The sequence below is a fragment of the Nitrosopumilus sp. genome, from assembly GCF_025699255.1.
Lineage (GTDB): Archaea > Thermoproteota > Nitrososphaeria > Nitrososphaerales > Nitrosopumilaceae > Nitrosopumilus.
Genome location: NZ_JAILWA010000008.1, coordinates 1 through 54,008 on the forward strand (window position 1 = coordinate 1; position 54,008 = coordinate 54,008).

Below are 54,008 nucleotides of genomic sequence, written 5' to 3' on the forward strand. Positions count from 1 at the left end.
GAGCTGCTTTTTTAGTTGCAGTTTTTCTCTTTGGAGCGGCTTTGCGTTTTGCTGCCTTTCTCTTTGGAGCTGCTTTTTTAGTTGCAGTTTTTCTCTTTGGAGCGGCTTTGCGTTTTGCTGCTTTCTTAACAGTACGTTTTGCTTTAGTTGCAGCTTTTCGTTTTGTAGCCATTACAGAATTTCGCATTTTCATTCTTTTTCAGTGGTTAAACTAAAGAAATTTACACAATTTGATTACAATTTCTCAAGTAATTTTTTTGTATTTTTTATTTTGATATGATCGTTTTTTCTTTTCAAACTCTATGTTTTCTTTGTATTGTTTTAAAATTTAGATCCTTTCTAAATTAATTGAGATCTTGGAATGTTTTTAGGCATAAATTTATCGTTTCTCGCCATTTTTTTGGCTAATTATTTTTTTCAATTTTTTGATATGGTGAATTTTTTAAATTTTTTTGATCTATGTTAGGTTATGTCCCACGTTTTTTAATGATTGTTAGAACGTCTTCATCAATTAAAACATGATTCAATCCTACTCTTTGCCCTCCAAATTTTACACTCTTACCCCAAACTAATCCATACCGAAATTCTCTTTTCAGTCTTCTATGTAATTTATTACAAATATCTTCAACTGTGTCTCCTTCTCGAGCAATTAGCGGTTCTTTGAAATCTGTTTCTCCACCTTTTGGTCTCATGTAAATTCTAATGAATTTTAATTTTTCATATATTTTTTCTTTTAGTAAATCTATGTTAAGATCAGAGTTTGCTGATACTTCGATAACATCTGATTTGATTTTTGTTTTCAAATTTTTTAGAAATGTTTCATCTACCAAATCAATTTTGTTTAGTATTGTTAATGCTTTTGAATAACTAATGTTCCCTGCAATATGATCTGCTAGTTGTTCAGATGTTATATCTTCTCTAACTACCACCCTTGCACTTACTAAACCATAAAGATGCAAAATATCTTTAAGGTGCTTTTCAGTAATTTTTGTCAATTTTACCTGTTGTGCAATTGCAATTCCTCCCATGGATGCTTTTTCAATTGTAATGTTAGGTGGCAATTGGTTTAATCGAATCCCTATGTTTCCTAATTCATTAACTAGGACATCTTCGTGATATGGCTGGAACACATCTAATACTAGTAATACTAGATCTGCAGTTCTGGCAACTGATAAAATTCTCTTGCCTAGCCCCTTTCCAGTTGATGCTCCTTTAATTATTCCTGGAAGATCCAAAACTTGAATTTTAGCTCCTCTATATTCCATCATCCCTGGAACTACTGTTAATGTTGTAAATTGAAATGCTCCTACAGTTGATTTTGCTCCTGTCATTTTGTTTAGCAGTGTTGATTTTCCCACACTGGGCAATCCGATAAAAACCACTGTTGCATCACCACTACGCCTGACATCGAAACCATCTTGTTTCATTCCTGATTTTTTTGCAACATCAGCTTCTTGCTCTCTTTTTAACTTTGCAATCTTAGCTTTGAGTAATCCTATGTGATGTTCTGTTGCTTTGTTAATCTGAGTTCTTGCCATTTCATCTTGAATGGCTTTGATTTTTTCAGGAATTCCCAAATCTATTCAGCTTTTTTAACATTCTTTTCAAATAAAACCGTATTACTTCGCTTAGTAGCAAATATTATTCGGTTGAAAAAACAATTTTTATGAAAAAAAGAACATTTGCAGTAGATATCGATGGAACAATCACTGAAAATGGTGGGGGTCGAATTCATCTTGATGCACTTGAAGCATTACGAAGATTATCTAATATGGGACATAATGTAATTTATGTAACTGGTCGTTCTTCTGTTGAAGGATTTTTGCTTTCTGTTTTTGGCGGTACCACAAAAATTGCAGTTGGTGAAAATGGTGGATGTATAACCACTGATTCTAATGATCATATGTTGCTAGGTGATCTCGAGGAATGTAAAAAAGCATTTGAAGTAATCAAAAACAATATTGAGAATGTTAAAGAAAAACGTGTTTTTCCTAGGATGACTGAGGTTGTTTTAGAAAGAACTTTTGATTTGGAACTTGCCAAAAAACTACTCTCTGAAAAAAATATTGATGTTGAATTATCTGATAGCCAATATGCCTATCATATCAATTCCTCTGGAATCGATAAAGGATTTGGATTTAGAAAAATTATGGAAAAACTATCTATTTTGCCTGAGGATGTTATTGCAATTGGGGACAGTGCAACGGATGTACCTTTGTTTAAAGTAGCAAAAACCAGCATTGCATTAGGAAATGCATCCGATCAAGTAAAATCTGAGGCTACTATGGTAGTATCTGCAAAAGCTGGTGATGGTGTTATTGAAGCATTAGATAAATTAGCACCCAAACTATCTGAGATATAACATGACATTCAAATCCGTTCTTGATGAAGTTGAAAATAACCTAAACAAAATATTATCTGATCTTTCCCTTTCTGGCATTAATTTTTCTGTAGAGCCTGCAAAACCTGGATTTGGTGATGTGAGTTCAAACATTGCATTTTTGCTTGCAAAATCCCTCAAACAAAGTCCTAAAGAAATATCTGAGATGTTGTCCAAAAAATATAATGGGTGTACCAGTACCTTAGTTTTAAAATCTGAATCTCATCCTTCAGGCTATCTTAATTTCTTTGCAAACTGGGATAATCTTAGCCAATTAATTTTATCTGAATCTTATCTTGAGACCTGTGGTGATGTTGATATTGGAAATAATTCTACCATTGTTGTTGAACATACTAGTGTTAATCCAAACAAAGCACTTCACATAGGTCATATCAGAAATATTATCATTGGGGATACTATTTCTAGAATTCTAAAAAAAGCCAAATACAAAGTCAATGTGTTAAATTACATTGATGATTCTGGACTTCAAGTTGCTGATATTATAGTTGGATTCAAACATTTTGGATATGATGAAACTCCTCCACCTGGTAAGAAATTTGATCACTATTGCGGCGATGATGTATATGTCAAAACTACTGAAAAATATGAATCTGATTCAAACCTTGAAGAAATTCGAAAAACTGTTCTTAAAGATTTAGAAGATGGTGATTCTGAAACTGCAAAATTTGCAGATAAAATTACTCGAAAAGTGTTAGAAGGACAGCTTAAAACGTGTTGGAATTTAGATGTGACCTATGATTGTTTAAACTTTGAATCCCAAATAATTCGCTCAGGTTTATGGAATAAAATTTTTGAGAAATTAAAAGAAATGAACCTGATTGAATTTGAAAATGAAGGTAAAAATGCAAATTGTTGGGTGATTCGTGGAGATGGCAAAGAGGAAGATAAGGTAATTGTTAGAAGTAATGGTACTGCTACATATATTGCAAAAGACATTCCATATGCTGCTTGGAAATTAGGGCTACTTGAAGATCCTTTTAATTATGAAAAATATAGTTTAGAACAACCCCATTCACGTATTTTATGGCAAACAACTCTGGATAAAACTAATCTTGTTTCTAAAGACTTTACTGGGGAAAAAGTTGTTACTGTGATTGATTCTAGGCAATCTAGATTACAAAAAATTATTACTTCTTTAATGGATAAATTCAAATCCATTCCAAATGCATACAATCATCTTGGTTATGAATCTGTTACACTGAGCTCTGAAACTGCTAAAACTCTTGGTCTTGAAACTGATGGCAAACAAGCGCAAATGTCTGGACGAAAAGGATTGTACGTTAGTGCTGATTCAGTTTATGAACTTTTAAAAGAAAAAACCATGACTGAAACCAAAAATCGACATCCTGAAATGAGCACTTCTGAAATTGAAAAAATTGCACATTACGTTTCAGTTGGCACTTTAAGATATGAGATGATTAAACAGGATTTGGACAAAATTATTACATTTGATTTAACAAAATCCCTTAGTTTAGAAGGTGACACTGCCCCTTACATTCAATATACTCATGCAAGAGCGTCCAGAATAATTGAAAAATCTAATCGCGTTCCATCCATTGATGTTAATTTTTCTCTATTGAAGGAAAAATCTGAATTAGATTTGATTAAAACTATTGGTCTGTTTAATTTGCAAGTACGAGATGCTACCAATAATCTATCTCCAAAAGTAATTGCAAGATATTGTTATGATTTGGCAGTTTCGTTCAACTCTTTTTATGAAAAATCAAAAGTACTGGATTTGGAAAATGCTGCTCTGGAAAATTCCCGATTATGCTTGGTAAATTCTTTCAAAATTGTTCTGGAAAAAGCACTATATCTTTTGGGAATTAAAGCTCCTGATAGAATGTAATGTCCTAGAGAGAAACATGTTTCTCCCTAGGGATATCATACTGAGTTGAACTCTGATGATATCATGGCGTGCAAACCAATTACTGTAATTCAATTTGGTGAAAATAAAGAGTTTTTGTTTTATCATTTCATATGCAGGCATATGTGGATCTACTTTTTTTGTTATTTATTTTCAAAACAGACAGTATTTAATTTTGTAATCGATCAAAATTGAAACAGGTGTGGTGACTATATGACAAAAGCAATTGTTGTTGATGATAATGAGGATATTGTTTTTTCTTTATCTGAACTTTTGGAAATGCATGGGATTGATGTTGTGGGAAAAGGATACAATGGATTAGAAGCTGTAAATTTATTTGAACAATTGCATCCTGATGTTGTTCTATTAGATCTTATGATGCCTGAATACGATGGGTTATTTGCATTAAAAAAAATTAGAGAAATTGATCCAAAAAGTACTGTTATTGTAATTACTGGTGGAGGTCCAATCTCTGTTAGTGATGAAATGGATGCTTTAAAACCTACAAAAACTATGTTTAAGCCAATTGACATAAATGTTCTAATTGAAACAATCTGTGAAGAATCTGACAATAAAATGCCCTTTAAAGTTCAATATTCTTTCAAAGAAGATTCAAATCAATATGTTTGTATTTTAACATATGATCAATACAAGAATTTTAAAATTTTACCTGCAATACAAGAATGTAAAATAATTAAAAATGATGAAGAAAATATTCAAGCATACAAAAATGAAATGCAAGAAGCATTAAACTTGGCAGCAAAAAATGACGTTAGTCATATTCAAAAACTATCTCAAGTTGTTAACGGTTAATTATTTTCTAGGTCTTCGTCGTGGGTTATTTTCATAAAACCTTTCAACATTGTCATTCCATTCTTTAGTTTCAGGTAAACGGGAACGTGCATGAGGCCTTTTTCCATTATTTGACAATATTGTACTGTTGTTCTCATAAAATTTGTCTGTCTCTGTAATTAGAACATCTAAAAATTCTGAAGCACCTTTTACTTCTTCACCTTTAGGATTATGATGAGTCATAATAGATTTTGCAAGTGTTTCAATCTTTGCAATTTTGATTCTATATTCACTGAGAATTCTGTGTTCGAAAGATATCATTTTCTTTTTCTCTATTTCACCAGCGTATGTTCATTTCGGTCCTTTTTCCCTATTTGAGGCTACCCATACATTGACTTATCTATGGTTGCATCTGTTGTGTTATTTTGTGCTGAAAATCCACTAAAATTTGAACGAAGAATTTTTTGTACATGTCCTGAAACTCTGGCTACATTATCCCATGTATTATGAAATGTAACTCTGTTTAGAATGGCTTCATCTACATGAGAGAATATTGCTAACCCTGCAATATTTTCACCATCTTTTATCCATTGATGACCAACATTGCAAGTTGTACATATTTCACTAATTTCCATAATTGCCTTTGAAAATGATGGATTCTTCATAACTAGTAATTTTGAATCCTGAGGCGGAAATCGCATGTTGACATTGATATGAATTCTATCTGATCTGTTTGCATTTTTACTGACAATGACATTTGCTCCCACATGGAATTGCCAATCTATTGCCTTACTTTTTTCTCGAATTTTCTCTGTCTGATCTTCATATTTGATGTTGGTTACTTTGACAAAATCTTCAACTAGATTTTTCATTTCTTCAGATGTCTTTGTCATGACTATGATGTATCCCTGTGCAATATATGCATGTTAGAAAAAAGGAATTAGTGGCTGTGTCCACAACCACAAGAATCATGACCCCCATGTCCTTGTGATTCTTTACCATCACATCTGGAACATTTGTCTGAACCCATTGGGGAAAAGAAGCTTATTCCACAAGAGACGCATTTTTGATTTGCCATGATTTCTGTAAAAAAATGCTGTATTTAATGAATACGTATCTTCTATATTGAGAAAAATAATAAAGAATAGAAATTATTTGTCTGAATTACCTATTCATCTTTTTTTTGAAACACTCTGTATTCTCCAATGATGGTGTTGCATTTGTGACAGGTATATTGACCTCTCTCAATCAAAATTAATCCATCTGCAACTGCTTCATTTGGCCGTTCCTCTATTTGTATCTGAGTTGGACCTTCAAATTCTGAATTACATTGTTTGCAAAAATGTTTTAACATTTTTGATGTGTCTAATTTTTCAAGTGATGCTAAAAAATGCTTATCTATATTTGGAACAAGTTTTGATTTGGTAATTTGTTCATCAGTAAGATCTGCATTAATCCATCCTCCTGAGCCTTCTAATCTAATTTCTGTCAATTTAATTTGATGGTGTGTTTGGTCTTAAAATACTGTTTGTATATGCTGTGATTTTTGTTGTTAGTTTGAATTTCCTTTCTCGGAAAAAAAGTCAGTCTCCTTTGCTATGGAGACTCTGTAATGCATTAACTAGTTTATGTGAGCATTGGGCTCTTCCAGCTAACACCGCGAGATGTCTCTGACTCAATAACCTTGATACGTGGATGTTTTTGTTAAAAAATCAGAATCAAAAATAATTACTTTTAGGTAAAATTTCTAAACGTCCGATCAAAATTCTATAAAGGAAAATAGCTTCATAATTCGGCAATATTCATCAAATTTGAGGAAATCAGAGAGAACCCGTTGAAATAATCATTAGCAAATAGAATCGTTTCTTTTAGTTATTAACACTTTGAATGAGCAAATTTATGATTTTTAGTATTATATCATTACCCCATTGCTGTCTTTAGTTTCTGATTCAACAATTGCTTTGATTTGTGAGGTGTCCTCACAATTTTTTCTAAATCCTATGGTATGTTGTAAAATTCTAACAATTCCTAATCGCTTATAGCTGCCTGTAGTCTTATCGTATTCTTTTTCATGTTTTGTTAAAATCATTGCCTTTACTTTTTTTTGACATGTTTTACAATACACAAATATTTCTTCCATGAATTCTCTACACTGTTTCTAAATTTAAGCAAAGTGATATCTGAGAGTTTAAAATGACCAGTAGATTCTTATCTAAAATTCTATGGCAAAATATATGACAAAAATTAAGAATAATTCTCCTGTGTTATTCTTTTACAATAATTCAAAAAAATGGTTAGTTAAAATTTCAAAAAATGAGTCATTTCATACTCATATTGGTATCCTTAAACATGCTGATGCAATTGGAAAAGAGTATGGTTCTAAATTAATTACTAACAAGGACAAGTATGTCTATCTTCTTGAACCTACCATGTATGATTATGTAATGAAAATACAGCATGGGACCCAAATTGTTTATCCAAAAGATATTGGATATATTGTTACAAGAGCAGGTATTGGAGATGGCCAAAAAATTTTAGAGATTGGAACTGGTAGTGGTTCTTTAACTTCTTTTGTTGCAAGTATTGTAAAACCTAGAGGGCATGTCTATACCTTTGATGTTGATGAAAAATTTATGAAAATAGCTGAAAAAAATATCAAAAAAGCAGGTGTTTCAAAATATGTTACCCAGCACAATTTAGATTTAAAGACTGCTAAAAAAATGCCTCTTGAGGATATGGATGTAGCATTAATTGATTTAGGAGATCCTTGGGTTGTAATTCCACAAGTAAGACAAATGCTGAAAGGAAGTGGTAGCGTATTTGCAATTTGTCCAACTATGAATCAATTAGAAAAACTAACTATGGCATTGGTGGAGAATGAATTTACAGATATCGAATCTACAGAACATATTATAAGAAATATTGAAGCACGAGAAGGAAAAACAAGACATTCTTTCCAAGGAATTGGCCATACGACATATCTTTGCTTTGCAAGAAAGGCCTTTTTTGGTAGGGACTCCAAAGAAAAACCAAAAAAAACTCACAAAACAACAACGGATGATAAAACGACTAAATCAACAAAGAAAACTAGAGGTAAAACTGTTAAAAAGACTAAAAAATCCTCAAAGTAAAATAAGATTTATTCAGTCATTCTTTGTGGAATATACATGGTAAGAAAAAACCTTACTCCTTCAGTTGTAAAAAAATTCATCCCTGCTAGAAAAGCAAAATCACGAAAGGGAGACAATGGGGTTGTATTAGTTGTAGGTGGAAGTTACATTTACCATGGTGCACCTATTTTATCTTCTATTGCTGCATTAAAGTGTGGTACAGATCTTGTTTATACTTCTGTCCCAAAAATTAATGTGTCTCCAACACGTTCCGTATCTCCTAACTTGATTGTCATTCCTTTAGTTGATCAAAAATTTACTCGTGGAGCAGCAAACAAGCTAATTGGTGCATTGCCTCGAAATTTAGATTCTGCAACTATTGGGATGGGGCTTGCAATCCAAGAAAAAAACTCTCTACTTCATTTTGTAAAATCTTTACTTGATAGAGATGTTAGATTATCTTTGGATGCTAGTGCTTTAATTCCTGAGGTGCTGCCCCTTTTGGCAAACAAAAATGTCGTAGTAACTCCTCATGCTGGTGAGTTTAAACGATTATTTGGAGAATCTCCATCTAATTCCAAAAATGAAAGAATCAAACTAGTAGAAAAAAAGGCAAAAGAATTTGCTATAACTGTATTATTGAAAGGTGCAACTGATATTATTTCAGATGGTTCTATCACTTATCTTAATGAGAAAAAAACTCCTGCGATGACTGTAGGTGGAACAGGAGATGTTTTATCTGGATTAGTTGCTGGATTGTTGTCAAATAATAGAAATTCATTAGAATCTGCATCTGCTGCCACATTCATTAATGGTTTGGCTGGTAAATCTGCTCAAAAGAAATTGGGATTGCACATGACCTCGATGGATCTTTTAGTTGAAATTCCTGCAGTGATGAAGCCTTTTGATAGAATTGTGTGAATAGAATGGCTCCTACAAAATATGTAGATTCTCATATGGCTGAGATTATTTCTGATTTACAGACATTAATTCGTCAACCTAGTGTTTCGGCAAAAAATGAAGGTATTGAGGAATGTGCAAAATTAGTTCAAAAATTATTGAAAAAATCTGGAATTCATTCTGAAATTTTGAGATTAAAAAAAGATATTGCTCCAATTGTCTACGGCGAAATAAAATCTAAAAAAAATCCTTCAAAAACTTTGATGTTTTACAACCATTATGATGTACAACCTGCTGAACCATTTGATTTATGGGACGATCCTCCATTTAGTGGTGTTAGAAAAGGAAACAAAATTTTTGGAAGAGGTGCAACTGATGATAAAGGAGAATTAATCACTAGAATCAAAGCAGTTGAAGCTTGTCTAAAAACAACTGGTGATGTTCCATGTAACATAAAATTTGTAATTGAAGGCGAAGAAGAAACTGGCAGTGCTCATATTGAAGATTATCTAAAAAAATACAAAAAGAAATTTTCTTGTGATGGTGTAATCTGGGAATTTGGATATGTTGATGCAAAAAATCGACCAATAATTGGACTCGGAATGAAAGGATTACTTTTTGTTGAATTATCTGTAAAAGAATCTATTAGAGATGCCCATTCCAGTCTTGCTGTTTTAATTAAAAATCCTGCATGGCGTCTAATTGATGCCATAAGTACCATTAGAAATTCAGATGGGAAGATTCTCATCAAAGATTGGTACAAAGAGGTATCGCCTTTATCAAAAAATGATCTAAAAATTATCGAGAAAGAACCCTTTGATGAAAATGTTTTCAAAAAAGAATTTGGAATCAAATCTTTTGTAGGAAGCATGAAAGGAATGGATGCAAAAAAGGCAATGGTGGCAGGGGCTACCTGTAACATTGCAGGATTTGTGTCTGGATATGCAGGTGATGGTGCAAAAACTGTTTTGCCTGGAAGTGCGTTAGTGAAAATAGATTTTAGATTAGTTCCTAAAATGAATCCAAAAAAACAAGCAATGCGATTAAAAAAACATCTGATATCAAAAGGATTTTCCGATGTTGGCATCAAGGTATATCATGGTGAAGCAGCTGCTAGAACTAATTCCTCAGATCCTTTTGTTTCACAAGTAAAAGATGCAGCTGACAAATCTTTTGGCAAATCCATTTTGAATATTTCAAATGCAGGAACTGGTCCGATGCATCCTTTTGTTGATATATTAAAAGCACCTTGTATTTCTATAGGGAGCACCTATATGTTTTCCAGAATTCACTCTCCAAATGAATTTGCGCGAGTGGATTTACTTAAAAAAACTACAAAATGTATGTGTCTAATAATGGAAAATTTTGGAAAAACTAGTGTAAACATCTAGGCAGTTTTTTGATTGCATGGGCAAGTGATATTCTTCCTGGTCCTACAATCATGATGACTATCGAGGATGCAAGCAAAATCAAGTCTAGTTCTACTCCTCCTTTTCCTGTAATGCTTGATGCTCCTTTGACCATGAATATTGCACCTAACATGATTATTGAAATTAGTGATGCTGATAATCTACTTAGTACACCTATAATTAGTAAAATCCCTGGAACTAGTTCTGCTAATGCAATTGGGATTTGCATTTCTGCTGGTAATCCCATGTTGGGCAAATTCTCTGCAAATCCTGGATTGAATTTTGACATTCCATGTAAAATGAAGATTACTCCTATGGCAGATCTTAAACCCATAAAGACAACATCGTTAAGAATTTTTTCTCTTATCTCTGCTGAAGTCAATGAGTAAATCAGTCTATTTTCAGTATAATTATTTTGCTCATAAATTACGCGTTAAATGTAGAAAGCCCTTTATTATGCGGCAAAATTATTTGAAATATGTCAATGTATATGCCAGGAGCAACTGCTGTTGGAATTACTTTTGATGGTGGCGTAGTTTTTGCTAGCGAAAAAAGGATCGCCTTTGGTAATTTTCTTGTAAGTAAATCTACAAAGAAAACATTCCCAATTACTCCTAAAGTTGGTGCAACTTGTGCTGGTCTTGTGGCTGATATGCAAATTTTGTCTTTACAAATAGCGGCTCTTGCAAAAATTAGAAAAATGGAACTAAAAAGAGATGTTCCTCCAAACACTGTTGCCAAAATGATGTCTAATATGATGTATGAAAGAAGATATTTTCCATTATTGACTCAGGTGATTGTTGGTGGAGTTGTTGATAAACCAATTATGTATACTTTAGATCCATTGGGTTCTGTATTGCCTGATGAATATGCTGCAGTAGGTACTGGAGCTGAGATGGCATTAGGTGTTTTGGATCCTCAATTCAAACCAAATATGAGTAAAGATGAGGCTGTTGATTTGGCAAAGCGTGCAGTTCGTTCAGCCGCACTTAGAGATTCTGCAAGTGGTGATGGATTGGATGTTCTAGTTATCACAAATGATGGAACTGAAGAATTTACAGAAGAAATCAAATAACTAAATTCAAAGTTTTAAAAATCGGTTTTAGTCGTAAATTGTTTTCCCTGTTTCCCAGAATTTGTCTGAAATATAATGGATGTTTTTGATGACTTCTCCTTTGCTCATGTTGTCTAATTCTGAACTTGCAACAATTGCTTTTCCAACAGCTAAAAATTTGTGTTGAGATTCTTCTACAATACAAACTAGTTTATCTTTTTCAAATTCTGTGAATTCTTTGATTCCTGGTCTCATCAAATTTGCCCCTTTGCACATAAATTTGACTGCTCCCATGTCTACTGTAACTGATGGAAATTTTTCCAACATTTCTGTTTCTGATAAAAATGGAAGATAATCGTCTTCAACTTTTAATATTTTAATTCCTTTACCTGTGATTATTTGTGCATCCTCCAAAATTTGATGAACTTTGACATTTTTCATTTTTGGTAATTCAATTCCCCATCTTTCTGAAACTGTTTTTAACAGCACATTGGTCTCGCTTTTGGATATTAGGTTTGATTTCAATCTCTTGCAATCTCTTGTCTGATGTCTAGCAGATCTCTTAGGATTGAACTAGCTGTTTCCATGCCTCCTGCACCCTTTCCGATAATTGTTTGGGTTCCAGAATGCTCTGAAGTAAACGCTATCGCATTTAATGTCCCATTTACGCAAAGAGGATCATCGTTTGATACTTCAACTGGTCCTACTTTGAGTTCTTTGTTACATGATGCAATTAGTTTTATTGATGAATTGTTTTTGGCTGCTTTTTTGATGTCCTCTACTGTGACATTTCTAATTCCTGTACAATTGATATCTGGTAATGTGACCTTCATTCCCATTATCCAATTTGCCAAAATGACAAGTTTTGCTGCTGCATCAAGTCCATCCAAATCTAATGATTCATCAGCTTCGACGTATCCTTTGTCTTGTGCATCTTTTAGGGCTTCTTCATATGAAACCCCTGTTCCCATATTTGTTAAAATGTAATTTGTGGTTCCGTTGAGAATTCCTGCAAATGATGTGATTCTTTCACCGCTTAGGCTATTTTTGGCATAATCTAGAATTGGTGTTCCTCCTCCAACGGTTCCACTAAATTTGAACATAACTTGATTATATGTAGCCAGTTCTAATAATGATGGAAATGCTAATGCCAGTGGCCCTTTGTTTACTGAGATTACGTGCATTCCTTTTTTCATGGCCGTAGTGATATGTGTCATTCCAGGTTCTGCGTCTTTGTAATTGCTGGCTGTAGTTTCTATTAACACATCTGCCTCAATATTTTTTAACATGTCAATTCCCGACATTGTGTTTTGAGTATCTGAATAATTTTTTATTGTTCCAAATTTTTTCTTTACTTCAATTAGTTTATTGAAATCTAATCCTGATTTATCAACTGCACTTCCTTTGCTGTCAAACACTCCGACTACTCTTGGTTTTAATCCGTATTTTGCATAAAGATCTTCTGAACGTGAATCAAATAGTTTGACTAAGCTTTGACCTACAACTCCAAAACCACATAGTATTATTCTCAAATTGATTCTTCCCTTTTAGTTGAATTATTGTAGTTCATTATGTTTCTCTTGATTTTCTTATCATTAATTGCGTTTTATTAAATATTTTTGAACAAAATGGTGTCCTCATCGACTATTCGTCATCATCGTTTTCATGTTGTAATGAAATTGAGTTGATACAATATCTCTCGTTTGTAGGCTTTGGTCCATCATCAAACACATGTCCTAGATGTGCTCCACATTTGTTACAATTTACTTCCGTTCTAACCATTCCATATGTGGTGTCTGAAACATATTCTATTTTATCTTCAGAGATTGGTTTCCAAAAACTTGGCCAGCCTGACCCTGAATCAAATTTGGCATCTGTTGAAAAAAGCACTTCTCCACAACACGTGCATTTGAAATTTCCTTCAAGTTTTGTATTGTTATATTTCCCAGAAAATGGCGGTTCTGTTCCATGATTGATGCAAATTTCATATTGATCAGGAGTTAACTGTTTTTTCCACTCTTCTGGACTTTTTTCAATTCTTTTTACCATGATGGTTTTTCTTTAATCAAATATTAGAATATTTTTCTATTTTAGTTTCTTTCTCTTCTCTTCAGTTCTTTTTTCAGATTCAAATCTTTCTAAATCATATTCTTTCAAATCTACATACTTCATAATTTTGCTCAGATTTGGATGAACTTTGTTTATTTGTTTGTACATTTGCTGTGCAACTCTTCTGTAATCTACATGACCTTGAGGGACTGTTCTTAATTCTATAAGATGACATGCTTCTCTTAAATTAAATTTCATAAAATATGGATAATTATATCCAAAGTTTACAACATACTGTCCTTGTTCGGGAAATTTTATTCGAATTTTATCAAATGTCTCTTTGGTTTTATCCATACAATCTTTGAAATCTTTTTCAATTCCCAAAATTTTAATCTCATCTGGTATATTATACCCGTGATCAGTTGTAAGGAGTTGTCTTTCAAGTGTGAGTGCCCTATGTCTATGAAAATCTCTGAACATTCCAAAATTATTACAAAGATCAAATGTGTAATATGTCATTTCAAATGCTCTTGATGGTCTATGACGTCTATTTGTTCGAATCTTTGTAAATTCTTGTATTATTTTGTTTTTTCTTTCTTTTGATAATTTTTTGACGTGTTGTGAAATATTATGATAAGACGTACTTGGTGATTGTTCATACATTATACTGGTAATAATTTTATCAATGCTATTTTTTTCTGATTCATAATCAACAAGTTTTGTAATTGTTCCTTTTTTTGGATTTGATTTAATTTCTTTTGCAGTGATTGATTTTGATTTATTTTTAATATCTTTGAGGTATTTTTGAAATGATTTACCATACTTGTCATCTGCTCTTCGAACAAATGATTTGATTGTGGTATCTAGCTCTTTTTTGATTTTTGAGGCTAAATTTTGCTCTTCTTCTAGTTCTGAAGCACCTAATACTGTTAGAAGATATTCAAATGCCCGTCCATTTCCAGTAATTCCAACATTTGTCAATGTTGATGCAGGTAATAATCCTCGTAGAATGTCCAAAGCTTTAGCTTTGGTTGAACCTTTGTAAATCATATTTGCAGATTTAATGTCTGATTCATTTTTTAATTTAGAAAATAATTTTTCTTTTTGGTCTGATGAATCTTTAAAACTATACTTTTCAATAGGATATTTTTCTCTAACATAGTTTACCATTGGTTCTATGTTTTTTGAATAAACATCAAATGAAAAATTACAACTTTCTTCATACATGTCTGCAAATTTTGATTTCATGATTTTAGGATCTCTGTAAAATCTGTATTTTCCATTTTCTTTTTTGTTCCATGCAACATATCTTGAAGATTTTTCTAAATATGATAATCCTATTCTTCTGTCTTCAATTTTTTTTACTGCAATGTTTGATAATCCTTCAATTGCAATTTGTGCTTCTCCTAGTTCTGCAACTGAATCATCTCCATATTCTAAAAGTACTCTGTTGTAGAATTCTTCTCCTCTGTTTTTGTTTTGTAAAAATTCGTCTAAAAATATTCGTCTCATGCTTTTGTCTGTTCTGCTGTATCTTGACATTAATGCCCCCCGATCAACTTGTTGTGGAGTAATTATCGCAAAGACATTTCCATCTGTATTTGAAAAGTGATCTGACAAAATTTTCTTTTCTTTAATTGAGAATTCAGACAATAACGTTCTGTTGATTCACAATTATTAATAGTCTATTTCTTTTTTCCAATTTGAATTAGATCGGGACCCTTGTCTCTGTCTTTGTCTTGGCCTTTTGCTTGCCATCTAAGTAGTACTTGTTTGAATGCTTCCGCATCTTCTTCGTTTTCTGTATACATCAATGTGGTTACCCAATATCCTTTTTTGGCAGTTTTTCCACCAATAGAATTCATCCAAAAATCACTTGGCAAAGTCTCCATAGCTTTGTTGTTTGGATCTTTAGGAGCTTCAATCCACCTACTTGCGACGAAATTCAAAATTTGTTCAAGTTCTTCTTTTTGAATCATGAGCCTACTAATTTGTCTCTAGATTTTAAAATTACTAAAAACTCTCGAATTTTGAGTTTGTGAATTTAATCTTACTAAAACTAAAAACATTCCTTACACTTTGTCGGTTATACAAATCTCTAAACTATCACACATGACAAACGACGATATCGAAATTATCGGTAAAAATGTCAAAGACATGTACGGAACATTCATGGGTAAAGTCGTAGGAACAATAACTGATATTGACGGAAGTATTCAATCCGTTGGCATTGACTGCGGTTCTCAAGGATTACAGCAAATCCAATATGAGCAACTAGTGGTTCAAGGTGATGTGGTTATTTTTATTCCAAAATGGAGACTCGACTCACAAAGACTCATTCGAGAAAAACAATTAACGCTACGTCGATTAAAAGCATTGATTGACATTGTTTCAGAAAATGATGACATGAAAACAGATGCAGAAATCATTCATGAAAAATACAAGTCAAAACTTGTATCATTAGATGAAACAGAACATGAAATCAAAGCAATTCTTGAGGCAAGATTGACAGAGCTAAATGATCAAATGAAGTCTGCAAAAATGTTATCGTTTGATGCAAAAGTACAATACAAGAGCAATGAAATCTCTGATGCAACATTTGAGACAGTGAAATCATGTACAACTGAGGTAATTGAACATGTGACTCACGAAATAGCCGAAATCGCAAATGTAAAGAGTAGAATTGCAGATCTTGAATTGGAAGTGCAAGAGATAACAGCTCCTCCAACACCCGACATCCAAGAATCAGCCGTTTCATATCTGGAGACTTCTGAACAAGAACAACAAGTTCAGACAATACTTCCAGAAGTACCAGTCGAATCAACAGTAATACCTTCAGAACCTATTGAGGCTCCTAGTAACCCTATACCAGAACCTCCTACTGATTCTGAGGTAACATTTGCATTTCCAGAACCACCTCAACAGGTGACCGCAGATACTTCAAAAGACGACAATGATAACGATTGGCTTGCTAGAATGGAAGCACAATAATTTTTTTAAATTATTTTTTTAACACTTAGAAAGATCTAATTTCATACACTTTTTGTTGTCTGAGACATTTGAAATTGGACTGGGAAATTGTGATGATTCTATAAGAAAAAAAGCTGATTCTGACTTTGTCTCTTTTTGGGACGAACAGGCAAAAAATCTGTCTTGGTTTACTCCTTGGAAAAAAACATTAGATTGGGATCCTCCTTTTGCAAAATGGTTCATTGGAGGCACGATAAATGCCTCATACAATACTCTTGACATACATCAGGCGACAAAATCTGGAAAATCTGCCATTCTTTGGGAGGGTGAAAATGGTGATTCTCGAAATATAACCTATGGTGAAATGTATCATGAAGTTCAAAAATTTGCTAATGTCCTCAAATCACTTGGAGTTCAAAAAGGGGATCGTGTAACAATCTATCTTCCTATGGTTCCAGAATTACCTATTGCAATGTTATCTTGTGCTAGAATTGGTGCAACACATACTGTTATTTTCTCTGGATTTAGTGCTACATCAATCAAAGATCGAGTTTCTGATTCTCATTCAAAAGTGATCATTACTGCAGATGGTGGTTATAGAAGAGGAAAAATTGTACCACTAAAAGATGTAATTGATGAAGCAATAGAAGAACTTGATTTTGTAAAACATGTTGTTGTTTTAGAGCGAACAAAAAATAAAATCTCAATGTCTTCAAAGGACAAACTTTGGAGTGATTTGATGAATGGTGTTTCTGACTACTGCGCTGCTGAAAAGTTATCTAGTGATCATCCTCTTTACATTTTGTATACTTCTGGAACCACAGGAAAACCAAAAGGTGTTTTACATGGAACTGGCGGATATCTTACTCATTTACATTCCACATTCAAATGGGCTTTTGACATAAAAGATTCTGATGTCTTTTTTTGCACTGCCGATATTGGTTGGGTTACTGGACATAGTTATGTTGCATATGCTCCCCTTCTTCACGGCGCTACTCAAGTAATGTATGAGGGTGCTCCTGATTTTCCTGATGCATCTAGAATGTGGAATATATTGCAAAAATACAAAGTGACTATTTTCTATACAACTCCTACTGCACTGAGAATGTTTATGAAATTTGGAGATGATATTCCAAACTCTTTTGATCTTTCAAATCTTAGATTACTTGGAACTGTAGGCGAACCGATAAATCCCGAGGTATGGAAATGGTATTTCAAAACTATTGGAAAAGAAAAATGTCCTATCATTGACACTTGGTGGCAAACTGAAACTGGAGGTATGCTGATTTCTTCTCTTCCTGGAATCGAAACAATCCCTCTAAAACCTGGTTCTGGAACAAGACCTATTCCAGGCGTAAATATCTCGGTAGTTGATGAAAATGGCGATGATGTCCTTGCTAATACCAAGGGCTATCTTGTAATCAAAAATCCTTGGCCTGGAATGCTTTTGACTTTATGGAATGATGATGAAAAATACAAAACTGTTTACTGGTCAAAATATGAAAATTGTTACTATCCTGGAGATTATGCTCTAAAAGACAATGATGGATACTTGTGGTTATTGGGACGTGCTGATGATGTTTTAAAAATTGCTGGTCATAGAATTGGAACTGCTGAACTCGAAAGTTGTATTGTGTCTCATCCTGATGTTGCCGAATCAGCAGTTTGTGGAATTCCTGATGAGATCAAAGGTGAAGTGATTATTGCATTTGTTGTTTTAAAACAAGATGCTGAAAATGATTTTGATGTTTTAAGAAAACATCTTGTGAAAAAAATCCGAGATGATATTGGTGCAATTGCAACACCAAAACAAATTTACTTTGTTTCAAAATTACCAAAAACTCGAAGTGGCAAAATAATGAGAAGACTGCTTAAGTCCATTGCTAATCATGAAAAAATTGGTGATGTAAGTACACTGGAAGACGGTGCAGCAGTTATTGAAGTAAAGCAAGCGTTTGACGAACTTCAAAAGTCGATTAATAAAAATTCAAAATGACTAATATTTTAATTCATCAAAATTAATGGAAACTAACATTTTAAACATTTTTTTCAATCCATCATATTCTGATTTTGAATTTTCATCTAATTGATCATATTCTTTTTCTTTAATTTCTTCTAATTTTTGAATAGATTTTTTAAAAAAATCTTGATACTCTTTTATTTTTATATCTGTCATTTGTTCTAAATCAAAAATTACTGTATTGCTTCCAATGAGATTCTTGTTTTCATCATACAAACTAGTCGCTTGCAAAAGCCCTGAAAATGTCTCTCCGTTTTGTTTTTTGAATGTGATTTTTCTATCTGTTACTTTGCCTGTATCAAACCAAATTTTTAAAGAATTATTCATGTCTTCCCATGATTCTTTTGGTACGTGTTCAAAAATTGGCCTTCCTAAGATTTCTGACTTGGCATATCCTAATTTTGCAGCATACGTTGAATTACAGTCTAAAATCACGCCTATGGAATTAATTCTTCTCCACATTATTGGTGCATCTTTGAGTGTTTTCCTAGCTTCTGTTTGAGACATTTTTTAAAATTGGATTGACTAGTTATTAAATTGAAATCTCAAAACCATTGATCGAGATTTTGACTCTTTTTTTCCAAGGCTTTTTTTAATCTGTTTAAAGTTGATTGAACTCTGTCTTCAGAAAAACTTCTTTCTTTAAGATAGTTCATTACTCCTTCATTATTCACATCTGTAAATATGATTTCGTCTACATCTGCAACTTCTGGATTTAGGAATATGTTTCTAATTTGCTGGAAATCTATTTCTTCTAACTGTTCTTGAATTTGTGGAATGTCTTCTAATCTGGAATGCTGCTTAATTAATTTCATTGCAGTTTTTGGTCCTATTCTTTCAAAACCATTTGGATTAAAATCAGTTCCAATTAAAATTCCCACATCGATTAATTCTTCTCTTGTCAATCCTATAGATTCTAGTGTTTTTTGAGTTTCAATGATCTCTGGAAGAACATCGATGTATGTATTCCTGTTTGGAATTTTTCTTCTTCCACTACTAGTAAAGTTCCTGACTAGCCTTTTTGCTCCACATAAAATAGAGTCATAATCTTGACTTGCAGCTGCATATGCTTGTCCTGTATTTGTTAAATGTGCTGCAGTTGCTTCTCCTTCTGACGGTGCTTCGATGTAGGGAATTCCAAATAATCTTAGAAACTCTTTGGATTCTTTAACCATCCCGTCTTTCATACTAGTTGTTTGTTGCGCATATTTTCTAGCATCTTCCATGTTTCCTTCAGCAACTGCCTTTTCATATTTTACAGTGGCATCTTTTTTGATTTGTTTTCTACGTTCTATTTCTGCTGTTTTGAGCGATGGTGGTTTCCCATCAAAAACATACACTGGTTTAATGCCTAATGAGAGAAAATTTACGTTTCTGTATAACAATCCGCTTAGATGACTGGTAATTCGTCCTTCCGAATCAGTTAACTGTAATCCGTCAGGGCCTCTGATGCTTGCTAAGAATTGATAAATTGCATTGTATGCATCTATGGCTATCACTTTATTAGAAAATGCTTCAAGAGTAGTTTTCTCCCTGATGACTAATTCTTTTAGATTTAATCCCATGAAATTTCTTGATGTTTTCAGGTATTTTGTGTTTGTCCTTTAATGTTGATCGCTGACATGTTCTTTTTTTAAAAACCGATTTTAATATCTGAACTGCTCTCAAATTAGGATGCCTCATCAAAAAATTCCCGAATATTTACAAGATAAAATATTTGAAATTAGATACAATGCTGATAACTCCATTTCAAAAACTGTGTCTTATTTTCCTTTTTCAGAATCTGAAAAACAGGAAATTATCTCATTGTTGATTGATTCTAGATTTAATGGATTTCATTCTATTTTTACAGATTCCGTTACTGATGAGGAATGGCTCAAAACAAAAGATCAAATCAAAAAGAAATTCAGAGATGAATTATTTGATATTGATAAAATTTGAACCTATCAATTCGCTTTATTATGGAGAATATGTCAGAGTAGGTGCCGAGATAGCCAAGTAGTACGGCGGCCGTCTCGAAAACGGCTACGCGCAAGCGTGCGGGGGTTCGAATCCCTCTCTCGGCGCTTTATTTTCTTATAATCTACATTGATTTTACAAAATGTTTAAACTGACTTGTTACAAAAAATCATCATGACTGATGAAACAGAATCTAAAATTCAAAATTCTGGCATTTCAACTGCCGAGTTAATTTCTCATTTTAGAGAAAAATGTAAAATTTGTGCTCATCATAGAATTATGCATAGTGAATTGGGAGTATGTGAGGGTGTAATGAATAAACCTTGTACTTCTGGCTGTGATAGGTTTGAAGCAGAATAACAGATGTTTGGAATTCTAATTCTTTAATAGTCTATTTTTTGTACTTTCTTTATGAGTTCAGAAAAAGAGGGAGAGAAAATTTACCCTCTAGGATATGAACCTGAGATATCTCCTGAGAATACAGATGATAACGTTCGAAACAATCTGTTAGATTTTATCTTAAAATCTGGACCGACTGAAGTTGTTGACACTGATCTGTTTGCTGTTATGGCCAAGAGACGTTCTACAAGAAAATTCTCTGACAAGCCTGTTGAAACTACCAAAATTGATAAAATAATTGCAGCAGCTGATACTGCTCCAACTGCTGGTAATTTTCAAGGCTTTGAAATTTTCTATGTCAAAAGCCCAGAAAAGAAAAAACTCCTTGTTGACGCTTGCAATAATCAACCATACGTTGATGCTCCTGTGGTTCTTGTTTTTTGTAAAAACCCCTCCAGAGTCAAATTTGATTTTCCAGAATATATATTGAAAAAATTTGCTATTCAAGACGCTACTCTTGCTGCTGGCTATTCTCAACTAGCTGCTCAAGCTTTGGGATTGAGCTCTATTTGGATTGGCATGTTTGATGAACAAAAAGTAATGGATGTGATAGGAACTGATCTTGTTCCTTCTTCAGTATTGTGCATTGGGTATCCTAAACAAACTAAATTCCCTAAACCCCGACGAAACCTCAAAGATTTAGTACATGTTACATGGTGATCTTTACTGCCATCATTCATCTTTAAATAATCATTGATTATTGTTATTTTTATGACTGATGCGTATGTGATGTTAAATTGTGAATTAGGAGCTGAATCTGAAATTATTGAACAACTCAAAGAACTTGAGCAAGTTGTAGATGTTTTTGAAACGATTGGAACGCATGATATGTTAGTAAAATTACAGGCAGAAAATTTTGAGAAAATTCGTGAAATTGTCTCTTGGAACATTCAAAAACTAAAAAATGTACGTTCTACTGCAACCTTGATAAAAAAAGATAATTAAGATTATTCCGTACCTTCTTTCAATGGTTGATGATAAGAATGAGATTGACAAACTAATTGATAATATGATTACCAGTGGCGACGAGTTAGTTGATAATCTAAAAACGGTCTTACCAAATTCATTATCTGAGTCTATGGTAATGTTCCATGAATCAAATGTTGCAAATTTAAAGAAAATTAGGGAGTTCCTAAACAAATAACTCTAGTAGGATTAATGCCTATGATTACTACTATATCCTTTTTAATCATTATTTGAGATCTATGTTATGGGAAGATCTAGAACTCTTTCAATTACTGTAAAAAAGAAAACAGGTGATGCATTTGATGCCATTTTGAAAATACCTCCAAAAATCATGCCTGATGCAAAAATCAATGATTCTGGGTGGTGGTCGTTTAATGGACCTTATGGAAAATCTATGTTAAAATTTAATGAAAACAAATCTCTTGGCATTTTAGATCATCAATATGTTGATGAAGAATCAAAATGGAATGTTCCTATGAGAGTTATTTCTAATGGGGATGTGTCTGAAGTTGTAATAACTCTGAACAAACCTGATGAGATAACTGATGAACAGTTTGATCAAAGAATGACTGAATTAGGTGAAATGTTCAATACTATGAAAAACATTATTGAATCTGACACTGCTTTTTAATTTGATTCTCAGCCTAGATTGATACAAATCATTCTTCATGCTTAAATGTAAATTTTGTAATGGTACTTTGAGAAAAATGCCCTATGAAGAAGTATATTATCAGAGATTAGAAGAAGATAATCCTGAAGATTATGAGAAATTAAAATCTAAAAAATTGGACTAGTCTTTTTTTGAATCGTCTGAATTCTCGTTTTGATTATTTCCTGGACCTACAATGTCTTCGGGTTTAACTTTGTTATCCCAGTCTCCTCTGGTTCCTTTGACCAACGAAATAATTCCAGCACCAATGAATGCTATCACTAGTGCAAAAAATACTGTTTGATCAAATATTTTAAAAGAACAGTTGATTTCTATAGGCGGCGAATTATCTGAATATTCATAACAAGTTCCAAACTCATTTGACTCTAAAGTGGCTGCTTGGAAATTATTTCCAAATCCTCCAAGTATGATAAACCCTACAAAAATTAATGCAATTCCTATCATGATAAATCGCATATCACTCATATTTTTTTTTCTGATTTATGGTATTTAGATTTTAACTTGATGGTGGACTAGTGTTATTTTTCAAGAGATTTTTTTAGGTTCTCTAATGATGCCTCATAAAATGCTCCCATGAATGCAATAAAATCCATGAACTGTTTTTCAGACATTTTTTTACTGTTAAGGTAAGATTTCCATGTTAATTCGACTAGGTTTTTTGATTTGCTCTTTATTGAAATGGTTGCCACATATGCTCTTAATGGCAAACCTTCTGTTGCAATATATGTAAAATATTCTCCTTTTTTCCATGCAACTACATGTTCTTCAATTTGATTTCCATCTGTAAATGTAATTAATCTAATTGCACCAACATCTGTCTTTTTTTTAGAAAGATAGACTGTTTTTTTGACATCAACCACCCATGTAGGCAACCCTGCAATATTGCTGATTTTTCTCCATACTTTGTTTTTTGAAGATTTGATTTTGATTGTTTTCTTTACTGTTCCTGTATGAAATGATTTTTTTACATTTTTGGCCATGTATTCTTCAAAATCTTTATGAATTTTAAATTTTAGTTGACAATCATTTTTAATCCCCATGCAAGAATAATATCAAATGGTCTTTGGATGGGGAAAAAAGAAACAAGAAGAAAAACCTTTAGAGGAAATTCCACAAAATAAAGAAATTTCTTTAGAAGATGTTCCAAAAATTATTGCTGATCTTAGCAAACTTCGTAAAACTCAAAATTTGGCTGAAATCAATAGTTTAAGAAATAACACTGAACCTCTAATTAACGATCTAATGAAAATAGGTAATGTTCTTGAAAAAGATGACCTTAAAATCGATGATATTGATAAGCATCTTGCAATCATTGTAGTCCGAGGTAAAAAACAAGTCATCAATGTAATCAAAAAAGATGTTGTTTCATTACCAAAAATTTCTTCATTTGATGATGCTGAAAAATTAAATTTATTGTTAAATTCAATTCTCAAGAAAGTTGGTGATGTTTTGGGGCGTCAAACCCGAGTTATCCATATTTTTGCCAAAAAATACGCTGCTCAATTAAAAGAAAATCTTGAGGTGATGAATGCCAACCATTCTGAAATCCAAAATTTGTTAAAAAATTATAATTCCACAAAATCTCTTTCAGAAGAAATATTGGATAGTATAAACAAAATCCACAAATTAAGTGAATTGCGTAAAGAAAAATCAAAAAAAATATCTGAAATATCTGAGCATAATTCTTCATTAGATAAAAAAATAGCATCACTGCAAAGCGATATTGACGAGATAAAATCTTCTGAAAACTATCAAAAATATTTGAATTTGAAAAAGGTTTTAGATGAATTTGGTAACCAAAAGTCAAAAATCAAAAATCAAATTAATACCCAATTCACAAAAATCTCCCGCCCTCTTAGCCGTTATGAATATGCATCATCATTAGATAAAGAACAAAAAAATATCTTGTCTCAATTAACTTCTGAACCTTTTGATGTATTGACTGACAAAAATAAAGATTCTATCATAATAATCCTAGAAAATGTTCGTAAGGGTGTATTGTCTGGTTCAATTTCAGTAAAAGATATTGATAAGATGTCTGCTCAGATAACTGAAACTGAAGAACTTCTTGACAGTTTCACAAACCAAGTTGCAGAATTCCACAAAAAATTTAAAGAACTGAAAAATGAACTTGATGCTTTACTATCTAAAGAATTGAGAATTTTGGAAAACGATCTTGTCAAAAATACTACTGATTTAGAAGAATCTAATCAAAAATCTAAAACATTTCAAGGTGAGATTGATGATGTTGATTCGAAAATTCCAGAATTAGTATCTGAAATTGAACAGAAATTGAGAAAATTCTCTAGTACTCGTTACACTATATTGGTATCTTAAAATTAAATTAGTTCCAAATCTGAGAAATTCTGTGTTATTCAAAAAGAAAAAATTTGAACGTAAAGTTTTACTAAAACAAGACGTTCTTGACAGCATTTTATCCTTTTGTCAAATGAAGCATCCTAATGAAGGAATTTTGATTTTAAAAGGGAAATCAAAAAATGGTGAAATCAAGATTGATGGTTTGGTAATTCCTCCTTTTAGTGAAACTGGTCCCACTTTTGCTGGATTTCCTCATTCTTTCTTACCTTTTGACATGAGTTATGTTGGCATTGTACATTCTCATCCTAGCGGATCTGCAGAACCTTCTGTAACTGATTTACATAATTTCTTTGGATTGGTGTCTATGATTGTAAAATCTCCATATGATGATAATTCTATTTTTGCTTGGGATAGTAGTGGAAATTCAATCCCGCTTGAAATTGAGTAATTTTTAAAAATATGCTGACCAAATAAACAAAAACTGAAGAAACTTTATATCCGTTTTAAAGATACTTTTAATGAATTGAATCCTCAGCTTAAACGATATTATATTTTCTTAGGTGCTTCATTGGTGTTTAGTATTGGTTTACAAATTGGATTGGGCTATCTAGGTGTCCCTTGGTACTTTAGTATAGGATTGGTAATGGCAATATTCATTTTACTTCCTATGATAATGCGAAGACGAGCAATGAGCAAAATGGGAAGTTATGGTAGTGATTCTGGATCTGGTGGGGGTGGATTCTTTGGTATGGGACAGCAAGGAAATTCAGGCGGAGTAAGATATGTTTGTCTTGTTTGTAACAACAAACACAAAGGTGGAAGTTGTCCTAGATGTGGCTCTAAGATGCAAAGAGCAGATTTCTAGTTGAAAAGATATGTCACTAGATGAAATCCGTAAAAAAGTAATTTTTCACAATTCCGTTGATGTGTGGATAGCCGCATGTCTCGAAAAAAATATTGATTGGAAAAATCCTGAAGATTATAAAAAATTTATTGACTATTTGTTAAAAAACAACCTAAATCTAAAGGCGTTTAATCTTTGTGCACATGAGGCAGGGGCAACTGAGGATGAAAAAGTAAAATTCACTGAGACTTTAGCTGAAACTAAAGAAGACCCTAACTCATTAACATATACTATTAAACTAAATGATGCTGCTTTGAATGTAATTCGCAGTTATTCTATGTGATTATCTTTTCAATTTTGGATTGACAATTGCATCAAGGGCATTTCCAATAAACACAAAAGCTAATCCTGTGATCGCAATCATTACTCCTGGTGGCATAATCCACCACCACATGCCTCTGGCAGCAGCTCCAAAAGTATTTGCGTCATGTAAGATTTGTCCCCATGTAGGAAATGATGGGTCTCCAAGTCCTAGGAAACTGAGACCTGCTTCTGTAGTAATTGCAGCTGGAACTGATATTGCAATACTTGCAAATGCATATGGTAATAATTGTGGAACAATATGTTTGAGTATTATTTTAGAGTCTTTTTGTCCCATCATATTTGCAGCGTCTACATAGCCTCGAGTTTTGATTTGTAATGACATACTTCGTGAAACCTTGGCTATCCCTACCCAACCGAAAATCATCAAAAATCCTACCATGACAAAGATACTGTTACTTATCGTGACTGATAAAATGATGAGAAATGGCAATGCTGGCAAGGCATAGATGATATCATTTAATCTCATCATGGCTTCGTCTGTTTTTTTGCCCTTGTATCCTGCATATACTCCGTAAAGTAATCCTATGATTACTGATGCAATGGATACTACTAATCCAATAAATAATGCAAGCGGTGTTCCCCACAATAACCCTATTGCCAAATCTCTTCTTAATTCATCTGTTCCCATGATCCCAAATGCTTTACCTCCCACAATCAATTTTGATTTTTGAATTTGGTTATCTGTATTTACTCCATACAAGTTAATTGAAAAAATGTAATTTCCTTTTAGAGTTTCTTTTGATTCTATCTTGGAAAAAATAATGTCTTCAGATGAGAATCTCTTAAATTCAAAGTTAAATTTTTCAGATTGTAATGACAAATTTTTCTTTATTGATTCATCTGTAGAAAAAATTCTTTCACTATGTGTTGTTCTTTGTTCTGAATATGGCAAAGATGTTGACATTAAATCAAGCTTTAATCCGTCTGGTCTGATTACTGACATTTGCAGTAATGGCGAATCTGAATATTCTGCTGAAAACTCGTAAATGAAATCATTTGGAAAATCATCATAATCAAAATTTACTCCGAATTGATGAGATGTGAGATTAATTTCTCCATTTGAAATATTTTGTATGGTTGGACTTTCTAATATTTTATGTTCTGGGATTTTTTCAACCATGAAAATATTTATCCAAATTGGAATTGCTACTTTTGGATTTGAAATCCAATTTCCTGGGTTGTTCCATTCTTGAAATGTATCTATTGGAATAGTAATCATCGCAACTATTGAAACTCCTATTAGCATACATAGAATTGTAATTCCTGCAATCCCCATTTTGCTCTTAAGAAATTCTTTTTTGATTTCTCTCGGGGTTATGTTGCTCATTTTCCAGTTCTCACTCGAGGATCAAAGTATCCATATAGCAAATCTGCCACAAATATGCTAATCAAGAAGAATACGGTAAGCAAATATGTTGCACCGATAATTACTGGTAGATCCATCACTGTGATTGCTTCAAAGTACAATCTTCCCATTCCTGGCCAATCAAAAACTGCTTCTGTAATTATTGCTCCTCCTAAAGAACCTGATAAACTAAGTGCTAAAATTGTGACAATTGGAGGTGCTGCATTTTTCAATGCATGTGTGTAAATAATTTTCTTTTGTTTTATTCCAATTGTTTTTTTTGCAATGATGAAATCTTCTTGCATAATCCCAACCATGAAATTTCTTACAAGGTATGCCCATGAACCAAATCCAATCATTACAATTGTAATTAATGGTAATGCCATATGATATAGCAATGAACCAATGTATGCTGGATCTGATGATGGAATGTCTGGTGTTGCTCTTGCGGGAAAAATTTGATAAGTAAAAGCAAATAAAAATATCATTAGCATTCCTATCCACCAAACAGGGAAACTTGAACTAATAATTGCAAAACTTGAAGTGATTCTATCTATAATGGAGCCAACTTTACTGCTTGAAAATGCTCCTAGAAATATTCCTATGATTGATATGATGACTGTTGCACTAGTAAACAATAAAACCGTTCTAGGGAGCTTTTCAAAAAGAATATCTTTAACATCTGAGGAACCTTCGTCACTAGTTAGGAATGTGGCATTTCCAAAATCTAACATCATAATTTTGTACATTGTCACTCCTATTCTCTGAGGCGAATACCATGGTTCATCTAGTCCTAAAATCTTAATTCTTTGCTCAATCTGACTTTGAATGAATTCTTCAAATTCTTCTACTGTTGAAAAGCTTTCAGCAATGGCTGGATTCTCTGTAATTTCTGATCTTACCTGAAAAACGATTCCTTGTGTAAGAATTGTGTCCATGTTGGAACCTACTAAGGCTATTGTGATTAATAGTGTAATCATCAAAACCCCAAACATTGTTACCACTCTTGTGGCAATATATCGTCGCATGCTCAACAATCTCAAGGTGGAGAATTACTTTATAACAATAGATGTTTTTCCCACAGTTTATTACTGCATAATAATACTGAGTTTTAGAAAAGACATGTCCTTTGATAGAGAAAGAGAAATGCACACCGCAACATGCGGTGATTGTGGAAATGAATGTCAAGTACCATTCCAACCAAAAGAAGACAGACCTGTATATTGCAGAGAATGCTTCCAAAATCACAGACCTGCCCCAAGACAAGGTGGTGGAAGATTTGGACGATCTGGAGGTAGATTTGGTAGAAGAGATGATAGACCACGAGAAATGCATGACGCAAAATGTGGTGATTGTGGGGCAGATACCCAAGTACCATTCAAACCAAAAGAAGACAGACCTGTATATTGCAGAGAATGCTTCCAAAATCACAGAAATTAGAAAATCGTTTTGAGTAAATTTCAAAACTACTTTATTTTATATTCTTAAATTCAACTTTTCCTATTTCACCAAAAGTAGACGAGAGTGAAACGAATTCTAGGCTTTACTAAGGCAGAAAAGCAAGTCTCTCGTCGATATATTATACACGATCATATCATTTAAACATTTTATGAAGATATGAAAAATAACAGATAAAACTTTGAATTTTTTATAATTATTCATGAGTGCTAATACTCTTCGAAAAGCAAAAAAACTTGTTGAAAGTGGTGGCGTGGTTAAAATTGAAGATGATCTGTTTCAAATAAAATCCTCCTCTGATCCTGAAAAATCTTATTTTGTTACCTCTGATACCTGTGAGTGTCCTGGTTTCAAAAATTTCTATAAATTTCATCATGGGAAAGGTCTGAAGGCCAACTGTTCTCATTTGGAAGCAATCAGAATATTCAAACAGGAAAATTCCGGTTAATTTACTTTATATTCTTAACATCTACTTTGCCCACAAATGCCTTGTTCTTTGTAATTATGATGGGGCGAAGGATTAATCCTGGATTTTTTACCATCAGTTTGATAATTTGAGAATCTGTTTTCTTTGCATTTTCTAAATTCAACTCTTTGTACATTTTGTCTCTTTTTCGCAATAGTTTTGATGGTTTCTTGCCTGACATTTTGATAATTTTTTTCAATTCTGCTTCTGAAAATGGTTCTTTGAAAAAATCTCTCTTTTCAATATCTGCATTCATACGTTCAATCTCTGATATTGTCTTTTTACAGGTAATGCAGGAAGATTTGTAATAGACTTTCATCTTGTTTTTTCTGGGTGTGTTCAATTAAAAATCCTTTAGAAAAATGCTCTTATGCACAGCAGATTGATTTTTTAAATTCTTCAGAATTTCTCTCAAAATTACATTCCTTACATGCCTGCCATCTTCTTTTTTTGAGGATTGTAAATGATGAGTCATAAGAGATTGAGTACATTTTTCCTCCACATGAAGGACATGATAATGGAATATCTATCTTCATCAATAATTATTGATTTATTTTGAATATAAGATCCGCGTAGAAATTATCTTTTATTCTGCAGAAGTTTGATTTCCATTTGGAACTTTACTTTCTTCTAGGTATTCCTCATTGAATTGCTCAATCATATGTTTTGGAATCGAAATCAAATCAAGATATGCTTGTCTTGCTTCTTCATACGTTCCTCCATTTGCAAGAATTTCATCTCTTGCTTTTTGGGCCTTTATGACATTATTTTTTGTATAGTTTAATTGATCAGTTACCATGTCCTGAATCTCTGGATTCAAACTTTGAATGTAATTATCATACTTGAAACCTTCAAACATTCCTCCGCCTGGTTGATAGTCTTCTATAGCCTGCTTTCTTAATGCTTCAGATATTCTTCTTTGCTGTTCCACAAATATTTGATCCTCATTAGGCTGCATTGCCTCTTTTTGTTCAGCGATTAAATCATTTAGTAATCCATGATAATATTTGTACAATGTTTGACCGATAGGATCTTTTTCAAAATCGCTTTCATTTGCACTTAGATATTTTATTGCTTGTTCGGTGGATAATTGTTGTTGTAATATTGAAACTGGCGTACTGTCTCCCTTTACCAAAAATTCAGTGCTTGCCAACCCTGTCATCCCATACCATGATGCTATGACATTAACTGTGTAGGTTCCTGGTACTCTTTGGAAATCTTTGAATTCTGCTCTGAACATGCCATTCGGATCAGTAAATGCCTTTGTTGTATCTGCACCTGTTCTGACTAATACCTCCACCCCTCGTGTTGCTTTGTATGCATGATCTACTACTCTGCCTGTTACCACAACTGTGTCTCCTGAAATGATTTCTGGCTTTTCTACGTTTAACTCAATTACAAATTCCCATAGTTCTGCTTGTGAAGTCTGAATTAAAGAAAATAGCATCAAAAATGAGAATAAGCCTACGACTAATGTTCTGTTATACACATGGGATGGTTTTGATTTTTACAGTTAAGACAAAGTATGAATTAAAATTCGCTATTTTTAAATTTTAATTGAGTAATTTGACTCCTTTTTGCTTTGATCCTAGTGAAATTTTCAATCCCTACTAATTCTTAAACCACTAAAATCACCCTATCTTGAATTATGGATTTGAAAAAATTTGAAAGGGATGTATTTGAAATGACTGCAAAACTTTCTAAAAATCTACATGCTAAAGATATGTCCAAACTTGATTCTGTTAAAGATCATCTGATTGAAATGTACAAAAAAAACTTGGTTAAAATCAACCATTCTATTTTAGAATTAATTTGTGCTAGTACTTTGATTTCTAGAGGGTATGCTGTATCTGTAGAAAAAGACGTATCTGATATTTTGGTATGTGATATTTTTGCAAAAAAAGGTGGAGGAAATACTATCATTGAAATTGAAACTGGCTTTACTCCTCCAGAACATGCAATGGATACAATAGATTATTTTTCTGCAAGGATAATGAGTAAAATTGCACGCTATAGCCAACATTGCTCAAAATTTTCATTGGCAACTCCTGTCGTTGGTATTTTACCTATTTCAAAAATTTTCTTACTTCCACCAAATGCTAGAAAAAAAGAAGATGTTGAAAAAATCAAAAACCTTTGTGATCGATACTACAAAAACCCTCCAATACAATTTGATGATATCCTTAATGCTCATCTTCATTCCATATTTTTGATAAACATTGACAAGGGCTTTGCTAAAGAACTTGATCCTCAGGGATATGTGGATTTAACTGAAAACCTATTGGAGCGAAGTGAAGTTGAATATTAGGTATATGCCAGAGAAAAAACTCAAATTCTCCCATTATCTAGGAATTGTAAGATGATTTGTGCAGCTTGTGAAACAAGAAAACATTTTGAGTGTATTGATTGTATGAATAATCATAAAACTCATCTGTGTAGCTGTGATTGCCATGATGAAAATACTGAAGCTCATGAAGTTGGGAAAACTCATTAAATTTAATTTTTGAATTTTCTTTCTATTTCCTGAGCCATGATTTCTAATTGATCTGTATTACCTAGTTTTCTAAAAGTTAGTTTTTCCAGTGTTTCAATGATGCTAATTGCTGCTCTGTATTGTGGGATTTCAGGTTCATTTAGTTCTCCATACATTCCAATTCCCTGAATATTGTTTTTCTTTGCAAATCCGAGAATTAATCCGTTAAACCCTGTAATGATTGATTTTTGAGGCGTGGTTGCAACATTTAGTCCTTCCATTTGTTTTGTTAATTCTTTGGATGTTGTTGTGATATATGCTTCTGGCTTGTTTCCAAAAATTCTATTTGTATGAAATCCTCCAACTGTGTAAAGAAATTTTGCAGAGTATTTTTTTGCAACATCAATCACATCTTGACACAATTCGTTTAATTCACTATTGCTTTGAGGTTGCCCTTTTCCTCCACCAAAAATAATTAGATCTTCTGTAAACCTATATTCCCATTTTTCATCTGGTACGTCAATATGTCCTCCTCTGTCTACAATATATGTCGGAAACGGTGTTTTTGCTATTCTGAATGGTTTTGTTCGAAGTGATTCATTGATGAAATTAACTACAATACTTCCTACATTTCCCATGTCTTGCATTGCAGCAATAATGATTGGTTTTTTAATATCGGGTTCTTCTTTTTGAATAAATTCCACAGGCATTCTATATTCTCATCAACTTTAAACATATGTTGAAATTTTATTGTGGATTTTCATTTAATTATTCAAATTTTTACCAATTGAGAATTTGATATTTTTTGAGCCTAAACATCTGCACTAAAAATTTTACCCAAAAGTAGAAACCATTATCATATTTTAACTCTTGTAACTTTTTGAATTTTTCTTTAATGATCGTCTAAAATATGAAGATTCATAAGTCAAAAAAACTTTCTGTCGACAAATTATGGAAACATCCATGGAAAATATTGGCACATTAGAATATGTCCTTGACAAATATTCCAAAGTTTGGAGTTGGAAAGTTACAGGTGATCGTGCCGTAAGTATGATATCCCGTCTAGTCTCTGAGGCATGGTATGGGGAAAATGTAAATGAAATAATCATACCTGATAGCACTGAAACTGTAAAACAACTGAAACTAATTATGGATAGATATCCTCTTGAAATTCTTTCAAAATCTGTTTGGCAAAGAAAAATTGTAAAGACATATGCTCCCAAGCCTGCTTTACCTCCTGTAAAATTAAAGCTGAAAAGAGCAAAAACAGGTGAACAGTTTCGTGGTAAGCTCCTAAATTTCCAAAAAGAGGGATTGGATTTTTTGTTAAAATCTTCTGGAAATGCTTTACTTGCAGATGAAATGGGTTTGGGGAAAACTGTTCAAACTTTGTCATATGCTGCAACTGAAAAACAAACTTTTCCAATTCTTGTAGTTGCTCCTTTGGTGACTTTGAATAATTGGGAAAGAGAAATTGAAAAATTCCTAAAAAAGAAAAGTAGGAATGGAAGAATAATTGAATCCGAATCTCCAAGTGTCACCATTATTCGTACCGGTAAATCTGAAGAATTACCAAAAACTGATATTTACATAATTAATTATGAATTACTTTTCAAAAGGCAAGGTGATTTATCAAAATTGGGTCTAAAAACTATTGTATGTGATGAGGTTCATAATTTGAGATCAAAGACAACTCAAAAATACAAAGCAGTAAAAAAATTGGCTGCACTTTCATCTATATCGTACAGAATTGGACTTTCTGGAACTCCAATCTACAACCGCGGTTCTGAGATTTGGCCTATTATTGATATCATTAAACCTGGTCTGCTTGGAAGCTTTAAAGAATTCTGTGAGTATTTTTGTTATGTTAATGAGAAAGGTAAGGCAATTGTTTTAGAAAACAAACGTGCATCTCTTAGAAATGAATTACAAAAACATGTGATGCTTCGAAGGAAGAAAGCTGATGTACTAAAAGAACTAAAAGACAAAGTCCGATACAAGGAAGTCATTGCAGCTGATACTGATTACTATCTTGAAGAATTAGACAAGATTTGGAAAAAAGTTGAGGCAGAACAAAAAGACGCTGAATCTGAATTTTCCAAATCTGCTTCATATCATAGGGCGATTCAGAGTGAACGTCAAATTGCAGGAATAGCCAAACTTCCACACGTTATCAATTTTGTTAAAAACATAATGGAAATTGAAGAAAGTGTTGTCGTCTTTTGTCACCACAAGGTAATCCATAAACTGCTTCATGAAAGCCTTCAAGAATTTTCTCCTGTTTCAATTATTGGAGGACAGTCTGATGCAACTCGCCAAGAGCAGATAGACAAATTCCAAAAAGGTGAATCAAAATTAATGATTGCAGGTATTCGTGCTGGAAACGTTGGTATCAATTTAACTCGAGCAAAATATGTAATTTTTGCAGAATTAGATTGGAGTCCTGCAATTCACCGACAAGCTGAAGATAGATTACATAGAATAGGCCAAAAAAATACTGTGTTTGCATATTATCTAATAGGGAATGGTACGCTAGATGATCACGTGGCAAATGTCTTAGTTGATAAAAGTTATGAGATAGATGAAATCATGGATGAAACTGCGGAAAATTATGAAAATAAAGACAAGGCAGAATTAATCTTGGCTCAAATACAAGACAAAGTTCGCTCAAAATAACTATATTTTTAGTTGCTCTTTTAGTTTTAGTAATTTTTTGTTAATGTGTTCTTTCTTTATCTGTTCTATCGACGTGTCTTGAATTTCTTTTATAATTTCATCTATGATGCTTAAAATCTCTACTTCGGGTTTTATTTGATCAAATTTTGTTTTCTTAAATCCTTCGGTCTCTGTTTTGTCTATCTCTACAATACCTTCAGGGAGGATTTCATACACTTTGACTATTTTTTCATCTATTCTTTGAGGCGACATTAAAACAAATTGATTTTTTCTTAATTTTTCTATTTCATTTACTAATTCTGTTTTTGAAATTTTGAGAATATCTTCAATTTGATCTAAACTACAAGATTTAATTTGTAATAATCGTAGTATCTTTGCCCAAGTAGGAATGCTCTTACTCCAGAGAATCTCTTTTGCTAAATCTGTAATTGAAAATGAACCGTCTTTATTTAGCGACAGCATTTTTCTGTCTTTTAGTGTTGCAAGAGAATCTAAAATTTTACCTACCCCCAATCTCTTTAATTCGGAATTCTCTAGATTATTTTCATTAAATGTACCCTTTTCATTGACTGCTAAATGTAAAATTTCCAAGTCAATTGTCCCTAATTTTCTCATACTGTTGATTTTTCTTTAAGATTTATCATTCTTTGCACAAAATTGTATTTTTACTCTTGAAGATTATATGTGGATTATACTGAATTGATTTTATGGTTCTATACGAACTTCCTAGATTGCCCTATGGGTACAATGAACTCGAACCTTTTATCGATACAGAAACAATGAAAATTCACCATCAGAAACATCATCAAGCATATGTTGATGGTTTGAACAAATCTCTTGCAGATGTTGGAAGTGCATCTCATCCACAATATATTACATCTGTACTCTCTGATCTGAAAGCAATTCCAGAATCTGGAAGAAGTGCAATCAACTTTTTTGGTGGTGGTTATGAAAATCATCGACTCTTTTGGGAAACTATGACTCCTGATAGTGATAAGGAACCTGGAGGGCAATTAGAAGATCAAATTGATGTTTATTTTGATAGTTTTGATAATTTCAAAAAAGTTTTTTCAAAAAAAGCAATTGCTATTCAAGGCAGTGGTTGGTGCTGGTTGGTTTTTAATTCTACATATAATAAAATTGAAATCATTTCTACTGAAAATCAGACAAGTCCATGGACCCTTCAAAAATTCCCTTTGCTTGGATTGGATGTCTGGGAACATGCATATTATTTAAAATATCAAAATAAAAGACCTGATTATGTTGATGCTTGGTGGAATGTTGTTAATTGGGATTATGTTGGAAATAGATTTTCAGAACTTATTGGTTGAAATCTAATTTGGACAAATTCTTTTAAACAAAATCTCAATTTCTTCCCTTATGAACAAGAGTCTAAGATACATTGCACTCCTTGCAATTTTACCCTTGTTTACAACAGGTTTGGGAACTGACTATTTTACAGATGTAGATGCTTTGAAAAGCAAGGGCACTGGAACTTCTCAATATGGTTCTAGTACTGGCATCTGTGGATTAGATTTGTGTTCTAAATATCCAGGCGGTAGAGCCGGTTGGGAGGCAGATCAAGGCACTAGTACCATTCCTGTAGCTCCAGTTGAAGAAGAACACATGGAAAAAGAATCCATGGAAGAAACTGAAGCTGACTTGGGTTCTGTACTTAGATTATCAAGAACAAATGTTCCAGCAACAATTCCTATGCATCAGGGATACTATGATGGTGAAGATGTTTATTTTATTATCACTGATTCTAGTGATCCAACTCATGCAGAAATCATTACTGAAAATCAAGGATGGCAAGTTGAGCTTGCTCCTTTGCTAAAGAACACTCCTGAAGAGGCTCTCTCAAAGACATACATGTTCACAAACGGTATTAAAGGCAATGGTGTACATGGATTCCAAGGAGAAGTCTTTACAAGTACTCCTGCACAAGCTGATGTGTATAGTGCATTAACTTCACATGTGCATGTAACATGGAATGATGGTGCAACTCCGAGAATACTTGATTCAGATGTAATGATTATGAAAGCAGATGAGAACAATGAAATCACATTGACTTCTGTTGATGTGGTTTTGAATATGCCCCAAATTGTTTGGCCTGACGGTCAAATGATGGTTAAGGAAGACAAAACTTTAACTGATGTTACTCCTTATGGTGGAGGTCAAGTTCTTGATATCGATACAGAAGAGATGAATGTGACTTTCATTACTCATCGCGGATGGGGCCCAGATGGTAGAACAATCTATTATATTGTAACAGATGCTACCCCTAGCGGTCCTGCAGACATGATGGGTGTTGTAAGTTCACCAACCTCTGCAAGCTTGATTGCAAATTCAGCCGCAGTAGATTTGTATCAATTCAAAAATGGTTTGACAGGTACTGGTCCATTAGGATTCCAACCTGGAATTGCAGTCGGAGCTCCTGGCGATGCAAACTATTCTCCAATGTGGAGAATCTTTATGATTGGCTGGGATAATCCCGATGATGCCCAATTATTAGAAACTATTGATGACATAAATGCATACAAAGAAGCTGGCTTGATCACCATTGGAATTGCTCGTCCAATGGATAGTGACCATGTTGTAAACTGTCCATTTATAGACCCATTCCAATAAGATCTTTTTTCTTTCTGAAAATTTGTTTATTTTTAAAGATTTTTTTTAACATATTTTTTGAGAATTAACTGTCTAACTTATCTTTGATTATGAGAATAATATTACATGAGTATTGCTGGAATGTATATGTTAAATACTGAAGAATACCGTGAAGAAAAAATTCATCAAGCTCTGGATATGTTATATCTTGATAGAAAGAATGAGTTTCGTGAATTATCTCAGGTTCTTCTAAATGAAAAAGCTCTCAAGGCAATGCCTAACTGGAAAGAATTTGTTTTAAATTTCAGTTTGGATGTTGAAGATGCTTTTAAAACGTGGTCCGGACAGCGTCCTTTGTCATCAAGCTCTCCACAAAAAGCTTTGACATTGTTACGCCAACTAGGTCGCAAGAAAACATCTATGAATCAACTTGCACACTTGTTAAATATGTCATACAACTTGTCGTGTGAATTCAAAGAGATCTATAGACGTCTGAAATAATCTCTTTTTCTTTTTAATCTAAATATCTAAATTCTGTTAGGTTTTCAATAATTTATAATGGATTTCATGTTGGAAGAAGAATTGATTGATTTGATGACTTTCTGTCTTCAGAATCCTAATTCTGTTGAGATAACTGAAAAACACAAACGAATTACCGAAATTGGTCATGAATTATTTGCAGATGGTGGAATTGATGCATTAGAGAATTTCTTTTTTGTATTGAAAAATAGGATTACTGAAGAAATAGAAAAAGATCCATCCCCAATGCGTTCGCTATGGAATGGCCTTACTGATGAATGGCAGTACTGACTTTTCTCTGTAAGAGGTTTATCCTCTGCCTATTCTGAAAATGGCAGTACTGCATGTTGGGCATGTGCCTTTGATTGCAGGTTTACCATTTTTCATGGTGTATGGTTTAGGGCCGCCGATTTCTCGTTTGTCACGACACTTAACACAATATCCTATTGTCATAATCCTATTAGGCTCAAGGTCATATTACCGAGAACTTGTTAAACTTTTTTAACTATTAGACAAATCTCCGATCCCATTAATCATGTTTTAGAACAATTTTTTTCGTATCGGGAATTTTGTGTTGATTTACGAACAAATCATTCTTATTTTTTAAATATCAATGAAATTTTTTACAAATTTTTTAATTCTTTTAACTAACACTGATCTGCATTGTTGTATACTCTGATAATGCACTATGGTTTTTCAAACCTTCCCAAACAAAAATCTCTGCAGTGTATTTTCCTGAATTATTTGGAGTCCATGATAATGACGGATTGAGATTTTGATTTGGTGTTAGTTGACCACTTATCCATCCTAATGATACAACAATCCCTGCATCATTTTTTATTTGAACAAGATATACAAAATTCTGTGATTTTGTTTGATGATTTGTTATGTCTGATGAAATTTGAATTTGTTGATTTACATTTACATTATCTACGATTGGAATTCCAAAAGCATTTTCTAATCTTGGATCCATAATTGATGTTCTTTCTAATTCTGTTAATGCAAAAGCTGGTATGATGCCTACAGTAATCACTAGTAATGTTAACAGTTCTATGCCCTTAACTAACACGATTTTTTGCACATTTTTTAGTTACAAAAGCCTTTCTGCATTACAAATTCTAACTTTGCCTTCAAATGATTCAAAATTTCTCTAAATTCTCAATTATGCTGCTTCTATCGGTAATGATTTTTCCAGGGTTTAGAATATTATTTGGATCAAAACTTTTCTTAATTTTTTTAAATATTTGATAATTTTTTGCACCATATTGTTTTTTGATAAATTCTGAGCGTGCGAGTCCATCCCCATGTTCTGCAGTAATTGTGCCTCCTATTCTCAGGATTTCTTGAAAATATTCCTCTGCGATCTCTTTGATCATTTTCAAATTCTGTCTATTTGAAATCAATCTCACATGCAAATTACCATTTCCTGCATGTCCATAGATAATTGATTTTGTTTTGTATTTTTTATTGATTTTATTGATGATAGAAAATACTTTTGGAATATTTTCTAAAGGAACTGCTGCATCTTCAATTATGTGGGGAATTCTTTTTTCTTTTGAAATTGATTTTAAACTATAATGCAAAGATGAATCTCTATATTTCCACCATTTTGCAATCTCTTTCTTTGTTTGTAGTTTCTTAACAATTTTACCCGTTGATATTAATTTGAATTTATTTTCTATTAACTTAATTTTTTCATCATATTCTACTAATAACAAACATTTGCTTTTTTTGTCAAATTCATAGTTAATGTGATCAAATGTGTTCTTATCTACAAATTCTATTGCAGAGGGATCTGTTTTGTTGATTTCTATACAATTTTCTGCAGCTTCTTTAATTGATTCATATTCGATAACAAATAAAATTATTTTTTTAGGTAGTTTTTTAATTTGTAATTTTGCAGATAATATGATTCCTAACGTTCCTTCAGAACCAATAATTATTTTATGTGTGTCTTCTTTTGTTTTTATTTTGTCTGTTCTATATCCTGATGAATTTTTTGAAACTTTTGGAAATTTGTCTCTATCGATATTTTTTATAGTTTTTAAAATTTTGCTTGAAACTTGATTGTTTTTTGGAAGAGTAATCTTTTTGCCATTACCGTCTATGAATGTTATTTCTTTTACATTGTCGATTACACTTCCGTACTTCAAACTTCTACTTCCACTTGAGTTGTTTCCAAGCATTCCTCCAATTGAACAAAATGATCCTATTGACGGATTAGGTGGAAAGAATTTTTTTGCTTCTTGTAGTTTTTTATCTAGTATTCCTTTAATCACTCCGGTCCCAACTTCAACATGTTCTTTTTTGAGCCTAATTGAAGAAAAATTCTTCATGTCTAAAATAATTCCTGAATTTAGTGCACTTCCAACTAATCCTGTACCGGCCCCACGAACTGTTATACTGATCCTCTCGTTTTTAGCAATTTTTATTGTATTGATGATGTCTCTCTCGTTTTTTGGAATGACTATTATTTTTGGAACTATTTTGTACGAACTTGCATCTACTGAATAAAACTCTCTGAATTCTTTGTCATACAATACATCTCCTGTGATTTCTGATTCTAATTTTTTAATAGTTGATTTTATCATGTGTTGTTTCTATAATCTGATTCTGTAGTAATCCCACCTTTCGGGATCAAACAACGTGACAAATTCTGCTTCTTCCTTATCTATTCTTGCTCTGATGACATCTCTCAATGCAAAACTTGTCAAATACTTGTACTTCATTGAATGAGCTTGCATGATGAACATGTGTCTCATTTCACTACCTCCCTTTAATCCCCAATATCCCATTTTTAGTGCTAAAGGCTCTAGGAATATTGTATTGCTTTCTCCATAGTTTTCGTCTCGAATTTCTTCACGCAATTTGTAGTTCTCTAGTGGTCCTCCTTTTGAAAATCCCACAATTTCTCCATTTTTATCATTTAATCTTAATGTGTTGATGATAACTTGTGGATCCTTGACTGATTTTTCAAAATTCTCTTTTTCAAATTGAAGTGGAGATGGTAATTCTAAAAATATTTCATATAGTGTTTTTATAAAATTTGGATCTGATCTTGTTGTCCTTGATTCTATTGTGGGAATTAATTTTAGATTTTCATAAGAATAATTTGCTTGAATTGTAATTTCTTGCTGTCTTATTTTCATGAATGATAAAACGGTATCAAAGAAGTTTTTCCTCATATCTTTTGGAAGTATTTTTAGAATACCTTTTGCCATGTCTGTTTCTTTATTGAGCAGTTCTTCAAAATATGCTACAGCACTACGTACAATTAGTGACGGTCTCCATGCAAGTGCATGGGCATTCATTTTTGCCATTTCCATAGCTTTTGTAAAATCACCTAACGCATAACCACTTATTCTGTCTACTACTGACAGATACCATCCCATTTCCATTATGTGTTCTTGATATGGTAAGTTATTTCTAGTCAGATCTGAACTATCGAATGATTGCTTAATCTGAACTTCTGCATTGCTTTTTAATTTTCCACTCCATGGATAGGTTGTTCTTAAAATCAAAACTTTGATTATTTCTAAATCAATATTTGCTTGATTGATTAGCTGGCGAAGTTTTTTATCCATTGAAATAAATTTTAACACACTTTCTTCATGAGGTTTATCTACACTTTTTTGTGGATCAAAATCATGAAACAATGCTGCAACGTACAGGTATTTTATGTCCTCTTCTGTAAATTGTATTTTGTCTTGATTTATTGCCAAAAGTGAAATATATGTAACTTCTAATTCATGATTGATATTGTGATATCCGTAATATTCAGTTCCTAGTCCTTGACTTTCAAATAAATCGATAGTGTAATCTAACATTTCTACATAGCAGTCATCTTCTAATCCCTTTTCTACCATTAAACTAAGAATTTCATTTCTCATTGAATGTGTATTTGCAAATTGCTGCAATAACAAACGATCTCTATTACTGTTTTTAAAGATGATCTCCTACTTTTGATATCCTGTGATTAATGTGGCTCAGAAAGATTCAATAGATTTCGGGTTTTGCTATTTTTGAATGTCATTTAATAAAGAATTATTAGAAAAATTGATGAATTATTATGAAAAACATTCTCCAAAATTTACACTTTATGTTAATGATAATCTCTATGATGTATCTGAGGCTAGTATTACTAATTCACCCATTCCTGTCAATGAACCCACCACACGTGGTGGAGTCTATTTTTCAGACAAATTTGCATACAAAATGAAATGTGTTGTAAAAGACCTTTCAATTGTTCCATTGTTGACCAAAAAAATGCTTGGACCCAACACCGAATTTGGTGAGATCAAAATCTCTACTAGTATTGAAGTGGATGGCAATTCATTGCCTCTTGAACTTTCTACAAATCTTACAAATAGTGTTCAAACTCCTTCTGCAATTGAACTTAGCTTGATTATTGTAAAAATAAACTCTGTCTAATCTACTCTGAGATATTTATCATACTTGTCTCGGCGTTCTTTATCTGATAATATTTCATATGCCTTGTTAAGTTCGGCCATCTCCTTTTCAGAATCTTCTTTTGTTTTATCTGGGTGGGTTTTTTTAGCAAGTTCTCTGAATTTATTTTTAATTTCTTCTGGAGTTGCATCTTTTTTGACACCTATAATTTCATAATAATTTGGAAGTTCATCGTTGTTTAAAGCATCTCTGAATTCTTTGTCTTCTTTTGTGTTTCTCCTTTGACCCAATTCTTCATAATCGTCTCCCCAATCTGAATGATATTTTTCAAATGTTTTGTCTTTTTTTGATTCAAGCTCTTCTTTATCATATGATGTTTTTCGTCGTAAAATTATATCTCTTGCAAGAAATAAAAAGAGACCAATTACAGCAATGGCAAAACCTGAAAAGAGAAGAATTTTCTCTTCATCGCTTACTTCTAATTCCATGTCTAAATTATTATTTTGAGCATAAGCTATTTGTGTTGTCCCAAAAATAAATACCAAAATTACAAAAATACTAATTTTCTTCATTTTATTTCCTATGATAATCTAAAGTCTTCTTTTTCTGTATTTAGAACCACATGAGTGATTGTATTTTCCACATTGGGAATGGATGCTAGCCCTTTAACAAATTTGCTTAATTCATTTCTTTCTTTGAATTTTGCAACAATTATTGTGTCTGTAGAACCTGTAATGTCATAAACCCCACAAACATTCTCAAATTTAGAAATCTTTTCTTCAATGTCTACAACTTTGTCATTCTTGGCCATGATTTCAATTATTGCTGTTAATGAGTAGCCTATTTTTTCATGATCAATTATTGCTGTATATCCTTTGATTATTTTCTCTTTTTCTAATTTTTTAATTCTAGATAACACTGTAACTGTGGACATCCCTAGTTTGAGTGCTAATTGCCTTGCTGATTGTCTTGCATCTACAAGTAGATTTTTGAGAATCTTTTCATCTGTTTCATCCATATTCATACTGTTTCACCGCGAAAAATATATTTAAAATTTGATAAAATTTGTTAAAATTTGTTTGGTTTACTAAGCATATCCCTTTGTTCTCTATTTCAAATTTAATACAAATGACATTATGTTTCTAGTATGGGCGAAATTGAGAATCTTGTCCAAAAAGGACAATCATTAATGGATGATGGAAAGTTTGATGAAGCTCTTGGCTATTTTGAACAGGCACTTTTACTAAACCAAAACGATCCTGATTTATGGAATAATAAAGGAATAGCCCTTCGAAGTTTGGGCAGATATGAAGAATCTATGGATTGTTTTAACAAATCTTTGGAAATTGAACCTCGTGACAAATATGCCTCTTGAAATTCATCCTTTTTTGAAATATGCTTTACTTCAAGTCAATCTATATTATTAACAAAATATTATGAAATACAGTGAGTAGTAAAGTAGAGAAGATGTTAGTTCAAGCTTTTGAATGTGTTGAAGATGAAAACTATTCAGATGCACTAAAATTATATGATTTGGCTTTAAAAGAAGAACCAAAAAATGCTAATATTCTAGTTGATAAGGGCGTAACATTACAAAACATGGGCAAAATTAAACTTGCAATTCGCTCATTTGATAAAGCTCTCCAAATATCTCCTAAAAACTTGGATGCATTACTGAATAAGGGGGCTGCCCTGCATTCTGAAGAAAAATATCTTGATGCAATTGATTGTTATGATATTGCTTTGAAAGTTGATAAAAAATGTGCAATGGCACTTGCATACAAGGGCCTGTCTTTAGGTGAAATGGGACACTTGGAAGATGCTATAAAGCATTTCAAGAAAGCGTTATCTATTGACAAACATTATGATTTGGCAAGTATTTCAAAAGATATTGCTCAAGAATTGCTAAAATCTATTCAAGAGAAAAAATCTAAAACACAGTGACATCGCCAGGTGCTGGCTCTCTGTTTGTTTGTTTTTCATGTTCTTCAAAAAAGTCCATGTGTGCTGAATTTTGATGTTTTCTTAATTCCTCAATGTTTTCAAAACCTTCGTGGCACAAGTAACATTTTGGTTTATGTTCGTCCACTAATGGCAGTACCATATTCGTTGTCATATTTCTGGTTACTTATTTCTTGAGATTGCATCTAAAATACGGGTGAAACAACAAAAAAAGACTAAAGAAAAAGATGGTTTCTTGATTCTATTAATTGAATCTTAGGCATATTTGGAAATTCCCAGGAACCCTCGACTTGATTTCCATACTGCTTCTTCCTCTGTAAATTGTTTGTTGCAGTTTAAACAAAGAAAATCACAACCAATTTCACTAAATTTATTTTCACATGAATTGCACACATAATGATTTTTAATTCTTCTATAATCTATTCCTAGAGCCTTTAATTCTTTATTACAGCTAGGACATTTGTCATTTCTAAATTCTCTTTCTTCTGCAATATTTCCACAAGAATAGTGTTCTATTAGATCAATTTGATTAAAATCTGATCTCTTGCACTGAGGACAATGGAATATGTGGCCTGTTTTAATAGAATTACAACTAGGACAAAATACTTCTTTAATGTCTTCAATTTGTTTTATTTTTCCATCAGAAATCCATCTTTCAATGTTTTTGTTTAGTTCTTCGTTGTTAACTGAAAGTTTGTCTGATAACCATGCCTCACTTAATCTGTTTGTTGTTTTTAATAATTCCGAAATGTCTGCATATTTTGGTTCTTCACTATTTTCTAATTCTATTATTGAAAAAATATTTTTTAAAGCCTCTAATCTTATCGGTTTTGAAAGTATTTCATATGCTCCTTCATTAATTAATTTTGAAATGATTTCTGAATTTTTTTCCAATGCAGTCATTATGATAATTTCCCCATCTGGATCTAACTCTAACAATCTGCTTAGAAGTGAAATTCCAGAACCATCTTGAATGTCATAATCTATGAATGCTATTGGGTGAATTCCTTCTTTAGATAATTCTTGAAATTTCTTAATTCCATTTTCTATGCATTTTTCTAAATGTATTTCTTTTTGCCCTAATTTTTCTAAAAATTCTTTCATTCTTGTTAAAATGTTTTCAGAATCATCTATGAGTAAAACTGGCCTTTTCAATTTATCTTATGATTTACATCTTTTTTTTCATTTTTATTTTCTTTGGTTAACCATATCCAAAAAACCCATTTTTGGGAAATACTGAATTTGATTGTGTAGGTATTAGTTAATTTCTAAATTAAAATAACTTAAGTGGGAAAAACACTACAAACCATCCTATTACAATTATGAGAAAAATGATTTTTGTAATTATTCTTAATTTGTTATGTTTGATTTTATCCATTGTAAGTACAATTCCTAATGAAATAAAGGGTATTGTAAGGATGAAATAGTATGGAAACATTACTCTTCCGGTAAATTGTAGTAACAAATATGGAACATACATGGAAATAATTCCAGAAATTAGTAACAACGTTGTTTTTTCTTGCTTCTTAATTATTCCATGTGTGATTAATCCTACTGTAGACCAAAAACCCACAATCCACAATGCTTGGTTGGGATCTCCTCTCCATTCCACTCTTAATATTTTTCCAATATGAAGAATCCCATTATACGTATCATCAAATGTTTTTTCATTTATTACTCCTAAACCATTGGCATTTTGAGGAAGCGGTATTGGCAAAACCCAATTATGGGGAAAGTTTGTAGATACTGTATCCCAATTTTTAGTTTTATAGGCTTCTGAACTTAGATATCCTTTACTGAGAAAAACTCCTAAATGTTCAATAGGATTAGTGACGACATCTACTGGTATCTGTTTAATGTATCCTCTTGATTCCATTACTTTTATTTTTGGATAAGATATTGCTCCTTCTCTTCCATCTGGGAGTTCTTGAGTGACAATCATTGGCTCATAGATGATTGGTTGGTATATGATATCATAACCCCATAATGGGATTAGAAATGATATTGATGTTATGCTTAAAAAAATTAAAACTTTTTTTATGTCATGTAATTTTAGATCCCACTTTCGATTAATAACTAGATGATTTATCATAATTAAAAAGAAAAAGAAAATAGCAGTTTCTTTTATCAAGAAAGCAAATCCTAAAGATATCGCGGCAAAATAATATTTTTTTTTGATATAAAAATAAAATGATAATATTCCAAAAAACATCAAAGGCACATCTCGCAAAAACAAACTTGAATGTACAAAAAATATTGTGTCAAATGACAATATTGTGGCAGCTAAAAGGGCATTTCTTTCTGATGTGTATTCACAAAAAATTTTATAAAAAACCAACAAAGATAACATTCCAAAAATTACTGACGGTACTCTCCATGAAAACCAATTATCTCCAAAAATTGTAGTCGTGGTACCTTGAAAAAAATTGATTCCTGGAAGCTGATACGGGACATGGTCTTCCCCTTTTAAAAAATCCCTCATAATTTCAAGAAAAATAGATTCATCCCAAATTTGTAAGAATTGAGGTTGTGCTATTACAAAAGCATGGAATATTATTGAGATTAAAATGATGTGTGTAATAGTTATTTTATTAACATATTTTTGTAGGAACATCTTAGATCTTCTCTCTTGATCTAAGAATCTTTAAACCTTGATTTTATGTTATTGTCTACTTGATGGATGTGAATAAATTTTTGATGTCCTAAATTCTGAAGGAAAATTTCTTAATTTACACTTTTTTTAAAGAATATTATTCTAAAATAACAATCCTCCAAAAATCTGTGCAAGAACTGCAATAGCTCCTATAATTAGTAATTTTATTCCTGTTTTCATTTTAATTGCTCATTTTTCACGTGTAGGTTTTGAATGAGCTTTAATCATATGTTTTTTTGTTCTTTCTGGATCTGAAAATTTTAATCCACATATTTTACATTTTTTTGTAAATGTTACATCTTTTTTGAAAATATTTTTTATTCCTATTTTTCCAAATGAAAAATTAGATTCCATATTCAAGAAATCGTACTTTCATTATAAGACATTGCTTAACATTGTTCACCATCTCATTTTCCTAATAGTTAAAGTAGTAACATTTCAAACAATATTGATGACAAATTCTAAAAAATATAGAGATCGAATTTATATTATTAAAGATATTATTTTAACTCTGTCTGAATACGGACAGCTTAACCAAACATCTTTGTTTAGTTTTTGTGGATTAAATATTACAAAACATAAAACCATTTTAGATAACTTGGAACAAAATGAAATGATTCAAAGAATTGAAACTGTTGAAGGAAAGAGAACAATAACAATATTCAAAGTTACTTCTAAGGGCATGGCTTTTTGTAATGAAATTTTAGAACCTTTTGAAAATTTATTTCCAAGAGGCGGACATTCAAACTCCAAATTTTGAATTTCTATTCGTCTTCTAAATGATATTTTGATGTAATGTCTTTGTCTAAATCTTCTCTTTTCTTTAAATAATTACCATATCTTTTATTCCATGAATTTAAAGAACGAAATTGTTGTATGCCTGCAACTAACCAAATCCCTGATGTAACTAATACTACTGTTAGAAGAATTGTCAACAATATTGCAAATTCTCCTTCATTCTCTATTAAGTGAAGGAATTTTGGATGTGTGATTAAATATGCTGAAATCCCTATTGCAAGTGGTGCTAATAAAAGCGCTGAAAACGAAACACCTAACATCAATCCTTTGAGATGTTGTATTTTTTCTATAAATAGATCCATTGAACTTATTATGTTATTATTACTATCAGACAAATTTTGTTTCCTCTTTTTTAGACACTTCCTTTTGTTTCATATCTTTAAATGAGATTCTAATGGATGAAATATTAAAATTTCTCTGATGAATCACTGGTGGAATTGGTTTCTTGTGATATATAGCAAATACTTAACAATGTTAATTCAGTTTTATTACAAATTTACTTCAATTATTATTATGAAAAAACAAGATTCCCACGATAAAGAAAATTTAGATGATGACAATCAAGATGAAGAAAATTTGGCTATGAAAAAAAACGATGATTGGTGGCGCTTAGAAAAATTTCAGATTGGCAGGAGCAGATTTTCATAATTATGACTTTTTGTTGTAAGGGTGTGTGTAAAATGTTACAAGCTGATGCTATCCCTACTGGCATGCGTTACAAATCTGGCCATAAATTATGTTCCATGTGTTCTGTTTTTGTCCAAACCTCTGAAATTGGATGTCCTTGTTGCGGTGTTCGTCTTAGAACAAAATCCAGACATAAACGATCTCGAAAAAAATTAACACATTAACATTGTTAAGCATATTCTAAATATCAATAATTCTCATTAGATCTAATGCAGAGGCAACTCACTCCAGAGTGGAAATACATGACTGTGAATCCAAACTTTGGTTTCATTTACACCCAAGACATTTCGGTATTTTCCTAACGCTTCTGCATTATTCTTTGTTATGGAGTATTTTTGAGAATTAACATTGTTAATTGAAGTATATTACTTGCAAATTCGGAAAAATTGTAATGGCTAAACTCAAGTGTAATGATTATGGATTTGAATGTGATTTTGTGGTTGAAGGTGAAATTGATATGGTGCTTGAAAAATTTGGACAGCATACGGATGAAGAACATGGAATAGATTATTCCAAAGAATCCTTGATGCAATTTATTCTCAGAAAATCATAATTCAATGGAAAATGTGTATTGTATGATTGATCTCTTAGATTATAATTTCATTTTATTTTTCTTTGAGGATATTTTTCTTCAAGGTGGTGATGGGGGAATTTTTTCGTTTATGAACCAAGGTAGACAAGCCTTAGGCAGTGATGATCCTATAGTTAAAGGAGTAATTTTATCTCTTTTTGGCGTAACAGGATTTGGAATTATTCTAAATGTTTTCAATTCCTTAGTAAGAAAAAAGATGGTTGATCAAGTAAAGCTAAAACGAATCATGAAAGAAACACGTGCTTGGCAAAAAGAAAGAATGGCTGCAATGAGAGCAAAAGACCAAGCAAAGGTTGCAGAACTAGGAAAAAAATCATCATACATGAACAAAATGTCAATGGAGATGATGCAGATGAACATGAGACCAATGATGATTACCTTTGTTCCGCTAATTTTGATATTTTATCTTGTCTTGCCACAATTGTTCTCTTACACTGTTGCACTATCTCCAATTCCACTAAATGTAATTCCTGGAGATATGTTCCAATTAACATGCACTGCTGAACAAGCAGCAGATGTAGACCATGTTTGTACTGAAGAAAATGCACTATATCTGTGGGCCTGGTATTTCCTTTCATCTATTTCGTTTAGTGGAATAATTATGAAAATTACAAAAACGTCTATGAATTTGAGTTAATTTTGAAAACCTTGCAATTTTTAAATTCAAAATATTTGGAGAATCATTAACAATGTTAAGCGAATCATAAATAATTAAATTACATTTGGTTAATGATGTAGAATTTTGTTAGCCTTGATGAAGTTTAGAATTGACATTCTTTTTACTGCGGCCTAGATTTCAATTCATCCTTTTTCCATACATACTGCCTTTTTATCACTGGCTTCTAAATTCTACATTTTAACATTAAACAAATTATTTTTCTATAAAATAGTCCCAAAATGAATTGTTTTTACTGTATTTTACTAAGGAATATATCATGAAAGACAAATCCTCCAATATGTTAGAACAACTGGTTGGGGATTCTCAAGCATTAGATCGTGCTCTTGCAGGAGAAGAGATATCTTACAAAGACGGACTTGAATTAATGAATTATGATAATTTACATTTATTTGGTGCTGTAGCAGATAATACTCGAAAAAAACTGGTTGATGATACTGTAACTTTTGCAGCATCTTATTACATGAACTACACAAATGTTTGTGTTGCTAGTTGTCAAATGTGTGCATTTTACCGAAAGGAAGGAGCAGATGATGCATACACACTTACTCCTCAAGAAATTGAACAAAGAGTTGGAATTGCAAAACAAATGGGTGCCACAGAAGTTCATATAGTTGGAGGATTTCACCCAAAACTTCCATTGGAATATTATGAAGACATGATGAGAACCATCAAAAAAAGTCATCCACAACTAAACATCAAAGCACTTACTGCAGCTGAGATTTACTATTTATCAAAATTAACAAAAAATTCTACAAAGGAAATTTTATCACGATTGAAAAGTGCTGGACTTGATTCAATGCCTGGTGGGGGAGCAGAACTATTTCATCCTGATATTCGAGGGAAAATTGTCAGAGGAAAATGTACTGGACAACAATGGCTTGATGTAATTGAAGAGGCACATAATATGAATATCAAAAGTAATGTGACAATGCTTTATGGTCACATTGAAAAACCTGAACATATTGTTGATCATCTAATTAAGATTCGCGAATTACAAAAGAAAACAAATGGCTTTTTGACTTTGATCCCTCTAAAATTTAGTTTGGATAACACTGAACTGGAACAACAACATTTGGTAAACAATGAATGTTCTTCAGTTTATGATTTGAGAGTTATTGCGTTGTCTAGATTAATGCTTGCAAATGTTCTAAACAATATATCAGTTTATTGGGTTGCATATGGGAAAAAACTTGCACAAGTTGCATTATCTAATGGTGGCAACGATTTAGTTGGAACTGCTTTCTCTGAGGAGATTTACAAGGCTGCCGGTAAAGCCACCTCTTCTTCAGTTGACGAATTGGCAACAATGGTAAAAGAAATTGGTCGTGTTCCTGCTCAAAGAAATACTCATTTTGAAATTTTGAAAAAATTCTAATTCATTTGTTTTTTAATCGAATCCAACTTTTCTTCCATTTTGACCTCTTTGTCTCGTCTTGAATCTATTTTGATAATTACTTCCACTCTTGCTATGCCTAGATTATGAACTGTTTCCATCATTTGTTGTGTTGCTTTATTTATTACATCCATGTTATCTGATTCTAAAATTGTTCCCATTGGGTTGATTTCATATCTTAGATTTTTTATTTTTTGGATTGATTCTATAGCTTTTGCAATATAAAAACTGGCACTGGTGGTTCTAGTGGCCATTGGATATATGCTAATTTCAGCTTGAATCAATGGTGCTTGTTAGGTAATTTGAGATTAAAAGTTTTGAATTACTCTGCAGGCTTTTTTTCTTTTCTTTTTGCACTGTCTTTTTTTCTTCTAGCTCCAAAACTAATCAAAACTAGCAAGAATCCTACTCCGATTAAAATGCCTGACAGCATTTGATATGCTTGATTCTGATCTTCTGCAATCATTAAATCAATAATTTCTTCTTCACTCATCCCTGATTGACCTATTGGCTGATCAATAGATCCTATTGTTACAATGATTCCTGCAACTATCATCGCTATTCCTCCTGCTAGAATTTTTTTATCTACTAACACCAATTATGATTTTGTCTGCTTTTATCCTATATTAGGTATTTTCAAATTGGATTTTGTTAGCACTAGTAAATTATTTATCACTAGGTTATATGCAATGTTTCAAGATTTTTTATCAATTGAACTCAAAAATTGAATCCTTGATTGTTTTTGGAATTATGGGTGGTATTTTGCTTCCTGTGCGCCTGTTGTTTACAGAATTTGTCTCTGATAATTGGCTTGGTTCTGCAGGCTTGATTTCTGTAATATCTGTTGTCATAATTTTACTTGCAAAGAAAAACAAACTTGGATTTTTTGGGCATATGCTTGAAAGACAAATCTTCAAATTCCAAAAAGGCAAACGTGGAATTTTGATTTTTACAGAATCTGCAATTTTACTTGTAATTTTGGGAACAATAATTTTTGCAATTGATCAAGGACATTCTCTTTATTCAGAACAAAAAATGGAATATGTTGCAGAAATTGAATCACAGCAAAATCCTGTAGATGCTGCAAAAAATATGACTCCTTCTGATTGGGTTTTTGGTGCAATAATGGCCCCTGTGGGTTTTGTAACTGCATTTCCTCAAATGAGTGCCGCGATGGCGTCTATTGATGAAAAAATGGACGGGTGGTTAATGCATTTTTACACTGTGGGTTTTGTAGAGTATCTTGAACTAGTTGGAATACTGGTTTACTATAGAATATCTTTTAGAAAAAAATCTTCTATGTTGGAATCTCAATTGAAAACTCCTATTCATTGATTTGAGTTGTAATTTATAATATGTTTAGAAATTTTTTGTATTTTACTAGTAAATATCCTAAAATCCTTCTGGTGGTCTTTGGACAAATACATTACACACTAGGGCATCTGTTTTCTCATCTCTATATTGAACATTACATGAAACAAATTTTCCCTTGAGTGCTCGTTCTAAATCTTCTTTAGTTTTCTCTTCGTATTGTGGTTGGTCTGGATCATCAATTTTACTCATAATAATTTTCTCAACTTTGCCATATTGTTCTTGATTGTCTTTTCTTGTGTGACTGATTAGCAATTCAAAAGCATTGTTTGTAAGGATGTTAAGCACTGCTCCTCCAATTCCGTCTCCCATAATTTCTAAACTTTTTTTGTTCTATAATTACTTGCTGGCAATACTGATTTCAAAGTCTGGAACAAGTCCTTTCTCTTTTGCCATGGTAAACATTTTTCTAATTGCTTCTTCTCCTGGGTCTCCCATGTTTACCGTGACCTTGTTGACATACATTTTTACAAATTTCTCAATTAGACTTCTTTCCTTGCCTCTGGAATATTGCATTGCATATTCTATTGCATCCTCAAAATGTTCTATTCCAAATTCGATTGATGATTGAAGATATTTATCAAATTTTACTATCGTATCCATGCCTAGGTCTGTTCGCATAACATTGATTCCTAAAGGCACTGGTAATCCGTTTGTAGTTTTGTCCCACCATTCTCCGACATCTAAAATTTTGACATTGCCTTCTTGTTCGTAAGATAGTTGTGTTTCATGAATTACTAATCCTACATCTACTTTGCCTGATTTAACCGCCTCTGGAATGTCACTAAAATTCATCTCTACATAATCAAATTTTCCAATCATTAATTGTAATAACAAAAATGCCGAGGTCATTTTTCCTGGAATTGCAATTTTGCATTTTTTAATCTCGTCAATAGTCATCATTTTTCTTGCTGTCACTATGGGGCCATAATTAATTCCAAAACTCCCTCCACTTCTAAGGATTGTGTATCCTGGAATATATGCACATGCATGAACTGAAACTGCAGTTACATCAAGTTCTGGATCGGTTGCTTTTTGATTTAGCTTCTCAATGTCTTCAATAACATGATTTACTTTGAAATCTGGAGATGGTACTTTGTTTGTAAACATTCCATAAAACATGAATGCATCATCTGAATCTGGAGTATGGCCTACAGAAATTTCCATATTTGTTTTCTTTGATTCTGGTAATAAATACCAAAACCTGCTGAGAATAGTTTTTCTAATATATGTAAGAAATTAATTTTCATTATGAATTCAATAGAGGCATATGAGAAAGATATCAAATTACAATCAAATTTTCTAAAATCTTTCAAAAAACAAAAACCTCTATCTGGTCAAAAAAATATTCTATTTTCTGGCAGCGGTGATTCTCTAGTTTCCTCACTCCTTGCAGAGTCTTTTTCAGGCGGGGTGACTAGAGCAATGGATCCACTTGATTTGTATTATAACAAATCTCTTGTAAAATCAAAACAAGTTTGTTTTGTCTCTATATCTGGTAATACTATTACCAATATCAAGGTGGCAAAAATTGCAAAAAAAGCAATTGCAATCACTGCTTACCCTAATAGTAGATTGGCACAATCTTCTGCCAAAACTATCTTGCTTTCATCTCCTAATTCGGGAGTTTTTACTGCTGGCAGTATTTCGTTTTTAGAAAGTGCACTTACTTGTATTTCTCTTGTAAAAAATATTCAAATTCCAAATATCTCTCTATTTAGAAAAGCTCAAAATTCGGCAAAAAAGTAAGACTCTTCAAAAGAATTTTTGTTTTAGGAAATCTTTACACCTTTCCAATTGCAA

The 54,008-nt window shown here is 32.4% G+C and carries 78 protein-coding genes and 1 tRNA gene (1 of these 79 running past the window's edge); 40 read left to right on the forward strand and 39 right to left on the reverse strand.

The window, feature by feature from the left end; all coding sequences use genetic code 11:
• A partial coding sequence (locus K5781_RS07560) for a hypothetical protein (RefSeq protein WP_297442344.1) occupies positions 1-187 on the reverse strand: 187 nt, incomplete at its 3' end.
• 280 nt (positions 188-467) lie between these two features.
• Positions 468-1,577, reverse strand: a complete 1,110-nt coding sequence (locus K5781_RS07565) for a GTP-binding protein (RefSeq protein WP_297442346.1) — start codon at positions 1,575-1,577, stop codon at positions 468-470.
• A gap of 89 nt (positions 1,578-1,666) precedes the next feature.
• Here K5781_RS07565 and K5781_RS07570 point away from each other — a divergent pair, with 89 nt between their 5' ends.
• The 3 genes from K5781_RS07570 to K5781_RS07580 all read left to right on the forward strand — a co-directional run bounded on the left by K5781_RS07570 (position 1,667) and on the right by K5781_RS07580 (position 5,081).
• Positions 1,667-2,362, forward strand: a complete 696-nt coding sequence (locus K5781_RS07570; RefSeq protein ID WP_297442348.1) for a phosphoglycolate phosphatase — start codon at positions 1,667-1,669, stop codon at positions 2,360-2,362.
• 1 nt (position 2,363) lies between these two features.
• A complete protein-coding gene (gene argS, locus K5781_RS07575; RefSeq protein ID WP_297442350.1) occupies positions 2,364-4,250 on the forward strand; it encodes an arginine--tRNA ligase in 1,887 nt (628 codons plus the stop codon).
• 231 nt (positions 4,251-4,481) lie between these two features.
• Complete coding sequence (locus K5781_RS07580; protein ID WP_297442352.1) at positions 4,482-5,081, forward strand: response regulator; 600 nt, start codon at positions 4,482-4,484, stop codon at positions 5,079-5,081.
• On the opposite strand, the gene K5781_RS07585 is transcribed toward K5781_RS07580, so the two are convergent.
• From K5781_RS07585 to K5781_RS07605, 5 genes are all read right to left on the reverse strand, one after another.
• On the reverse strand, positions 5,082-5,381 hold the full coding sequence (locus tag K5781_RS07585) for a hypothetical protein (RefSeq protein ID WP_297442354.1): 300 nt from the start codon (positions 5,379-5,381) through the stop codon (positions 5,082-5,084).
• Positions 5,382-5,440: 59 nt separating this feature from the next.
• A complete protein-coding gene (locus K5781_RS07590) occupies positions 5,441-5,953 on the reverse strand; it encodes a hypothetical protein (protein WP_297442356.1) in 513 nt (170 codons plus the stop codon).
• Positions 5,954-6,000: 47 nt separating this feature from the next.
• The gene (locus K5781_RS07595) at positions 6,001-6,138 is read right to left on the reverse strand and encodes a hypothetical protein (RefSeq protein ID WP_297442357.1); all 138 of its coding nucleotides are present in this window, start codon (positions 6,136-6,138) and stop codon (positions 6,001-6,003) included.
• Between the two features lie 90 nt (positions 6,139-6,228).
• Positions 6,229-6,552: a hypothetical protein gene (locus tag K5781_RS07600; protein WP_297442359.1), complete on the reverse strand. Its 324-nt coding sequence runs from the start codon at positions 6,550-6,552 to the stop codon at positions 6,229-6,231.
• A 420-nt stretch (positions 6,553-6,972) separates the two neighbouring features.
• Positions 6,973-7,200, reverse strand: coding sequence for a hypothetical protein (locus K5781_RS07605; RefSeq protein ID WP_297442361.1), 228 nt, complete (start codon positions 7,198-7,200; stop codon positions 6,973-6,975).
• Between the two features lie 94 nt (positions 7,201-7,294).
• Between K5781_RS07605 and K5781_RS07610 the strand changes: the two genes are divergently transcribed.
• The 3 genes from K5781_RS07610 to K5781_RS07620 are packed head-to-tail and all read left to right on the forward strand — an operon-like array spanning position 7,295 to position 10,461.
• A complete protein-coding gene (locus tag K5781_RS07610) occupies positions 7,295-8,191 on the forward strand; it encodes a tRNA (adenine-N1)-methyltransferase (RefSeq protein ID WP_297442363.1) in 897 nt (298 codons plus the stop codon).
• Between the two features lie 36 nt (positions 8,192-8,227).
• A complete protein-coding gene (locus K5781_RS07615; protein ID WP_297442365.1) occupies positions 8,228-9,091 on the forward strand; it encodes an NAD(P)H-hydrate dehydratase in 864 nt (287 codons plus the stop codon).
• 5 nt (positions 9,092-9,096) lie between these two features.
• Entirely contained in the window at positions 9,097-10,461 is a 1,365-nt protein-coding gene (locus K5781_RS07620; protein ID WP_297442368.1) for a M20/M25/M40 family metallo-hydrolase, read from the forward strand.
• On the opposite strand, the gene K5781_RS07625 is transcribed toward K5781_RS07620, so the two are convergent.
• On the reverse strand, positions 10,445-10,861 hold the full coding sequence (locus K5781_RS07625) for a DoxX family protein (RefSeq protein ID WP_297442370.1): 417 nt from the start codon (positions 10,859-10,861) through the stop codon (positions 10,445-10,447). The genes K5781_RS07620 and K5781_RS07625 overlap by 17 nt on opposite strands.
• Before the next feature lie 96 nt (positions 10,862-10,957).
• Between K5781_RS07625 and K5781_RS07630 the strand changes: the two genes are divergently transcribed.
• A complete protein-coding gene (locus K5781_RS07630) occupies positions 10,958-11,554 on the forward strand; it encodes a proteasome subunit beta (RefSeq protein ID WP_297442372.1) in 597 nt (198 codons plus the stop codon).
• A 27-nt stretch (positions 11,555-11,581) separates the two neighbouring features.
• On the opposite strand, the gene K5781_RS07635 is transcribed toward K5781_RS07630, so the two are convergent.
• The 5 genes from K5781_RS07635 to K5781_RS07655 form a co-directional block, all read right to left on the reverse strand.
• Positions 11,582-12,058 (reverse strand): PUA domain-containing protein, encoded by a 477-nt coding sequence (locus K5781_RS07635; protein ID WP_297442374.1) that lies wholly within the window; start codon positions 12,056-12,058, stop codon positions 11,582-11,584.
• Positions 12,055-13,065 carry a homoserine dehydrogenase gene (locus K5781_RS07640; RefSeq protein WP_297442377.1) on the reverse strand — a complete coding sequence of 337 codons (1,011 nt, stop codon included), beginning with the start codon at positions 13,063-13,065 and terminating at the stop codon, positions 12,055-12,057. Before K5781_RS07640 ends, K5781_RS07635 begins: the two co-directional genes overlap by 4 nt.
• Positions 13,066-13,177: 112 nt before the next feature.
• On the reverse strand, positions 13,178-13,582 hold the full coding sequence (gene msrB, locus K5781_RS07645) for a peptide-methionine (R)-S-oxide reductase MsrB (RefSeq protein WP_297442380.1): 405 nt from the start codon (positions 13,580-13,582) through the stop codon (positions 13,178-13,180).
• A 36-nt stretch (positions 13,583-13,618) separates the two neighbouring features.
• A complete protein-coding gene (locus K5781_RS07650) occupies positions 13,619-15,235 on the reverse strand; it encodes an FAD-dependent thymidylate synthase (RefSeq protein WP_297442383.1) in 1,617 nt (538 codons plus the stop codon).
• Positions 15,236-15,267: 32 nt separating this feature from the next.
• Positions 15,268-15,561, reverse strand: coding sequence for a hypothetical protein (locus K5781_RS07655; RefSeq protein ID WP_297442386.1), 294 nt, complete (start codon positions 15,559-15,561; stop codon positions 15,268-15,270).
• A gap of 133 nt (positions 15,562-15,694) precedes the next feature.
• Between K5781_RS07655 and K5781_RS07660 the strand changes: the two genes are divergently transcribed.
• Together K5781_RS07660 and acs are read left to right on the forward strand one after the other, a co-directional pair.
• Positions 15,695-16,573, forward strand: a complete 879-nt coding sequence (locus tag K5781_RS07660) for a CdvA-like protein (RefSeq protein WP_297442389.1) — start codon at positions 15,695-15,697, stop codon at positions 16,571-16,573.
• Positions 16,574-16,628: 55 nt separating this feature from the next.
• Complete coding sequence (gene acs, locus K5781_RS07665; RefSeq protein WP_297442392.1) at positions 16,629-18,548, forward strand: acetate--CoA ligase; 1,920 nt, start codon at positions 16,629-16,631, stop codon at positions 18,546-18,548.
• Here acs and K5781_RS07670 read toward each other — a convergent pair whose 3' ends face one another.
• Positions 18,549-19,079 carry a PAS domain-containing protein gene (locus K5781_RS07670; RefSeq protein WP_297442395.1) on the reverse strand — a complete coding sequence of 177 codons (531 nt, stop codon included), beginning with the start codon at positions 19,077-19,079 and terminating at the stop codon, positions 18,549-18,551.
• 38 nt (positions 19,080-19,117) lie between these two features.
• Positions 19,118-20,137, reverse strand: a complete 1,020-nt coding sequence (fen, locus tag K5781_RS07675; RefSeq protein WP_297442398.1) for a flap endonuclease-1 — start codon at positions 20,135-20,137, stop codon at positions 19,118-19,120.
• Between the two features lie 109 nt (positions 20,138-20,246).
• Here fen and K5781_RS07680 point away from each other — a divergent pair, with 109 nt between their 5' ends.
• From K5781_RS07680 to K5781_RS07715, 8 genes are all read left to right on the forward strand, one after another.
• Positions 20,247-20,513: a hypothetical protein gene (locus K5781_RS07680; RefSeq protein WP_297442401.1), complete on the forward strand. Its 267-nt coding sequence runs from the start codon at positions 20,247-20,249 to the stop codon at positions 20,511-20,513.
• A 43-nt stretch (positions 20,514-20,556) separates the two neighbouring features.
• A tRNA-Ser gene (locus K5781_RS07685) sits at positions 20,557-20,638 on the forward strand.
• Positions 20,639-20,705: 67 nt separating this feature from the next.
• Positions 20,706-20,891 (forward strand): hypothetical protein, encoded by a 186-nt coding sequence (locus tag K5781_RS07690; RefSeq protein WP_297442404.1) that lies wholly within the window; start codon positions 20,706-20,708, stop codon positions 20,889-20,891.
• 51 nt (positions 20,892-20,942) lie between these two features.
• Positions 20,943-21,590, forward strand: coding sequence for a nitroreductase family protein (locus tag K5781_RS07695; protein WP_297442405.1), 648 nt, complete (start codon positions 20,943-20,945; stop codon positions 21,588-21,590).
• Between the two features lie 51 nt (positions 21,591-21,641).
• Entirely contained in the window at positions 21,642-21,875 is a 234-nt protein-coding gene (locus tag K5781_RS07700) for an Lrp/AsnC ligand binding domain-containing protein (protein ID WP_297442409.1), read from the forward strand.
• A 22-nt stretch (positions 21,876-21,897) separates the two neighbouring features.
• Complete coding sequence (locus K5781_RS07705) at positions 21,898-22,074, forward strand: hypothetical protein (protein ID WP_297442411.1); 177 nt, start codon at positions 21,898-21,900, stop codon at positions 22,072-22,074.
• 66 nt (positions 22,075-22,140) lie between these two features.
• Positions 22,141-22,527: a hypothetical protein gene (locus K5781_RS07710; protein WP_297442414.1), complete on the forward strand. Its 387-nt coding sequence runs from the start codon at positions 22,141-22,143 to the stop codon at positions 22,525-22,527.
• Positions 22,528-22,564: 37 nt separating this feature from the next.
• Positions 22,565-22,690, forward strand: a complete 126-nt coding sequence (locus K5781_RS07715) for a hypothetical protein (protein WP_297442417.1) — start codon at positions 22,565-22,567, stop codon at positions 22,688-22,690.
• Here K5781_RS07715 and K5781_RS07720 read toward each other — a convergent pair.
• Both K5781_RS07720 and K5781_RS07725 read right to left on the reverse strand, forming a co-directional pair.
• A complete protein-coding gene (locus K5781_RS07720; protein WP_297442575.1) occupies positions 22,687-23,022 on the reverse strand; it encodes a hypothetical protein in 336 nt (111 codons plus the stop codon). The two genes, K5781_RS07715 and K5781_RS07720, sit on opposite strands and share 4 nt — an antisense overlap.
• 62 nt (positions 23,023-23,084) lie before the next feature.
• Positions 23,085-23,546 carry an SRPBCC family protein gene (locus K5781_RS07725; RefSeq protein WP_297442420.1) on the reverse strand — a complete coding sequence of 154 codons (462 nt, stop codon included), beginning with the start codon at positions 23,544-23,546 and terminating at the stop codon, positions 23,085-23,087.
• 76 nt (positions 23,547-23,622) lie between these two features.
• Here K5781_RS07725 and K5781_RS07730 point away from each other — a divergent pair, with 76 nt between their 5' ends.
• The 4 genes from K5781_RS07730 to K5781_RS07745 all read left to right on the forward strand — a co-directional run bounded on the left by K5781_RS07730 (position 23,623) and on the right by K5781_RS07745 (position 26,072).
• Positions 23,623-24,903: an exonuclease SbcC gene (locus K5781_RS07730; RefSeq protein ID WP_297442423.1), complete on the forward strand. Its 1,281-nt coding sequence runs from the start codon at positions 23,623-23,625 to the stop codon at positions 24,901-24,903.
• Positions 24,904-24,934: 31 nt separating this feature from the next.
• Positions 24,935-25,333: a Mov34/MPN/PAD-1 family protein gene (locus tag K5781_RS07735; protein WP_297442426.1), complete on the forward strand. Its 399-nt coding sequence runs from the start codon at positions 24,935-24,937 to the stop codon at positions 25,331-25,333.
• A gap of 75 nt (positions 25,334-25,408) precedes the next feature.
• Positions 25,409-25,750, forward strand: coding sequence for a hypothetical protein (locus K5781_RS07740; RefSeq protein ID WP_297442429.1), 342 nt, complete (start codon positions 25,409-25,411; stop codon positions 25,748-25,750).
• Positions 25,751-25,760: 10 nt separating this feature from the next.
• Positions 25,761-26,072 (forward strand): hypothetical protein, encoded by a 312-nt coding sequence (locus K5781_RS07745; protein WP_297442432.1) that lies wholly within the window; start codon positions 25,761-25,763, stop codon positions 26,070-26,072.
• On the opposite strand, the gene K5781_RS07750 is transcribed toward K5781_RS07745, so the two are convergent.
• Together K5781_RS07750 and K5781_RS07755 are read right to left on the reverse strand one after the other, a co-directional pair.
• On the reverse strand, positions 26,073-27,440 hold the full coding sequence (locus K5781_RS07750) for an ABC transporter permease (RefSeq protein WP_297442435.1): 1,368 nt from the start codon (positions 27,438-27,440) through the stop codon (positions 26,073-26,075). It abuts the gene before it with no gap.
• Positions 27,437-28,486: an ABC transporter permease gene (locus K5781_RS07755; RefSeq protein WP_297442439.1), complete on the reverse strand. Its 1,050-nt coding sequence runs from the start codon at positions 28,484-28,486 to the stop codon at positions 27,437-27,439. The genes K5781_RS07750 and K5781_RS07755 overlap by 4 nt, the downstream gene beginning before the upstream one ends.
• A gap of 94 nt (positions 28,487-28,580) precedes the next feature.
• Here K5781_RS07755 and K5781_RS07760 point away from each other — a divergent pair, with 94 nt between their 5' ends.
• A complete protein-coding gene (locus K5781_RS07760) occupies positions 28,581-28,898 on the forward strand; it encodes a CxxC-x17-CxxC domain-containing protein (protein ID WP_297442442.1) in 318 nt (105 codons plus the stop codon).
• A 220-nt stretch (positions 28,899-29,118) separates the two neighbouring features.
• Positions 29,119-29,364 carry a hypothetical protein gene (locus tag K5781_RS07765; protein ID WP_297442445.1) on the forward strand — a complete coding sequence of 82 codons (246 nt, stop codon included), beginning with the start codon at positions 29,119-29,121 and terminating at the stop codon, positions 29,362-29,364.
• A gap of 1 nt (position 29,365) precedes the next feature.
• Here the strand turns inward: K5781_RS07765 and K5781_RS07770 are convergent, their stop codons facing one another.
• Genes K5781_RS07770 through K5781_RS07780 form a run of 3 tightly spaced genes read right to left on the reverse strand, consistent with a single transcriptional unit; the run spans position 29,366 to position 30,829 of the window.
• Positions 29,366-29,701 carry an ArsC/Spx/MgsR family protein gene (locus tag K5781_RS07770; RefSeq protein ID WP_297442448.1) on the reverse strand — a complete coding sequence of 112 codons (336 nt, stop codon included), beginning with the start codon at positions 29,699-29,701 and terminating at the stop codon, positions 29,366-29,368.
• Between the two features lie 49 nt (positions 29,702-29,750).
• Positions 29,751-29,918, reverse strand: coding sequence for a hypothetical protein (locus tag K5781_RS07775; RefSeq protein ID WP_297442451.1), 168 nt, complete (start codon positions 29,916-29,918; stop codon positions 29,751-29,753).
• A 50-nt stretch (positions 29,919-29,968) separates the two neighbouring features.
• Positions 29,969-30,829 carry a carboxypeptidase regulatory-like domain-containing protein gene (locus K5781_RS07780; protein ID WP_297442453.1) on the reverse strand — a complete coding sequence of 287 codons (861 nt, stop codon included), beginning with the start codon at positions 30,827-30,829 and terminating at the stop codon, positions 29,969-29,971.
• A gap of 201 nt (positions 30,830-31,030) precedes the next feature.
• Here K5781_RS07780 and K5781_RS07785 point away from each other — a divergent pair, with 201 nt between their 5' ends.
• On the forward strand, positions 31,031-31,690 hold the full coding sequence (locus K5781_RS07785; RefSeq protein ID WP_297442456.1) for a hypothetical protein: 660 nt from the start codon (positions 31,031-31,033) through the stop codon (positions 31,688-31,690).
• Positions 31,691-31,878: 188 nt separating this feature from the next.
• Here K5781_RS07785 and K5781_RS07790 read toward each other — a convergent pair whose 3' ends face one another.
• On the reverse strand, positions 31,879-32,559 hold the full coding sequence (locus tag K5781_RS07790) for a PAC2 family protein (RefSeq protein ID WP_297442578.1): 681 nt from the start codon (positions 32,557-32,559) through the stop codon (positions 31,879-31,881).
• 247 nt (positions 32,560-32,806) lie between these two features.
• Between K5781_RS07790 and K5781_RS07795 the strand changes: the two genes are divergently transcribed.
• Positions 32,807-34,531 (forward strand): DEAD/DEAH box helicase, encoded by a 1,725-nt coding sequence (locus K5781_RS07795; RefSeq protein WP_297442459.1) that lies wholly within the window; start codon positions 32,807-32,809, stop codon positions 34,529-34,531.
• Here K5781_RS07795 and K5781_RS07800 read toward each other — a convergent pair whose 3' ends face one another.
• Positions 34,532-35,146, reverse strand: a complete 615-nt coding sequence (locus K5781_RS07800; protein WP_297442462.1) for a hypothetical protein — start codon at positions 35,144-35,146, stop codon at positions 34,532-34,534.
• Between the two features lie 92 nt (positions 35,147-35,238).
• Here K5781_RS07800 and K5781_RS07805 point away from each other — a divergent pair, with 92 nt between their 5' ends.
• From K5781_RS07805 to K5781_RS07820, 4 genes are all read left to right on the forward strand, one after another.
• Positions 35,239-35,862, forward strand: coding sequence for a superoxide dismutase (locus K5781_RS07805; RefSeq protein WP_297442465.1), 624 nt, complete (start codon positions 35,239-35,241; stop codon positions 35,860-35,862).
• A 49-nt stretch (positions 35,863-35,911) separates the two neighbouring features.
• Positions 35,912-37,162 (forward strand): hypothetical protein, encoded by a 1,251-nt coding sequence (locus K5781_RS07810; protein WP_297442468.1) that lies wholly within the window; start codon positions 35,912-35,914, stop codon positions 37,160-37,162.
• A gap of 105 nt (positions 37,163-37,267) precedes the next feature.
• On the forward strand, positions 37,268-37,642 hold the full coding sequence (locus tag K5781_RS07815; RefSeq protein WP_297442470.1) for a hypothetical protein: 375 nt from the start codon (positions 37,268-37,270) through the stop codon (positions 37,640-37,642).
• Positions 37,643-37,699: 57 nt separating this feature from the next.
• Positions 37,700-37,951, forward strand: a complete 252-nt coding sequence (locus tag K5781_RS07820; RefSeq protein ID WP_366848126.1) for a hypothetical protein — start codon at positions 37,700-37,702, stop codon at positions 37,949-37,951.
• Between the two features lie 18 nt (positions 37,952-37,969).
• On the opposite strand, the gene K5781_RS07825 is transcribed toward K5781_RS07820, so the two are convergent.
• The 4 genes from K5781_RS07825 to K5781_RS07840 form a co-directional block, all read right to left on the reverse strand.
• Positions 37,970-38,113, reverse strand: a complete 144-nt coding sequence (locus K5781_RS07825; protein WP_014964934.1) for a DUF5679 domain-containing protein — start codon at positions 38,111-38,113, stop codon at positions 37,970-37,972.
• 190 nt (positions 38,114-38,303) lie between these two features.
• Positions 38,304-38,729 carry a hypothetical protein gene (locus K5781_RS07830; RefSeq protein WP_297442480.1) on the reverse strand — a complete coding sequence of 142 codons (426 nt, stop codon included), beginning with the start codon at positions 38,727-38,729 and terminating at the stop codon, positions 38,304-38,306.
• Between the two features lie 70 nt (positions 38,730-38,799).
• Positions 38,800-40,251 carry an FAD-binding oxidoreductase gene (locus tag K5781_RS07835; RefSeq protein ID WP_297442482.1) on the reverse strand — a complete coding sequence of 484 codons (1,452 nt, stop codon included), beginning with the start codon at positions 40,249-40,251 and terminating at the stop codon, positions 38,800-38,802.
• A 9-nt stretch (positions 40,252-40,260) separates the two neighbouring features.
• Entirely contained in the window at positions 40,261-41,577 is a 1,317-nt protein-coding gene (locus tag K5781_RS07840; RefSeq protein ID WP_297442485.1) for an HD domain-containing protein, read from the reverse strand.
• A gap of 109 nt (positions 41,578-41,686) precedes the next feature.
• Between K5781_RS07840 and K5781_RS07845 the strand changes: the two genes are divergently transcribed.
• Complete coding sequence (locus K5781_RS07845) at positions 41,687-42,091, forward strand: hypothetical protein (protein ID WP_297442488.1); 405 nt, start codon at positions 41,687-41,689, stop codon at positions 42,089-42,091.
• Here K5781_RS07845 and K5781_RS07850 read toward each other — a convergent pair.
• Both K5781_RS07850 and K5781_RS07855 read right to left on the reverse strand, forming a co-directional pair.
• Positions 42,088-42,642 carry a DnaJ domain-containing protein gene (locus K5781_RS07850; RefSeq protein WP_297442491.1) on the reverse strand — a complete coding sequence of 185 codons (555 nt, stop codon included), beginning with the start codon at positions 42,640-42,642 and terminating at the stop codon, positions 42,088-42,090. The genes K5781_RS07845 and K5781_RS07850 overlap by 4 nt on opposite strands.
• An 8-nt stretch (positions 42,643-42,650) precedes the next feature.
• Positions 42,651-43,094 (reverse strand): Lrp/AsnC family transcriptional regulator, encoded by a 444-nt coding sequence (locus K5781_RS07855; protein ID WP_297442494.1) that lies wholly within the window; start codon positions 43,092-43,094, stop codon positions 42,651-42,653.
• 123 nt (positions 43,095-43,217) lie between these two features.
• Here K5781_RS07855 and K5781_RS07860 point away from each other — a divergent pair, with 123 nt between their 5' ends.
• A complete protein-coding gene (locus K5781_RS07860; protein ID WP_297442497.1) occupies positions 43,218-43,445 on the forward strand; it encodes a tetratricopeptide repeat protein in 228 nt (75 codons plus the stop codon).
• A gap of 71 nt (positions 43,446-43,516) precedes the next feature.
• Complete coding sequence (locus K5781_RS07865) at positions 43,517-44,014, forward strand: tetratricopeptide repeat protein (protein ID WP_297442500.1); 498 nt, start codon at positions 43,517-43,519, stop codon at positions 44,012-44,014.
• On the opposite strand, the gene K5781_RS07870 is transcribed toward K5781_RS07865, so the two are convergent.
• The 4 genes from K5781_RS07870 to K5781_RS07885 all read right to left on the reverse strand — a co-directional run bounded on the left by K5781_RS07870 (position 44,001) and on the right by K5781_RS07885 (position 47,039).
• Complete coding sequence (locus K5781_RS07870) at positions 44,001-44,174, reverse strand: hypothetical protein (RefSeq protein ID WP_297442503.1); 174 nt, start codon at positions 44,172-44,174, stop codon at positions 44,001-44,003. The genes K5781_RS07865 and K5781_RS07870 overlap by 14 nt on opposite strands.
• 113 nt (positions 44,175-44,287) lie before the next feature.
• Entirely contained in the window at positions 44,288-45,187 is a 900-nt protein-coding gene (locus K5781_RS07875; RefSeq protein WP_297442506.1) for a response regulator, read from the reverse strand.
• A gap of 118 nt (positions 45,188-45,305) precedes the next feature.
• Complete coding sequence (locus tag K5781_RS07880) at positions 45,306-46,514, reverse strand: glycosyltransferase family 39 protein (protein ID WP_297442509.1); 1,209 nt, start codon at positions 46,512-46,514, stop codon at positions 45,306-45,308.
• Positions 46,515-46,874: 360 nt separating this feature from the next.
• On the reverse strand, positions 46,875-47,039 hold the full coding sequence (locus K5781_RS07885) for a hypothetical protein (protein ID WP_297442512.1): 165 nt from the start codon (positions 47,037-47,039) through the stop codon (positions 46,875-46,877).
• A 97-nt stretch (positions 47,040-47,136) separates the two neighbouring features.
• Here K5781_RS07885 and K5781_RS07890 point away from each other — a divergent pair, with 97 nt between their 5' ends.
• Complete coding sequence (locus K5781_RS07890; protein ID WP_297442515.1) at positions 47,137-47,445, forward strand: winged helix-turn-helix domain-containing protein; 309 nt, start codon at positions 47,137-47,139, stop codon at positions 47,443-47,445.
• A gap of 4 nt (positions 47,446-47,449) precedes the next feature.
• Here K5781_RS07890 and K5781_RS07895 read toward each other — a convergent pair whose 3' ends face one another.
• The gene (locus K5781_RS07895) at positions 47,450-47,785 is read right to left on the reverse strand and encodes a hypothetical protein (protein WP_297442581.1); all 336 of its coding nucleotides are present in this window, start codon (positions 47,783-47,785) and stop codon (positions 47,450-47,452) included.
• 211 nt (positions 47,786-47,996) lie between these two features.
• Between K5781_RS07895 and K5781_RS07900 the strand changes: the two genes are divergently transcribed.
• The 4 genes from K5781_RS07900 (at position 47,997) to K5781_RS07915 (ending at position 50,816) form a co-directional block, all read left to right on the forward strand.
• Positions 47,997-48,131 carry a hypothetical protein gene (locus K5781_RS07900; protein WP_297442518.1) on the forward strand — a complete coding sequence of 45 codons (135 nt, stop codon included), beginning with the start codon at positions 47,997-47,999 and terminating at the stop codon, positions 48,129-48,131.
• 430 nt (positions 48,132-48,561) lie between these two features.
• Positions 48,562-48,723: a DUF1059 domain-containing protein gene (locus K5781_RS07905; RefSeq protein WP_297442521.1), complete on the forward strand. Its 162-nt coding sequence runs from the start codon at positions 48,562-48,564 to the stop codon at positions 48,721-48,723.
• Between the two features lie 22 nt (positions 48,724-48,745).
• Positions 48,746-49,399, forward strand: coding sequence for an EMC3/TMCO1 family protein (locus K5781_RS07910; protein ID WP_297442524.1), 654 nt, complete (start codon positions 48,746-48,748; stop codon positions 49,397-49,399).
• 319 nt (positions 49,400-49,718) lie between these two features.
• On the forward strand, positions 49,719-50,816 hold the full coding sequence (locus K5781_RS07915) for a radical SAM protein (protein WP_297442584.1): 1,098 nt from the start codon (positions 49,719-49,721) through the stop codon (positions 50,814-50,816).
• Here K5781_RS07915 and K5781_RS07920 read toward each other — a convergent pair.
• Both K5781_RS07920 and K5781_RS07925 read right to left on the reverse strand, forming a co-directional pair.
• Positions 50,813-51,118: an MTH1187 family thiamine-binding protein gene (locus K5781_RS07920; RefSeq protein ID WP_297442527.1), complete on the reverse strand. Its 306-nt coding sequence runs from the start codon at positions 51,116-51,118 to the stop codon at positions 50,813-50,815. The genes K5781_RS07915 and K5781_RS07920 overlap by 4 nt on opposite strands.
• Positions 51,119-51,156: 38 nt before the next feature.
• On the reverse strand, positions 51,157-51,432 hold the full coding sequence (locus K5781_RS07925; RefSeq protein WP_366848134.1) for a hypothetical protein: 276 nt from the start codon (positions 51,430-51,432) through the stop codon (positions 51,157-51,159).
• A 113-nt stretch (positions 51,433-51,545) separates the two neighbouring features.
• Here K5781_RS07925 and K5781_RS07930 point away from each other — a divergent pair, with 113 nt between their 5' ends.
• Entirely contained in the window at positions 51,546-52,169 is a 624-nt protein-coding gene (locus K5781_RS07930; RefSeq protein WP_297442530.1) for a hypothetical protein, read from the forward strand.
• A 57-nt stretch (positions 52,170-52,226) separates the two neighbouring features.
• On the opposite strand, the gene K5781_RS07935 is transcribed toward K5781_RS07930, so the two are convergent.
• On the reverse strand, positions 52,227-52,517 hold the full coding sequence (locus K5781_RS07935) for a hypothetical protein (RefSeq protein ID WP_297442533.1): 291 nt from the start codon (positions 52,515-52,517) through the stop codon (positions 52,227-52,229).
• 27 nt (positions 52,518-52,544) lie between these two features.
• Positions 52,545-53,372, reverse strand: a complete 828-nt coding sequence (locus tag K5781_RS07940) for an MqnA/MqnD/SBP family protein (RefSeq protein WP_297442535.1) — start codon at positions 53,370-53,372, stop codon at positions 52,545-52,547.
• An 84-nt stretch (positions 53,373-53,456) separates the two neighbouring features.
• On the opposite strand from K5781_RS07940, the gene K5781_RS07945 reads away from it, so the two are divergent.
• Positions 53,457-53,954 carry a hypothetical protein gene (locus K5781_RS07945; RefSeq protein ID WP_297442538.1) on the forward strand — a complete coding sequence of 166 codons (498 nt, stop codon included), beginning with the start codon at positions 53,457-53,459 and terminating at the stop codon, positions 53,952-53,954.
• A gap of 53 nt (positions 53,955-54,007) precedes the next feature.
• Position 54,008, forward strand: a 1-nt sliver of a protein-coding gene (locus tag K5781_RS07950; RefSeq protein ID WP_297442541.1) for a hypothetical protein. It continues 344 nt past the right edge of the window; just 1 of its 345 coding nucleotides falls inside the window; only part of the start codon is in view: it crosses the right edge, with 1 base visible at position 54,008; the stop codon falls past the right edge of the window.

Excerpts from the sequence above, each read along its gene's own strand:
- K5781_RS07570 (WP_297442348.1), top strand. The coding sequence starts at position 1,667 with ATGAAAAAAAGAACATTTGCAGTAGATATCGATGGAACAATCACTGAA.
- argS (WP_297442350.1), top strand. The coding sequence starts at position 2,364 with ATGACATTCAAATCCGTTCTTGATGAAGTTGAAAATAACCTAAACAAA.
- K5781_RS07580 (WP_297442352.1), top strand. The coding sequence starts at position 4,482 with ATGACAAAAGCAATTGTTGTTGATGATAATGAGGATATTGTTTTTTCT.
- K5781_RS07585 (WP_297442354.1), bottom strand. The coding sequence starts at position 5,381 with ATGATATCTTTCGAACACAGAATTCTCAGTGAATATAGAATCAAAATT.
- K5781_RS07590 (WP_297442356.1), bottom strand. The coding sequence starts at position 5,953 with ATGACAAAGACATCTGAAGAAATGAAAAATCTAGTTGAAGATTTTGTC.
- K5781_RS07595 (WP_297442357.1), bottom strand. The coding sequence starts at position 6,138 with ATGGCAAATCAAAAATGCGTCTCTTGTGGAATAAGCTTCTTTTCCCCA.
- K5781_RS07605 (WP_297442361.1), bottom strand. The coding sequence starts at position 7,200 with ATGGAAGAAATATTTGTGTATTGTAAAACATGTCAAAAAAAAGTAAAG.
- K5781_RS07610 (WP_297442363.1), top strand. The coding sequence starts at position 7,295 with ATGACAAAAATTAAGAATAATTCTCCTGTGTTATTCTTTTACAATAAT.
- K5781_RS07615 (WP_297442365.1), top strand. The coding sequence starts at position 8,228 with ATGGTAAGAAAAAACCTTACTCCTTCAGTTGTAAAAAAATTCATCCCT.
- K5781_RS07620 (WP_297442368.1), top strand. The coding sequence starts at position 9,097 with ATGGCTCCTACAAAATATGTAGATTCTCATATGGCTGAGATTATTTCT.
- K5781_RS07630 (WP_297442372.1), top strand. The coding sequence starts at position 10,958 with ATGTCAATGTATATGCCAGGAGCAACTGCTGTTGGAATTACTTTTGAT.
- msrB (WP_297442380.1), bottom strand. The coding sequence starts at position 13,582 with ATGGTAAAAAGAATTGAAAAAAGTCCAGAAGAGTGGAAAAAACAGTTA.
- K5781_RS07655 (WP_297442386.1), bottom strand. The coding sequence starts at position 15,561 with ATGATTCAAAAAGAAGAACTTGAACAAATTTTGAATTTCGTCGCAAGT.
- K5781_RS07660 (WP_297442389.1), top strand. The coding sequence starts at position 15,695 with ATGACAAACGACGATATCGAAATTATCGGTAAAAATGTCAAAGACATG.
- K5781_RS07670 (WP_297442395.1), bottom strand. The coding sequence starts at position 19,079 with ATGTCTCAAACAGAAGCTAGGAAAACACTCAAAGATGCACCAATAATG.
- fen (WP_297442398.1), bottom strand. The coding sequence starts at position 20,137 with ATGGGATTAAATCTAAAAGAATTAGTCATCAGGGAGAAAACTACTCTT.
- K5781_RS07680 (WP_297442401.1), top strand. The coding sequence starts at position 20,247 with ATGCCTCATCAAAAAATTCCCGAATATTTACAAGATAAAATATTTGAA.
- K5781_RS07690 (WP_297442404.1), top strand. The coding sequence starts at position 20,706 with ATGACTGATGAAACAGAATCTAAAATTCAAAATTCTGGCATTTCAACT.
- K5781_RS07695 (WP_297442405.1), top strand. The coding sequence starts at position 20,943 with ATGAGTTCAGAAAAAGAGGGAGAGAAAATTTACCCTCTAGGATATGAA.
- K5781_RS07700 (WP_297442409.1), top strand. The coding sequence starts at position 21,642 with ATGACTGATGCGTATGTGATGTTAAATTGTGAATTAGGAGCTGAATCT.
- K5781_RS07705 (WP_297442411.1), top strand. The coding sequence starts at position 21,898 with ATGGTTGATGATAAGAATGAGATTGACAAACTAATTGATAATATGATT.
- K5781_RS07710 (WP_297442414.1), top strand. The coding sequence starts at position 22,141 with ATGGGAAGATCTAGAACTCTTTCAATTACTGTAAAAAAGAAAACAGGT.
- K5781_RS07715 (WP_297442417.1), top strand. The coding sequence starts at position 22,565 with ATGCTTAAATGTAAATTTTGTAATGGTACTTTGAGAAAAATGCCCTAT.
- K5781_RS07720 (WP_297442575.1), bottom strand. The coding sequence starts at position 23,022 with ATGCGATTTATCATGATAGGAATTGCATTAATTTTTGTAGGGTTTATC.
- K5781_RS07725 (WP_297442420.1), bottom strand. The coding sequence starts at position 23,546 with ATGGCCAAAAATGTAAAAAAATCATTTCATACAGGAACAGTAAAGAAA.
- K5781_RS07730 (WP_297442423.1), top strand. The coding sequence starts at position 23,623 with ATGGTCTTTGGATGGGGAAAAAAGAAACAAGAAGAAAAACCTTTAGAG.
- K5781_RS07745 (WP_297442432.1), top strand. The coding sequence starts at position 25,761 with ATGTCACTAGATGAAATCCGTAAAAAAGTAATTTTTCACAATTCCGTT.
- K5781_RS07750 (WP_297442435.1), bottom strand. The coding sequence starts at position 27,440 with ATGAGCAACATAACCCCGAGAGAAATCAAAAAAGAATTTCTTAAGAGC.
- K5781_RS07755 (WP_297442439.1), bottom strand. The coding sequence starts at position 28,486 with ATGCGACGATATATTGCCACAAGAGTGGTAACAATGTTTGGGGTTTTG.
- K5781_RS07760 (WP_297442442.1), top strand. The coding sequence starts at position 28,581 with ATGTCCTTTGATAGAGAAAGAGAAATGCACACCGCAACATGCGGTGAT.
- K5781_RS07765 (WP_297442445.1), top strand. The coding sequence starts at position 29,119 with ATGAGTGCTAATACTCTTCGAAAAGCAAAAAAACTTGTTGAAAGTGGT.
- K5781_RS07770 (WP_297442448.1), bottom strand. The coding sequence starts at position 29,701 with ATGAAAGTCTATTACAAATCTTCCTGCATTACCTGTAAAAAGACAATA.
- K5781_RS07775 (WP_297442451.1), bottom strand. The coding sequence starts at position 29,918 with ATGAAGATAGATATTCCATTATCATGTCCTTCATGTGGAGGAAAAATG.
- K5781_RS07780 (WP_297442453.1), bottom strand. The coding sequence starts at position 30,829 with ATGCTATTTTCTTTAATTCAGACTTCACAAGCAGAACTATGGGAATTT.
- K5781_RS07785 (WP_297442456.1), top strand. The coding sequence starts at position 31,031 with ATGGATTTGAAAAAATTTGAAAGGGATGTATTTGAAATGACTGCAAAA.
- K5781_RS07795 (WP_297442459.1), top strand. The coding sequence starts at position 32,807 with ATGGAAACATCCATGGAAAATATTGGCACATTAGAATATGTCCTTGAC.
- K5781_RS07800 (WP_297442462.1), bottom strand. The coding sequence starts at position 35,146 with ATGAGAAAATTAGGGACAATTGACTTGGAAATTTTACATTTAGCAGTC.
- K5781_RS07805 (WP_297442465.1), top strand. The coding sequence starts at position 35,239 with ATGGTTCTATACGAACTTCCTAGATTGCCCTATGGGTACAATGAACTC.
- K5781_RS07810 (WP_297442468.1), top strand. The coding sequence starts at position 35,912 with ATGAACAAGAGTCTAAGATACATTGCACTCCTTGCAATTTTACCCTTG.
- K5781_RS07815 (WP_297442470.1), top strand. The coding sequence starts at position 37,268 with ATGAGTATTGCTGGAATGTATATGTTAAATACTGAAGAATACCGTGAA.
- K5781_RS07820 (WP_366848126.1), top strand. The coding sequence starts at position 37,700 with ATGGATTTCATGTTGGAAGAAGAATTGATTGATTTGATGACTTTCTGT.
- K5781_RS07825 (WP_014964934.1), bottom strand. The coding sequence starts at position 38,113 with ATGACAATAGGATATTGTGTTAAGTGTCGTGACAAACGAGAAATCGGC.
- K5781_RS07835 (WP_297442482.1), bottom strand. The coding sequence starts at position 40,251 with ATGATAAAATCAACTATTAAAAAATTAGAATCAGAAATCACAGGAGAT.
- K5781_RS07845 (WP_297442488.1), top strand. The coding sequence starts at position 41,687 with ATGTCATTTAATAAAGAATTATTAGAAAAATTGATGAATTATTATGAA.
- K5781_RS07850 (WP_297442491.1), bottom strand. The coding sequence starts at position 42,642 with ATGAAGAAAATTAGTATTTTTGTAATTTTGGTATTTATTTTTGGGACA.
- K5781_RS07855 (WP_297442494.1), bottom strand. The coding sequence starts at position 43,094 with ATGAATATGGATGAAACAGATGAAAAGATTCTCAAAAATCTACTTGTA.
- K5781_RS07860 (WP_297442497.1), top strand. The coding sequence starts at position 43,218 with ATGGGCGAAATTGAGAATCTTGTCCAAAAAGGACAATCATTAATGGAT.
- K5781_RS07870 (WP_297442503.1), bottom strand. The coding sequence starts at position 44,174 with ATGGTACTGCCATTAGTGGACGAACATAAACCAAAATGTTACTTGTGC.
- K5781_RS07880 (WP_297442509.1), bottom strand. The coding sequence starts at position 46,514 with ATGAGGGATTTTTTAAAAGGGGAAGACCATGTCCCGTATCAGCTTCCA.
- K5781_RS07885 (WP_297442512.1), bottom strand. The coding sequence starts at position 47,039 with ATGGAATCTAATTTTTCATTTGGAAAAATAGGAATAAAAAATATTTTC.
- K5781_RS07890 (WP_297442515.1), top strand. The coding sequence starts at position 47,137 with ATGACAAATTCTAAAAAATATAGAGATCGAATTTATATTATTAAAGAT.
- K5781_RS07895 (WP_297442581.1), bottom strand. The coding sequence starts at position 47,785 with ATGGATCTATTTATAGAAAAAATACAACATCTCAAAGGATTGATGTTA.
- K5781_RS07900 (WP_297442518.1), top strand. The coding sequence starts at position 47,997 with ATGAAAAAACAAGATTCCCACGATAAAGAAAATTTAGATGATGACAAT.
- K5781_RS07905 (WP_297442521.1), top strand. The coding sequence starts at position 48,562 with ATGGCTAAACTCAAGTGTAATGATTATGGATTTGAATGTGATTTTGTG.
- K5781_RS07910 (WP_297442524.1), top strand. The coding sequence starts at position 48,746 with ATGATTGATCTCTTAGATTATAATTTCATTTTATTTTTCTTTGAGGAT.
- K5781_RS07915 (WP_297442584.1), top strand. The coding sequence starts at position 49,719 with ATGTTAGAACAACTGGTTGGGGATTCTCAAGCATTAGATCGTGCTCTT.
- K5781_RS07935 (WP_297442533.1), bottom strand. The coding sequence starts at position 52,517 with ATGGGAGACGGAATTGGAGGAGCAGTGCTTAACATCCTTACAAACAAT.
- K5781_RS07940 (WP_297442535.1), bottom strand. The coding sequence starts at position 53,372 with ATGGAAATTTCTGTAGGCCATACTCCAGATTCAGATGATGCATTCATG.
- K5781_RS07945 (WP_297442538.1), top strand. The coding sequence starts at position 53,457 with ATGAATTCAATAGAGGCATATGAGAAAGATATCAAATTACAATCAAAT.